Annotated in this window: 55 protein-coding genes, 3 tRNA genes and 1 pseudogene (2 of these 59 only partly in view); 33 read left to right on the forward strand and 26 right to left on the reverse strand. The window is 66.0% G+C overall.

Annotated features, from left to right (window positions below):
* The 3 genes in view from HHL27_RS17635 to HHL27_RS17645 are tightly spaced (at most 18 nt apart) and all read right to left on the reverse strand, a layout consistent with a single transcriptional unit that may run on beyond the window.
* Nucleotides 1-172, reverse strand: the start of a protein-coding gene (locus tag HHL27_RS17635; protein WP_169494704.1) for a thiolase family protein. 971 nt of this gene lie to the left of the window's left edge; only the first 172 of its 1143 coding nucleotides appear in the window; its start codon is at nt 170-172; its stop codon lies beyond the left edge, outside the window.
* Nucleotides 169-621, reverse strand: coding sequence for a Zn-ribbon domain-containing OB-fold protein (locus tag HHL27_RS17640; protein WP_169494705.1), 453 nt, complete (start codon nt 619-621; stop codon nt 169-171). The genes HHL27_RS17635 and HHL27_RS17640 overlap by 4 nt, the downstream gene beginning before the upstream one ends.
* 18 nt (nt 622-639) lie before the next feature.
* Entirely contained in the window at nt 640-1839 is a 1200-nt protein-coding gene (locus HHL27_RS17645; RefSeq protein WP_338114937.1) for an acyl-CoA dehydrogenase family protein, read from the reverse strand.
* Between the two features lie 119 nt (nt 1840-1958).
* Here HHL27_RS17645 and HHL27_RS17650 point away from each other — a divergent pair, with 119 nt between their 5' ends.
* Both HHL27_RS17650 and HHL27_RS17655 read left to right on the forward strand, forming a co-directional pair.
* Nucleotides 1959-2960, forward strand: a complete 1002-nt coding sequence (locus tag HHL27_RS17650; protein WP_169494707.1) for an NADP-dependent oxidoreductase — start codon at nt 1959-1961, stop codon at nt 2958-2960.
* A 12-nt stretch (nt 2961-2972) separates the two neighbouring features.
* Nucleotides 2973-3281 carry a 2Fe-2S iron-sulfur cluster-binding protein gene (locus tag HHL27_RS17655; protein WP_169494708.1) on the forward strand — a complete coding sequence of 103 codons (309 nt, stop codon included), beginning with the start codon at nt 2973-2975 and terminating at the stop codon, nt 3279-3281.
* A 52-nt stretch (nt 3282-3333) separates the two neighbouring features.
* Here the strand turns inward: HHL27_RS17655 and HHL27_RS17660 are convergent, their stop codons facing one another.
* From HHL27_RS17660 to HHL27_RS17670, 3 genes are all read right to left on the reverse strand, one after another.
* Nucleotides 3334-4134, reverse strand: a complete 801-nt coding sequence (locus HHL27_RS17660) for an SDR family NAD(P)-dependent oxidoreductase (protein WP_169494709.1) — start codon at nt 4132-4134, stop codon at nt 3334-3336.
* Between the two features lie 18 nt (nt 4135-4152).
* Complete coding sequence (locus tag HHL27_RS17665) at nt 4153-5712, reverse strand: AMP-binding protein (RefSeq protein WP_169494710.1); 1560 nt, start codon at nt 5710-5712, stop codon at nt 4153-4155.
* A gap of 177 nt (nt 5713-5889) precedes the next feature.
* Nucleotides 5890-7311, reverse strand: a complete 1422-nt coding sequence (locus HHL27_RS17670; protein ID WP_169494711.1) for an aromatic ring-hydroxylating oxygenase subunit alpha — start codon at nt 7309-7311, stop codon at nt 5890-5892.
* 192 nt (nt 7312-7503) lie between these two features.
* Between HHL27_RS17670 and HHL27_RS17675 the strand changes: the two genes are divergently transcribed.
* On the forward strand, nt 7504-8346 hold the full coding sequence (locus HHL27_RS17675) for an enoyl-CoA hydratase-related protein (protein WP_169494712.1): 843 nt from the start codon (nt 7504-7506) through the stop codon (nt 8344-8346).
* 253 nt (nt 8347-8599) lie between these two features.
* On the opposite strand, the gene HHL27_RS17680 is transcribed toward HHL27_RS17675, so the two are convergent.
* Both HHL27_RS17680 and HHL27_RS17685 read right to left on the reverse strand, forming a co-directional pair.
* Nucleotides 8600-9040, reverse strand: a complete 441-nt coding sequence (locus HHL27_RS17680) for a PaaI family thioesterase (RefSeq protein ID WP_169494713.1) — start codon at nt 9038-9040, stop codon at nt 8600-8602.
* 79 nt (nt 9041-9119) lie between these two features.
* Nucleotides 9120-10811 carry a M28 family metallopeptidase gene (locus HHL27_RS17685; RefSeq protein ID WP_169494714.1) on the reverse strand — a complete coding sequence of 564 codons (1692 nt, stop codon included), beginning with the start codon at nt 10809-10811 and terminating at the stop codon, nt 9120-9122.
* A gap of 147 nt (nt 10812-10958) precedes the next feature.
* Between HHL27_RS17685 and HHL27_RS17690 the strand changes: the two genes are divergently transcribed.
* A tRNA-Pro gene (locus tag HHL27_RS17690) sits at nt 10959-11035 on the forward strand.
* Between the two features lie 1083 nt (nt 11036-12118).
* Here HHL27_RS17690 and HHL27_RS17695 read toward each other — a convergent pair.
* The 4 genes from HHL27_RS17695 to HHL27_RS17710 all read right to left on the reverse strand — a co-directional run bounded on the left by HHL27_RS17695 (nt 12119) and on the right by HHL27_RS17710 (nt 15797).
* Nucleotides 12119-12192, reverse strand: a tRNA-Cys gene (locus tag HHL27_RS17695).
* A gap of 69 nt (nt 12193-12261) precedes the next feature.
* A complete protein-coding gene (locus tag HHL27_RS17700; RefSeq protein WP_169494715.1) occupies nt 12262-13644 on the reverse strand; it encodes an RNB domain-containing ribonuclease in 1383 nt (460 codons plus the stop codon).
* A 34-nt stretch (nt 13645-13678) separates the two neighbouring features.
* Nucleotides 13679-14479 (reverse strand): crotonase/enoyl-CoA hydratase family protein, encoded by an 801-nt coding sequence (locus HHL27_RS17705; RefSeq protein ID WP_169494716.1) that lies wholly within the window; start codon nt 14477-14479, stop codon nt 13679-13681.
* 118 nt (nt 14480-14597) lie between these two features.
* On the reverse strand, nt 14598-15797 hold the full coding sequence (locus HHL27_RS17710; protein ID WP_169494717.1) for an LL-diaminopimelate aminotransferase: 1200 nt from the start codon (nt 15795-15797) through the stop codon (nt 14598-14600).
* 157 nt (nt 15798-15954) lie between these two features.
* On the opposite strand from HHL27_RS17710, the gene HHL27_RS17715 reads away from it, so the two are divergent.
* The 3 genes from HHL27_RS17715 (at nt 15955) to clpS (ending at nt 19339) form a co-directional block, all read left to right on the forward strand.
* Nucleotides 15955-17832, forward strand: a complete 1878-nt coding sequence (locus tag HHL27_RS17715) for a PHA/PHB synthase family protein (RefSeq protein WP_169494718.1) — start codon at nt 15955-15957, stop codon at nt 17830-17832.
* Nucleotides 17833-17996: 164 nt separating this feature from the next.
* Entirely contained in the window at nt 17997-18755 is a 759-nt protein-coding gene (locus HHL27_RS17720; RefSeq protein ID WP_169494719.1) for a phasin family protein, read from the forward strand.
* Nucleotides 18756-19003: 248 nt separating this feature from the next.
* Entirely contained in the window at nt 19004-19339 is a 336-nt protein-coding gene (clpS, locus tag HHL27_RS17725; protein WP_206069687.1) for an ATP-dependent Clp protease adapter ClpS, read from the forward strand.
* Nucleotides 19340-19358: 19 nt separating this feature from the next.
* On the opposite strand, the gene HHL27_RS17730 is transcribed toward clpS, so the two are convergent.
* Nucleotides 19359-19808, reverse strand: a complete 450-nt coding sequence (locus HHL27_RS17730) for a hypothetical protein (protein WP_169494720.1) — start codon at nt 19806-19808, stop codon at nt 19359-19361.
* A 244-nt stretch (nt 19809-20052) separates the two neighbouring features.
* Here HHL27_RS17730 and lptF point away from each other — a divergent pair, with 244 nt between their 5' ends.
* Nucleotides 20053-21291 (forward strand): LPS export ABC transporter permease LptF, encoded by a 1239-nt coding sequence (gene lptF, locus HHL27_RS17735; protein WP_169494721.1) that lies wholly within the window; start codon nt 20053-20055, stop codon nt 21289-21291.
* The gene (gene lptG / locus HHL27_RS17740; RefSeq protein ID WP_169494722.1) at nt 21281-22381 is read left to right on the forward strand and encodes an LPS export ABC transporter permease LptG; all 1101 of its coding nucleotides are present in this window, start codon (nt 21281-21283) and stop codon (nt 22379-22381) included. Before lptF ends, lptG begins: the two co-directional genes overlap by 11 nt.
* A gap of 4 nt (nt 22382-22385) precedes the next feature.
* Here the strand turns inward: lptG and HHL27_RS17745 are convergent, their stop codons facing one another.
* Complete coding sequence (locus tag HHL27_RS17745; RefSeq protein ID WP_169494723.1) at nt 22386-23480, reverse strand: fatty acid desaturase family protein; 1095 nt, start codon at nt 23478-23480, stop codon at nt 22386-22388.
* A 148-nt stretch (nt 23481-23628) separates the two neighbouring features.
* Between HHL27_RS17745 and HHL27_RS17750 the strand changes: the two genes are divergently transcribed.
* Together HHL27_RS17750 and HHL27_RS17755 are read left to right on the forward strand one after the other, a co-directional pair.
* Nucleotides 23629-24792 carry a GNAT family protein gene (locus tag HHL27_RS17750; protein ID WP_169494724.1) on the forward strand — a complete coding sequence of 388 codons (1164 nt, stop codon included), beginning with the start codon at nt 23629-23631 and terminating at the stop codon, nt 24790-24792.
* 80 nt (nt 24793-24872) lie between these two features.
* Entirely contained in the window at nt 24873-25310 is a 438-nt protein-coding gene (locus HHL27_RS17755) for a response regulator (RefSeq protein WP_169494725.1), read from the forward strand.
* Between the two features lie 219 nt (nt 25311-25529).
* Here HHL27_RS17755 and HHL27_RS17760 read toward each other — a convergent pair whose 3' ends face one another.
* Complete coding sequence (locus tag HHL27_RS17760; RefSeq protein ID WP_169494726.1) at nt 25530-26321, reverse strand: Crp/Fnr family transcriptional regulator; 792 nt, start codon at nt 26319-26321, stop codon at nt 25530-25532.
* 139 nt (nt 26322-26460) lie between these two features.
* Here HHL27_RS17760 and HHL27_RS17765 point away from each other — a divergent pair, with 139 nt between their 5' ends.
* Together HHL27_RS17765 and HHL27_RS17770 are read left to right on the forward strand one after the other, a co-directional pair.
* The gene (locus tag HHL27_RS17765; RefSeq protein ID WP_169494727.1) at nt 26461-26853 is read left to right on the forward strand and encodes a response regulator; all 393 of its coding nucleotides are present in this window, start codon (nt 26461-26463) and stop codon (nt 26851-26853) included.
* Nucleotides 26854-26945: 92 nt separating this feature from the next.
* Complete coding sequence (locus HHL27_RS17770; RefSeq protein ID WP_169494728.1) at nt 26946-27746, forward strand: response regulator; 801 nt, start codon at nt 26946-26948, stop codon at nt 27744-27746.
* A 59-nt stretch (nt 27747-27805) separates the two neighbouring features.
* On the opposite strand, the gene HHL27_RS17775 is transcribed toward HHL27_RS17770, so the two are convergent.
* The gene (locus tag HHL27_RS17775) at nt 27806-29386 is read right to left on the reverse strand and encodes a CHASE domain-containing protein (RefSeq protein ID WP_240959963.1); all 1581 of its coding nucleotides are present in this window, start codon (nt 29384-29386) and stop codon (nt 27806-27808) included.
* Nucleotides 29387-29762: 376 nt separating this feature from the next.
* Between HHL27_RS17775 and HHL27_RS17780 the strand changes: the two genes are divergently transcribed.
* The 3 genes from HHL27_RS17780 to HHL27_RS17790 all read left to right on the forward strand — a co-directional run bounded on the left by HHL27_RS17780 (nt 29763) and on the right by HHL27_RS17790 (nt 31844).
* Nucleotides 29763-29921: a NepR family anti-sigma factor gene (locus HHL27_RS17780; protein WP_169494730.1), complete on the forward strand. Its 159-nt coding sequence runs from the start codon at nt 29763-29765 to the stop codon at nt 29919-29921.
* Nucleotides 29914-30555 (forward strand): sigma-70 family RNA polymerase sigma factor, encoded by a 642-nt coding sequence (locus HHL27_RS17785; protein WP_240959964.1) that lies wholly within the window; start codon nt 29914-29916, stop codon nt 30553-30555. The genes HHL27_RS17780 and HHL27_RS17785 overlap by 8 nt, the downstream gene beginning before the upstream one ends.
* An 89-nt stretch (nt 30556-30644) precedes the next feature.
* Nucleotides 30645-31844: an AI-2E family transporter gene (locus tag HHL27_RS17790; protein WP_169494731.1), complete on the forward strand. Its 1200-nt coding sequence runs from the start codon at nt 30645-30647 to the stop codon at nt 31842-31844.
* On the opposite strand, the gene HHL27_RS17795 is transcribed toward HHL27_RS17790, so the two are convergent.
* The gene (locus HHL27_RS17795) at nt 31832-32446 is read right to left on the reverse strand and encodes a superoxide dismutase (protein WP_169494732.1); all 615 of its coding nucleotides are present in this window, start codon (nt 32444-32446) and stop codon (nt 31832-31834) included. The two genes, HHL27_RS17790 and HHL27_RS17795, sit on opposite strands and share 13 nt — an antisense overlap.
* Before the next feature lie 158 nt (nt 32447-32604).
* Nucleotides 32605-33906: a dicarboxylate/amino acid:cation symporter gene (locus tag HHL27_RS17800; RefSeq protein WP_169494733.1), complete on the reverse strand. Its 1302-nt coding sequence runs from the start codon at nt 33904-33906 to the stop codon at nt 32605-32607.
* Nucleotides 33907-33988: 82 nt separating this feature from the next.
* Here HHL27_RS17800 and glmM point away from each other — a divergent pair, with 82 nt between their 5' ends.
* The 3 genes from glmM to thiD all read left to right on the forward strand — a co-directional run bounded on the left by glmM (nt 33989) and on the right by thiD (nt 36379).
* Nucleotides 33989-35329: a phosphoglucosamine mutase gene (gene glmM / locus HHL27_RS17805; RefSeq protein ID WP_169494734.1), complete on the forward strand. Its 1341-nt coding sequence runs from the start codon at nt 33989-33991 to the stop codon at nt 35327-35329.
* A gap of 76 nt (nt 35330-35405) precedes the next feature.
* On the forward strand, nt 35406-35636 hold the full coding sequence (locus tag HHL27_RS17810; RefSeq protein ID WP_169494735.1) for a DUF1272 domain-containing protein: 231 nt from the start codon (nt 35406-35408) through the stop codon (nt 35634-35636).
* The gene (gene thiD / locus HHL27_RS17815) at nt 35633-36379 is read left to right on the forward strand and encodes a bifunctional hydroxymethylpyrimidine kinase/phosphomethylpyrimidine kinase (protein WP_169494736.1); all 747 of its coding nucleotides are present in this window, start codon (nt 35633-35635) and stop codon (nt 36377-36379) included. The genes HHL27_RS17810 and thiD overlap by 4 nt, the downstream gene beginning before the upstream one ends.
* Nucleotides 36380-36383: 4 nt before the next feature.
* Here thiD and HHL27_RS17820 read toward each other — a convergent pair whose 3' ends face one another.
* From HHL27_RS17820 to HHL27_RS17830, 3 genes are all read right to left on the reverse strand, one after another.
* A complete protein-coding gene (locus HHL27_RS17820; RefSeq protein ID WP_169494737.1) occupies nt 36384-37688 on the reverse strand; it encodes an MFS transporter in 1305 nt (434 codons plus the stop codon).
* Nucleotides 37689-37896: 208 nt separating this feature from the next.
* Entirely contained in the window at nt 37897-38394 is a 498-nt protein-coding gene (locus tag HHL27_RS17825) for a GNAT family N-acetyltransferase (RefSeq protein WP_169494738.1), read from the reverse strand.
* 22 nt (nt 38395-38416) lie between these two features.
* On the reverse strand, nt 38417-39316 hold the full coding sequence (locus tag HHL27_RS17830) for an LOG family protein (RefSeq protein WP_169494739.1): 900 nt from the start codon (nt 39314-39316) through the stop codon (nt 38417-38419).
* Nucleotides 39317-39564: 248 nt separating this feature from the next.
* On the opposite strand from HHL27_RS17830, the gene HHL27_RS17835 reads away from it, so the two are divergent.
* Nucleotides 39565-39843, forward strand: coding sequence for a hypothetical protein (locus HHL27_RS17835; RefSeq protein WP_169494740.1), 279 nt, complete (start codon nt 39565-39567; stop codon nt 39841-39843).
* Nucleotides 39844-39939: 96 nt separating this feature from the next.
* Here HHL27_RS17835 and HHL27_RS17840 read toward each other — a convergent pair.
* A tRNA-Gln gene (locus HHL27_RS17840) sits at nt 39940-40013 on the reverse strand.
* 160 nt (nt 40014-40173) lie between these two features.
* Here HHL27_RS17840 and HHL27_RS17845 point away from each other — a divergent pair.
* The 6 genes from HHL27_RS17845 to HHL27_RS17870 all read left to right on the forward strand — a co-directional run bounded on the left by HHL27_RS17845 (nt 40174) and on the right by HHL27_RS17870 (nt 45306).
* Entirely contained in the window at nt 40174-41466 is a 1293-nt protein-coding gene (locus HHL27_RS17845) for a Ppx/GppA phosphatase family protein (protein ID WP_169494741.1), read from the forward strand.
* Complete coding sequence (locus tag HHL27_RS17850; protein WP_169494742.1) at nt 41463-42161, forward strand: RlmE family RNA methyltransferase; 699 nt, start codon at nt 41463-41465, stop codon at nt 42159-42161. The genes HHL27_RS17845 and HHL27_RS17850 overlap by 4 nt, the downstream gene beginning before the upstream one ends.
* A 90-nt stretch (nt 42162-42251) precedes the next feature.
* On the forward strand, nt 42252-42488 hold the full coding sequence (locus tag HHL27_RS17855; protein WP_169494743.1) for a DUF2312 domain-containing protein: 237 nt from the start codon (nt 42252-42254) through the stop codon (nt 42486-42488).
* Between the two features lie 88 nt (nt 42489-42576).
* On the forward strand, nt 42577-43449 hold the full coding sequence (locus HHL27_RS17860; RefSeq protein WP_169494744.1) for an SDR family oxidoreductase: 873 nt from the start codon (nt 42577-42579) through the stop codon (nt 43447-43449).
* Nucleotides 43450-43519: 70 nt separating this feature from the next.
* On the forward strand, nt 43520-44818 hold the full coding sequence (locus tag HHL27_RS17865) for a metal-dependent hydrolase family protein (protein WP_169494745.1): 1299 nt from the start codon (nt 43520-43522) through the stop codon (nt 44816-44818).
* The gene (locus HHL27_RS17870) at nt 44815-45306 is read left to right on the forward strand and encodes an arsinothricin resistance N-acetyltransferase ArsN1 family B (protein WP_169494746.1); all 492 of its coding nucleotides are present in this window, start codon (nt 44815-44817) and stop codon (nt 45304-45306) included. Before HHL27_RS17865 ends, HHL27_RS17870 begins: the two co-directional genes overlap by 4 nt.
* Here HHL27_RS17870 and HHL27_RS17875 read toward each other — a convergent pair.
* Entirely contained in the window at nt 45301-46005 is a 705-nt protein-coding gene (locus HHL27_RS17875; protein WP_169494747.1) for a CPBP family glutamic-type intramembrane protease, read from the reverse strand. The two genes, HHL27_RS17870 and HHL27_RS17875, sit on opposite strands and share 6 nt — an antisense overlap.
* 147 nt (nt 46006-46152) lie before the next feature.
* Between HHL27_RS17875 and HHL27_RS17880 the strand changes: the two genes are divergently transcribed.
* The 4 genes from HHL27_RS17880 to HHL27_RS17895 all read left to right on the forward strand — a co-directional run bounded on the left by HHL27_RS17880 (nt 46153) and on the right by HHL27_RS17895 (nt 48381).
* Nucleotides 46153-46917: a YebC/PmpR family DNA-binding transcriptional regulator gene (locus tag HHL27_RS17880; RefSeq protein WP_169494748.1), complete on the forward strand. Its 765-nt coding sequence runs from the start codon at nt 46153-46155 to the stop codon at nt 46915-46917.
* A gap of 5 nt (nt 46918-46922) precedes the next feature.
* Nucleotides 46923-47273 (forward strand): DUF3147 family protein, encoded by a 351-nt coding sequence (locus HHL27_RS17885; protein WP_169494749.1) that lies wholly within the window; start codon nt 46923-46925, stop codon nt 47271-47273.
* Between the two features lie 13 nt (nt 47274-47286).
* Nucleotides 47287-47763 (forward strand): crossover junction endodeoxyribonuclease RuvC, encoded by a 477-nt coding sequence (gene ruvC, locus HHL27_RS17890; RefSeq protein ID WP_169494750.1) that lies wholly within the window; start codon nt 47287-47289, stop codon nt 47761-47763.
* 63 nt (nt 47764-47826) lie between these two features.
* Nucleotides 47827-48381, forward strand: coding sequence for a DUF4337 domain-containing protein (locus HHL27_RS17895; protein WP_169494751.1), 555 nt, complete (start codon nt 47827-47829; stop codon nt 48379-48381).
* 4 nt (nt 48382-48385) lie between these two features.
* Here HHL27_RS17895 and HHL27_RS17900 read toward each other — a convergent pair whose 3' ends face one another.
* Entirely contained in the window at nt 48386-49804 is a 1419-nt protein-coding gene (locus HHL27_RS17900) for a glycosyltransferase family protein (RefSeq protein ID WP_169494752.1), read from the reverse strand.
* 168 nt (nt 49805-49972) lie between these two features.
* Between HHL27_RS17900 and ruvA the strand changes: the two genes are divergently transcribed.
* Both ruvA and ruvB read left to right on the forward strand, forming a co-directional pair.
* Nucleotides 49973-50590, forward strand: a complete 618-nt coding sequence (gene ruvA, locus HHL27_RS17905) for a Holliday junction branch migration protein RuvA (RefSeq protein ID WP_169494753.1) — start codon at nt 49973-49975, stop codon at nt 50588-50590.
* Between the two features lies 1 nt (nt 50591).
* Complete coding sequence (gene ruvB / locus HHL27_RS17910; RefSeq protein ID WP_169494754.1) at nt 50592-51635, forward strand: Holliday junction branch migration DNA helicase RuvB; 1044 nt, start codon at nt 50592-50594, stop codon at nt 51633-51635.
* A 463-nt stretch (nt 51636-52098) separates the two neighbouring features.
* Here ruvB and HHL27_RS22510 read toward each other — a convergent pair whose 3' ends face one another.
* A complete protein-coding gene (locus HHL27_RS22510; protein WP_240959994.1) occupies nt 52099-52692 on the reverse strand; it encodes a hypothetical protein in 594 nt (197 codons plus the stop codon).
* A 10-nt stretch (nt 52693-52702) separates the two neighbouring features.
* On the opposite strand from HHL27_RS22510, the pseudogene HHL27_RS22515 reads away from it, so the two are divergent.
* Nucleotides 52703-52795: pseudogene (locus HHL27_RS22515) on the forward strand (PEP-CTERM sorting domain-containing protein); the annotation flags it as partial.
* A gap of 199 nt (nt 52796-52994) precedes the next feature.
* Here HHL27_RS22515 and acnA read toward each other — a convergent pair.
* Nucleotides 52995-54837 carry the 3' portion of an aconitate hydratase AcnA gene (gene acnA, locus HHL27_RS17920; RefSeq protein ID WP_169494756.1) on the reverse strand. Its footprint extends 830 nt past the window's final position, so the window shows 1843 of its 2673 coding nt (coding positions 831-2673); the start codon falls outside the window, past its right edge; it ends in the stop codon at nt 52995-52997.

Here is a 54837-nt window from a genome sequence, read left to right on the forward strand (position 1 = left end):
CGGCCGATCCGGCCGCGGAGGAGCCGCCGAAGGCGAACTCCATGTCGCTCCATTCCAGGCCCGCATCGGCCAGCGCTTCGCGGATGGCAAAGACGCCCTGCTCCAGGCCCGTGCGGCCGTCGGTGCGCCCGAACGGATGGATGCCGGCGCCGACTATGACGATGTCGCTCATGAATTGTCCCCTTCGTTCGCCTGTTCGTGGCGGTGGGCTTCGTCTGCCGGGCAGAACGCGTAGGTGAGCACCGCTTCGCCGGCATCGGTGGTGCGATAGGCTTCGGTCGTCACCCGCATCGGCTGGCCGATGCGCAGCGCGCCAAGATCGTTGGCGACGATGTGCCCTTCGACGATCAGTTGCCCCGGCAGTTCGACATAGCCGACGCCATAGGGCTTGAAGTTCACCTCATCGCCATCGCCGTTGAACGGAGTCTTCGGCTTGAAGCGCTGGATGGTGTAGGACCACAGCGTGCCTTCGCGCGCCAGTTCGACCACATCGTAATCATCGGCATCGGCCCCTTGCGGACAGGGGAACACGAGCTTGCCGCTCTGCCGTGAACGTCCCGCGAGCAGGCGGGCATCCGCGCCGCTGCCCCGGAACAGGTTCTCTGCAACCGCAATGGCCATTCGTCGTCTCTCCCGAAGTCAGAGCCCGAGGCTCTTGGCAATGATGCCGCGCTGGATCTCGCTCGATCCGCCGAAGATCGTGGCGGCGCGGGTGTTGAGGTAGCGCGCCGTGGGCGTCAGCGCGTACGCGCCGCCGATCGGCGCTTCGTTGGCGTGGAGCCCCAGCGCATGGCGCTGGTCGGCCAGCGCATCGCTGCCCAGCGCCTCGGAGGTGAGCTGCGCCAGTTTCTGCAGCATTTCGCTGACCGAAAGCTTGAGGATCGAGGCGGTGGCGCCGTTGGTCACGGCGCCGGCGGCCAGGCTGGCGATCTGGCGGCGTTCGGTCCAGTCGATCGCCATCACTTCGGTTTCGAGCCGCATCACGCGTTCGCGAAAGCGCGGATCGTCCCACAGCGGCGCGCCGTCTTCGCCGGGCTGTTCCTTGGCCACCTGCTTCAGCCTTGCCAGCTGGGCGTTGAGCCGCCCCGCCGAGGAACCGCCGCCGCGCTCGAAGGTCAGCAGGTACTTGGCGATCTCCCAGCCCTGGTTCTCCTCCCCGACGAGGTATTCGGCCGGCACGCGCACGTTGTCGAGGAACACCTGGTTGACTTCGTGTTCGCCCGACATCGACAGGATCGGCGTGACGGTGATGCCGGGCAGGTCGAGCGGGGCGAGCAGGAAGCTGATGCCCGCCTGCTTCGGCCCTTCAGCACGGGTGCGCACCAGCAGGAAGATCCAGTTCGCCTCGTGCGCGTGGGTGGTCCAGATCTTGGAGCCGTTGACCACGTAGTGATCGCCATCGCGCACCGCGCGGGTGCGCAGCGAGGCGAGGTCCGACCCCGAACCGGGTTCGGAAAAGCCCTGGCACCAGTAATGTTCGCCCGACAGCATCTTCGGCAGGAAGAACGCCTTCTGCGCCTCTGAGCCAAAGGCCATGATCACCGGGCCGCACAGCGCGATGCCCATGGCCGGCAGCGAAGGCGTGCCGGCAAGGCCGCATTCGCGCTCGTAGATATAGCGCTGCATTGGCGTCCAGCCGGGCCCGCCATGTTCGCGCGGCCAGGTCGGCGCGATCCAGCCCTTTTCGTGAAGGATGCGGTGCCAGGTGCGCGCCAGTTCGCCCTCGGCAAAGACACCCGCCTGCCGGGCGGCACCTTCGCGCAGGTCGGGGGTGAACTTTTCGGCGAGGAAAGCGCGCACTTCGCTTTCGAAGGCGAGATCGTCGGCGGTGGGGGTCATGTCCATACGGATCGGCTCGAAACTGTTGCAGCGGCGGAATCGCAATCGGCACTTGCCTTGCCGCTGCAACCGATACACTACATTTTGCATCGCGCATCAACTTTTTACGGAGACCGCCCTTGCGCTGGACCATTGCCGCCCGTCCCATCGCCCGCGAACTCGTTCCCGAAGACTTTGAAAAGGACGCCAATCCGGCAGCTTCGCCGGCGCTGCGGGAAGGCGAACTGCGGGTCGCCGTGCTGATGCTGTCGTGCGATCCTGCCCAAAAGGGATGGATGGAAAACGTGGCCGGTTACGCCGAACCGACCGAGATCGGCCAGACCATGCCCGCGCTGGGCGTCGGCCGCGTGCTGGAAAGCGCCGCGCCCGGCTTTGCCCCCGGCGATCTGGTGCAGGGCTTGCTCGGCTGGGCCACGGAGATGGTCGTTGCAGCCGAAGCGATGCGCAAGGTGCGCGACGAGCCCGATGCGCCGCGCCTTGCGCTCGGCCTGCTCGGATCAAGCGGGCTCACCGCCTATTTCGGGCTAACCCGGATCGGTGTGCCGCAAGCGGGCGATACGCTGGTGGTGACGGGGGCCGCGGGCGGCGTCGGATCGATCGTGGGGCAGATCGGCAAGATCGCCGGCTGCCGCGTGATCGGCATCGCCGGCGGGCCGGACAAGTGCCGCTGGCTGACCGAGGAACTGGGGTTCGACCACGCCATCGACTACAAGGCCGAAAAGGTGAAGGCCCGCGTGCGGGAACTCGCCCCCGACGGCATCGACGTGCTGTGGGACAATGTCGGCGGGCAGATGCTGGAGGACCTGCTCGCCCGCATCGCGCGCAAGGCCCGCGTGGTGATCTGCGGCGGCATCGCCCGCTACCAGCAGCAGGGCCGCCCGCCCGGCCCGGCAAGCTATTTCAACATCGTGTTCAAAAGCGCGCGGATGGAGGGCTTCCTGCTCGGCGATTTTGCAGAAGACCACGACATCGGCCGCGACCGCCTGCGCAAGTGGCTGGCAGAAGGGCGAATTGTCCAGCGCGATGAAGTCGTGGATGGACTGGAGAACGCCCCCCAGACGCTGCTGCGGCTGTTTCGCGGAGAGAACCGGGGCAAGCTGCTGATCAAGGTTGCACAGTGAGATGAAGCACGCATGATCGAGGTGGATTTCGTGACGTCCGACGGCAGCCGCGAGCGCCTCTACGGACGCGAGGGGTACACGCTGATGGAAGTGGCGGTGCGGGCCGGAATCCCCGGCATCCGCGCCGAATGCGGCGGGGCCTGTGCCTGCGCCACCTGCCACGTATCGGTGGCGCCCGAATGGGCCGAACGCGTGGGCCCGCCGCACCTTGCCGAGGACATGCTGCTCGATTCGCTCGATCGCACGCCGACCTCGCGCCTCGCCTGCCAGGTCAAGCTGAAGGCCGCGCTCAACGGACTGGAAGTCCGCGTCCCCGAATAGCGTTTGCGATCCCGCCTCCCTCGCGCCGGGCGAGGGAGACGGGGCCCTTGGATCAGTTGCCCTGCGCCTGCATCGCGGCCATCACCGAAGCTGCGATTTCGTCCTTCCACGGGTTGCGGCGCAGCGTCAGCCCGCCGTTCACCTGCAGGTTCTGCCCGGTCATGAAGCATTCGTCGGACGAGAGCCATACGACCGCCGCCGCGATATCGTCCGACGTGCCGACACGGCCCAGCGGATAGGACGGCAGGAACGCCTCCCACAGCCCCGGGGTCTTGCCTTCGGCCGCCGTCATCGGCGTTTCGGTAAGGCCCGGCGAGATCGAGTTGGCGCGGATGCCCTGCCCGCCGAATTCGTTGGCGATGCAGCGGATCACGTGGTCGGTACCCGCCTTGGTGCCCATGTAGGCGGCGTGGTCGTTGAGCATGATCGTGGCCGTGGCCGACGAGATCTGGATGATCGAGCCGCCATCCTTCATTGCCTCGATCATCGCCTGGAAGAACATGTACGGACCCTTGAACTGCAGGTCCGAAATGCGCTGGATTTCATCCTCGGTGGTTTCGAGGAAGGGCTTGAGCAGGCCCCAGCCGGTGGCGTTGACCGCGATGTCCACCCCGCCCATCTCTTCGACGGCGGCGGCGGCCAGCGCCTGGTTGTCATCCTTCCGGGTGATGTCGCACAACGCCATGAAGCCCTTGCCGGGGTGCGCGGCGACGAACTGGTCGAGGTATTCCGCCTTGCGCCCGGCCACCATCACCTTGGCCCCTTCGGCCACCAGCCGCCGGGCGATGACCTGGCCCATGTTGTCCTTGCCCGCCGCGCCGAGCACGATCGCCCGCTTGCCTTCCAGCCGCATTCGCCTTCTCCCTTTGACCTAACCGCCGATCGTGCGGTCCGACGGCCAGAACGGCCGCCGCAATTCGCGCTTGTTGACCTTGCCCATGGCATTGCGACCGACCGTTTCGACAAGGTCGATGCTGCGGGGCCGCTTGTATCCGGCAAGCTTTTCGCGGGCGAAGGCGACAAGATCGTCGACCGTCACGGCCGCGCCTGCGCGCGGGACGACCAGCGCCTTCACCTCTTCGCCCATGTCGGCATTGGGCACGCCGATCACGGCGACATCCTCGACCGCGGGGTGCGTGATCAGCACCTGCTCGATCTCGGCCGGGTAGATGTTCACCCCGCCCGAAACGATCATGTCCGATGACCGGTCGGTGATGAAGACATAGCCTTCATCGTCGACATAGCCGATCTCGCCCAGCGTGAAGACGCCCGGTTCGATGTGCGCGGCGGCGGTCTTTTCGGGATCGTTGTGATAGACGATGCCGCGCCCGGTGGGATCGCGGAAATAGAGCTGCCCGGCCTGGTTGGGCCCCAGCCGCGTGCCGTCTTCGGCCACCACCACCATTTCCAGCGGCGGCACCGCCTTGCCCACCGAGCCGGGCTTGCGCAGCCATTCCTCGGACGTGATCATGTTGGTCGTGCCCGCCTCGGTCGCGCCATAGGCATCGACGAACACCGGCCCCCACCATTCGATCATCGCGCGCTTGACCTCCACCGGGCAGGCCGCGCCGGTGTGCGGGACCGAGCGCAGGCTCGACAGGTCGTAGCGGGTGCGCACCTCTTGCGGCAGCGCGAGCAGGCGCTGGAAGTGCGTCGGCACCATCACCGATGTCGCCACCTTGTGCCGTTCGATCGCCACCAGGATCTGTTCGGCATCGAACCGGGGCAGGATCACCAGCGGGCGGCCGCCGCCAAGCTGGCGCACCGATCCCAGCGGCCCGGTGTGGTAGTTGGGCCCGACCAGCAGCACCGGCCCCGGATATCCCTCGTCGGTGTGGGCCAGCGCCACCTGTTCGCGCAGCGCGCGGAACAGGCCGGTCACGTCGGCTTCGCGCGGGAACATGCTGGGCGGGGTTTCCGCGCCCTTGGGCCGGCCCGTGGTGCCCGAGGTATAGTGCATGTAGGGCAGCGGCGGCATGTCCTCTGGCGGCGGCGCATCGCTGGCACCGGCCAGCCAGCCGTCCCAGTCGGTGACGCCGTCGATCCCTTCGCAACCCCATCCGATGACCAGATCGATCCCCGCCGCGCGCGCCGCCTCGACGCCGACCGCTGCCGTCTGCGGCCCCACGAACAGCGCCCGCGCCCCGCTGTCCTTCAGGATGTAGGCAAGTTCCTCTGCGGTCAGGTGGAAGTTCGCCGGCACGCCCGAAACGCCCGCATGCAGCATGGCGAGGTAGGCCAGCGCGCATTCGGTCGAATTGTGCGCGAACACCGCGGCGCGCGGCGGATCGCCAAGATCGGTGTCGAGCAGCGCGTTGGTGGCGCGATTGATCAGGCGGTCGAGTTCGGCCCAGCTGACGGTGAGGCGACCATCGGTGACGGCCATGACATCAGGCGTGGCCCGGGCGCGTTCGGCGGCAACAAGCGACATCGGTACTCCCAGGAACGTTGGTCTTGTCGATCGACCGGATATCGCGCGCCGAGGCATCGAAGGGATCGAGGCATCGGCGTGCGGCAAGGATAGGCGCGCGTGCCCCCTTGAGGCACTCACACTTGGATCAGGTGGCGCACCTGGATCGGGCAGGCAGAGCGTCGGAACCGGGCGGCCTCAGACCGCCGCCGCGTCCTTCGCCCGGCCTTCGGCCAGCATCGCATCGATCATCTGGTGCATCTTGCGGATGCGCAGTTCCGAATAGCGGCCCAGGTGGCAGACGCCCGTGCCCGATGCTTCCATGCCGGTCTGCACGTGCGGCAGGTTCGCCATGTCCTGTTCGAACACCGCGGCAAGGCCCGCCGACATGCCCGCCTTCGGCCCGTATTCGACCATGCTTTCATCCAGCCCGATCTCGAACACCCGCGCGGGCTTTGGCCGGGGCTGCCCCTTGGGCACGCGCTTCAGCATGTAGATGTCCATGATCGAGGTGGTGTGGTCGTGCCCGTTGGGCCGCCAGCGATAGACCAGGTTCGGCATGTGCCCCGCCCAGAAGCTCATGTGCGGCCACACGTTGTAGAGCAGCGCGTCGACCATCTCGGCATCGGATGCCGCGCTGTAATCGTGGCCGTCCTCGCCGCCGAGCGACTTGCGCGTGAATTCGGCCATGAACGTGCGCGCGGTCTCGCCATCGGGCACGCTGAGCGCCGCATCCGCCTTGCCCGCAAGCGAGCGCGAGCCGACGCCGAGCACCGCCTGCACCACTTCGTCCTGGCTGACTTCGCGGTCCATGTAGGGGCTGGGCACCATCTGCGCCGAAAATTGCCGCGTCACGTGTTCGCTCAGGATGTCGTACTGGCTGTTCACGTCGGCCAGATAGGGCAGCAGCTGCGGGTGCGTGGTGATCGCGTGGTGGCTTTCCATGAAGGCTTCCGCCGCCGCCTTCCAGTTGCACGGCACGATCTTCTGCACGTGGAAATGGATGTAGCGATCGTCGTGGGCATATCCTTCGAAATGTTCCGGCATGGGCGATAGCACGCTGGCGAGCGGGGCTGCGTCCTTGTCCATGTTGAGGAAGACATAGCCACCCCAGGTCTCGATCTTTGCCTGCGGCAGCGAAACGTCGCGATCCTGCCACTGCGGGAAGTCCCACGAAATCGGGTTGTCCTTGAAGCTGCCGTCGGTGTTCCAGGCGATGCCGTGGTAGGGGCAGCGGAACTCGTTCTTGCAGCCGCCGAACGTTGCCAGCTTGCGCCCGCGGTGGAGACAGGAATTGTAGAAGGCCCGGATCGCGCCATCGTCCTGCCGCACGATCAGGAAGGACTTGCCGGCGATTTCATAGACGTAGGTATCGCCCGCATTGGGGATTTCCTCCTCGCGGCAGGCCATCTGCCAGATGCGCGGCCACAAGTACTTTTCCTCGGCCCGGGCGAAGGCGGGATCGAGGTAGCGCTGCACGTCGACGCCATCGGTGCCGATATCGGGCACCGGCCCTTCGCGCAGGTGTTCGGGAATCGGCCGGGTGTCGCGCTCGAGGATCTCCTCGTAGGTTTCCGCCGGATGGCGATCGGGGCGGAAACTGCGGGCTTCGACGTTCATGATTGTGACCTCCGGCGCTGGCCGCGCGCGTGCGTTGCATCCTCTTCGCCCAAGAAACTAACACATCATGCAAACTTGTGAAGTCCGCACGCGAAGCTTTTGTGTATCAAAGTGCAAGGCGGCTTGAGACGCAGGCGATTCGCGGCCAAGTGGATGGCTTTCGCGGCGCGCGACTTTGAAGGGGACAGGGCAATGGCCGATACCGACGGCGAACTGGTGCTGGTCGATTTCCCGGCGGACGGGGTGCGGCGGCTGACGCTGAACCGGCCCGAAAAGCGCAACGCCCTGTCCAACCCCTTGCGCGCTCGGCTGTTCGAACTGCTGGAACAGGGCGATGGCGACGATGCCGTGCGCGTCACCATCCTGCGCGGCGCGGGCCCGTGCTTTTCGGCCGGCTACGACCTTTCGGGCGGCACGGCGGCGCCCTATCCCTTCCACACCGCGCCCGGCGCGGGCCACTGGGCGCGCCATGTGGTCGAAGGCGCGTTCCGCATCTGGGACCTGGCCAAGCCGGTGATCGCGCAGGTCCATGGCTGGTGCCTTGCCGGCGGGTCCGAACTCGCCACCGCCTGCGACCTCGTCTACGTGGCCGAGGACGCCAGGATCGGCTACCCGCCGGTGCGCAACATGAGCCCGCCCGACAACCAGTTCCACGCCTGGATGTGCGGCCTGCGCGGCGCGATGGAAATGACGTTGACCGGCAACGCGATCGACGGGCACGAAGCGGTTCGGCTGGGCTTTGCCAACCGCGCCTATCCCGCCGACCAGCTCGACGCCGCCGTGGTGGCGATGGCGCAGCAGGTGGCGCAAGTGCCCAGCGACGTGCAGGCGATCAACAAGCGCTCGGTCCACCGCGCGATGGAGATCATGGGCCTGCGCGCCGCGATCCGCGCCGGCACCGAAATGCAGGCGCTCGCCCTCACCACCCAGACCAGCCAGCAGGCCTTCGCCGACGTGCGCGAAGGCCTCACCCGCGCCCTCAGCGCCCGCGACGCCGCCTTCGGCGACTACCGCGAAGGCGAGGCGAAGGAGTAGGGTTGCGAGGGTAGCGCCCGGCTGCACAGGCGGAAAGCGGACCAACCTCTCTACGTCATGCCAGCGAAAGCTGGCATCGCTCACGGTTTACAGTGCGATGCAGTCCCGCATCTGTACGTCGTTGCGGCATTCTTCTGCCACGCTGACGGACTGCTTGTCGGCGATCGATCCCAGCCTTCGGTGGGATGACGGCTGGAAACCCCAACACGTCTACGAGCGAGCCCAACCAGACCCCCGGCCTCACCCAACCACTCTATCCCTTCCCCGCTCCCGCCAGCGGGCGCAGCAGGTTGTACACGCCGGTCATCGTCATCAGCGTCGTCTCGCCGCGCAGCAGGCGCCCGCTGGTGTGCGCGATCCTGGCGCCCAGCCGGTCGATCCGCACCTCGCTGGTCAGCCAGTCGCCGAGCTTGGCCGGGGCGAGGTAGTTGACCGCCATCGACACGGTGGTGATCGGCAGGCCGCCTTCTTCGAGCAGGAACACCTGGTAGCTCAGCGCCACGTCGGCAAAGGTTGCCAGCACCCCGCCGTGCGCCGCCGAGACATAGTTCACGTGGGGGGCGGTCACCCGCATGGCGAGGCCGCGCACCCCATCCGCCTCGGGCACGAAGTAGGGGCCGCTCTGGTCCAGGAACGGCGTGCCGAACCGCACCCGCTTCCACCCCGCCTCGGGCTGCGCCGCACCGTCCGTCATCAGGTCCTCACGATATTGATACGATGATCAATATCTGCAGGAAGGCTGGATGCAGCGCAAGCCCGATGGGTGCAAAGGGTCAGCGCTGCGCGGCGGCCTTGCCCCGGTCCGCCGTGCGCGCCTGCAGGAATTCGGACCCTGCGCGCCATTGCGGCCAGCGCGTCGAATTGGCGAGATCGCGTCCCACCCGGTAGGCCAGCGTCGCATCCTGCGCGGCGCTCGCGAAGTTCATGTCCTTGCTCCACGCATCGCAGGTCTGGTGATAGCAGCGCATGTAGGCTTCCAGCCACGCCTGCCCCGCCGCGCGCCCGCCATCGACCAGATCGGGTGCGCCGCTGATCGCCATCAGCAGAAGCGTGGGCACGCCCCGCTTGGCGAGCGGGAAGTGGTCGGCGCGATAGAACAGGCCGCGTTCGGGCAGCGCTTCGGGCGTGACGATGCGCCCCTGCGCGCGGGCGGCGGCGGCAAGGTCGTCCTCCAGGCTGTTCTGCCCCTGCCCCACCAGCATCACGTCGCGCGAAGGGCCGCCGGTCTGCAGGATGTCGAGCGTGATGTTGGCGACCGTGTCGGCCGCGCGGTAGACGGGCTTGGTGGCATAAGTCTCCGACCCCAGCAGCCCGCGCTCCTCGCCCGACCAGAAGGCGAAGACCACGCTGCGTGCCGGCGCCGGCCCGAGACGGAAGGCGCGCGCGATGTCGAGCAGGCCGGCAACGCCCAGCCCGTCGTCGTTCGCGCCGGGCCGGATCGTGCGCCCCTGCGCATCGGGCGCGCCTTGGCCATAGGCATCCCAGTGCGCGCCATACATCACCACTTCCTTCGGGCGCTTTGCGCCATCGAGCCTTGCCAGCACGTTGCGGCTCATCAGCGCCTCGTGCGTCACCGGCAGGTCGGCCGAGAAGGTGAGGCCAAGGTCGACGGGGCGGAAATCCGCCGAACGCGCCGCCTTGCGCAGCGCGGCAAGGTCCTGCCCTGCCGCCGCGAACAGACGCCGCGCGGCATCTTCCTGCAGCCAGCCCTGCAGCGCAACGCGCGGCGGCGCGGCGGCGATGTCGTAGTTCTCGCCGCCCGGCGCGGTCACCGTGTTCCAGCCATAGCCCGCACCCGGCGTATCATGCACGATCAGCGCGCCGATAGCGCCGCGCCGTGCCGCTTCCTCGAACTTGTAGGTCCAGCGCCCGTAATAGGTCATGCGCTTGCCGCCGAACTGGCCTGCGACCGGCTCGCCCGCAGCGGCTTCGAAATCCGGATCGTTGATCAGGAACACGGCAACCTTGCCCTTCAGGTCCACGCCCTTGAAATCGTCCCATTTCCGCTCTGGCGCCGACACGCCATAGCCGACGAAGACCAGCGGGGCGGCGGCGATCTGCACCCGGTCGACCGGGCGCACCGTGCTGACATAGATGTCGCGCAGCTGCACCAGCGGGATGGCCTGCCCCCGCCCGTTCGCGGCCATCGTGCCGTCCTTGCCCAACTGCGTGCGCACCAGCGGCACTGCCTGAGTCCACGAACCATCGGGGCCGCCGGGCTTGAGGCCGATCACCTTCAGCTGGCGCACCAGCCAGTCGATCGTCTTGTCCTCCCCCGCCGTGCCGGGCGCGCGGCCCTCGAATTCGTCGGAGGCGAACACCTTGACGTCGGCCGACAGGCGCTCGGCCGAAATCGGCAAGGGTGCCTTGGGCCGCGCTCCCTGCGGCTTGGCCGATGCGGTGGCAGGAAGGGCGATGCCGATGGCCAGCGACATGGCCAGAGCGGTGGGAAGTATTCTTTTCATCCCCGCTGTCTAGCCGAACGGGGCAGGCAATCCATCCCCCTCCTGGCCATGCGGGCAGCGCGTCTGGCCCGTCCAGCGTGGGCCAAATAGCAATCGGGGCCATCGGGGTTGCGCTTGCCGACGGCTTTCCCTAGGGCGTCGTCACGTCGGGGAGTAGCGCAGCCTGGTAGCGCATCTGGTTTGGGACCAGAGGGTCGTAGGTTCGAATCCTATCTCCCCGACCATCCTTCATCGCTGGAAGATCGCCGGGCTAAGCGCTTGGCTCGGTCCCCGAGCCGACGTCAGCTCGAGCGACTCACGCCCCCATATCCGGCGGCGAGCCCGGACGATAACGCCGTTGGGAAGTGTACGGACCTGCGCGACCGGCGCGGGCGCCATGCGTGGCGCTGCGCGTGGAGGGCAAGAGGAACGCTGTGGCGAGTGGCCGGCGGGGCGTTGGCTATCCCGGATCGGCTCAGCCTGTAGTCGGACGGGGGCTCGAAACCCGGGCGGCGGCTCGCAAGGCGGCCCGGTCCGTAGCGATAAGTCCCTGAAGGATCAGCCCGGACGGCCTCGATCGGCGCTAGGGCCATCTTGGCAGGTCATGGGGCACTGTGACTTCAGGGAGGCGCATACACGCGGTTGAACCACCGCACCACATCCGCCCGTCCGTTGCAGTGGCGTTGGGTTGCCCTGAGGGACTTGGGGCTTAACGCCCTCGCTGCCGTATCCCCCGAAAGGAATGCGGCTCCCGCAGCGCCGACCCGCGCCGGTCGCGTCGGGCCTTTCCCAGCGTGGAGATTGGCCCGAAGGAGCGAAGAGCAAGCCGGCCATGCCGCTCCCGGTCCGTGGGGGTGGCCTATAACCTATATGGTACGTTTTGTCAAGGTTGGGTAGGAAGAGACAGATGCGAGGGGGTCACCCCCTCGCGCTCCCGGGACGTCTTCCGGGGCTGGCCAAGCGCTGTGGGGAGGTGCTGCGTTCGATCTCGCTGTTGCGCTGGAAGGACAAGGGCAGCCCTTCGACAGGCTCAGGGCAGGCGGTTTGGGGGGGGGGAGGGGTTCCTTTGTCCCTCGTTCGTCATGCCAGCGTAGGCTGGCATCGCTCTCGGTTTGCGGAACGGTGAGGGAGGCGCCCTGTCGCCAGCGATCCCAGCCTTCGCTGGGATGACGCTATGGGCGGGGTTGGGCGCCACGCCTCACCCCCCACCCATCCTGAGCTTGTCGAAAGATCGCTTTTGCGTTTTCGGGCGCACGTTTCGCCTTGCCCACTCCCCTGCCTTCAAGGGACAGCCTGTCAGCCGCGCGATATTCAGATCTGGGAGAGTGTGGAGGCCCGAGCCGGAATCGAACCGGCGTAAACGGATTTGCAGTCCGGTGCGTAACCACTCCGCCATCGGGCCCCGATGCGCATCAGCGTGGAAGGGGGCGGTTAGCGGAGGTGGCGGCGCGCCGCAACGGGATTCTTCGTCCTAGGCGAGCGCGAAAGAGAGTTGGCGCGTGGCGGGGTCCGACTTTTCGAGCCGGACCGGAAAAGTCTGGCCGGGCCGGGCATCGGCGGCCTTGACCCGCGCAATGACGGGAACGCCTTCGAGCTGGATCCGCGCGCTTGCGCCTTCGGCATCGGTGACGATCGCGCCGAACACCTCTCCTTCGCGGCCGTGGAGCATGACCGTTTCCGCAAGGTCCACCACGGCGCGCTCGATCCGGCCGGCGATGGCATCGGCGCGCGCCATCACGTCAGGCAGGCGGTCGAAAGCCTGGGTCACTGCGTCGGGCACCTGCTCCCCCTGCGCCAGGGCCAGCGCGGCGCGGATGACGTAGCGATCGGCCAAGCGGCGCAGCGGGGCGGTGGCGTGGACATACGGCGCGGCGATCGCGGCATGCCAGGGTTCGGCCCCGGCATGCCAGGGCGCATAGCCCGCCCCGCTGCCGGCGCGCCGGACCGCCAGCATGAAGCCTGCCTGCGCCGGATCGCGCGCATCGAGGGTGCGTTCGAAATCCTTGAGATCGACTGCCGCGGGCCAGTTCAGGCCCAGCGCATGGGCGCTTTGGCGCAGGCGCGCGACAGCCCTTTCATCGGGCCCGGCCATGACCCGGAACAGGCCGGTGCGGTGGTCGAGCAGGAAGCGCGCGACGGCGAGGTTGGTGGCGAGCGAAAGCGCGGCATTGGCGGTTTCGCTCGCCAGCATCGGCCGGAACGACAGCGCGAACCGGTCGCCGGCAAGGCGCTCGACTTCCTGCTGCGGCGGATCGACGCGCGCGGCCCCGCGCCGCGCTTCGGCCGCGGCGATCCGTGACGCAAGATCGGCGAAGGGTTCGGGCAGGTCCGCGCTTGACACGCTGTCGTAGGCCAGCTTGGCGCGGCTGCGGACCACGGCCCGCTCAACGCCTTCGAGCCGGGCTTCGCCATCGGGATCGACCCGCACGGCGAAGACGATGGCCGGGCGCGGCCCATCGGGCAGCAGGCTGGCGCGGTTTTCGGCGAGCACCGGCGGGTAGAGCCCGGCCTTGCCATCGGGCAGGTACAGCGTTTCGCCGCGATGCCAGGCTTCGACATCGACCGGATCGCCATCTTCGACGAACCACGCGACATCGGCGATGGCATAGCGCAGCAGCAGATCAGGCCCCGTCCGCTCGATCAGGAAGGCCTGGTCGAGATCGGTGGAGCTGGCCGGATCGAGCGTGACGAACGGCAGGTCGGTGCGATCGACATGCTGCGTGGGCGCGCGGTTGGCGGCGCGCTCGGCCGCCGCCAGCACTTGCGGCGGGAACGAGCGGGGCACCGCGAATTCGCTGCGGATCGCATCGAGGCCCTGCTTCAGGATGCCCTGCGGATCGTGCAGGGCCTTCATCGGCGGATTTCCGTCACGTCAGGATCGACTTGCTTCAGGGATCGACGAATTCGGGGGCGCGCTTTTCCATGCCGGCGCGCACCGATTCGAGCTGGTTCTTGGAATACATCAGTTCCTGCTGCGCGACGCTTTCGGCGATCAGGACCTGGTCGACCGACATATCGGGCGCGCGGTTGCACAGCGACTTGGACCCGCGCACCGCCGTCGGGCTCTTGCCGGCAATTTCGCGCGCGAGAGCGAAGGCTTTCTCCAGCGGATATTCGTCGACGTGGGTGGCAAAGCCCAGGGCGTGGGCCTCGGCCCCGGTGAATTCGCGGTGGGTGTAGATCAGTTCGCGCAGCACGTCGTCGCGCACGTTGCCCTTCCACAGCGCGAAGCCGGCCATGTCGGGGACGAGGCCCCATTTGACCTCCATCACCGCCATGCGCGTGGCGGGATGGACGATGCGGATGTCAGGCCCGCTCGCCACCTGCAGGCCACCGCCGAAGGCCACGCCGTGCACCGCCGCGATCACCGGCATCGGCAGCTTGCGCCACACCATCGCCGCCTGCTGCGGCCGGTTGGCATTGCCATGCGTGCGGTTGAGCAGCGAGTTTTCGCCTTCCCAGCGGCTGGTGTTACCAAGGCTGGACAAGTCGATGCCGGCGCAGAACGCGCGCCCCGCGCCCGACAGGACGACCGCCCTTACCCCGCGTTCATCGTGGAGATGCTGGCCGGCGGCGACGATCGCTTCGAACATGGCATCGTCGAGCGCGTTCATCTTGTCGGCCCGATCGAGCAGGACGTGGGCGACGTGATCCTCGATCGTGAGCGAGACGCGATCATTGAAACGCATGGGTGTTCTCTCCCGGGAATGGCTTTGCGCCATCGTTGCCGATCCTTACGCTAACGTAAAGGGCGAGCGGGAGGAATGGGCCGGAAGCGCGAGGCTTCCGGCCGTGTTTTCCGTGGTCTCAGGCGGCCGAGGTGTTGACGCCCATCGACTGGAGGTAGCGCTTGATGTTGCGCGCGGCCTGGCGAAGGCGCTGTTCATTTTCGACCATGGCGATGCGCACGAAGCCTTCGCCATCCTCGCCATAGCCGACGCCCGGTGCGACCGCGACTTCGGCGTGAGTGAGCAGCTGCTTGGAAAATTCGAGGCTGCCCAGGTGCTTGACCGCGGGCGGCAGCGGCGCCCAGGCGAACATCGAGGCGGGCGGGCTGGGGATTTCCCAACCGGCGCGGCCGAAGGCCTCGACCATCACGTCGCGGCGCTTCTGGTAGAGTTCGCGATTGCGGGTGACGATGTCCTGCGGCCCGTTGAGCGCGGCACAGGCCGCCGCCTGGATGGGCGTGAAGGCGCCGTAATCGAGATAGGACTTCACCCGCTTGAGCGCGGCGATCAGCTTGGGATTCCCGACCGCGAAGCCGACACGCCAGCCTGCCATCGAGAAGGTCTTGGACATCGAGGTGAATTCGACCGCCACGTCCTTCGCGCCCGGCACTTCCAGGATCGAGCGGGTGGGCTTGCCGTCGAAATAGAGCTCGGAATAGGCAAGGTCGGACAGGATCCAGACCTTGTTCTCCCTGGCCCAGGCGACCAGCCGTTCGTAGAAGGCGAGATCGACCGTTTCGGCAGTGGGGTTCGAGGGATAGTTGACGATCAGCACCGAGGGGCGCGGCACCGAGTACTTCATCGCGCGATCGAGCGAATCCCAGTAGCGATCGTCCGGAGTCGTCGGCACCGAGCGGATCGTCGCGCCGGCGATGATGAAGCCGAAGGTGTGGATCGGGTAGCTGGGGTTGGGCGCCAGCACGACATCGCCCGGCGCGGTGATCGCGGTGGCGAGGCTGGCAAGGCCCTCCTTCGAACCCATCGTCATCACGACTTCGGTTTCGGGATCGAGTTCGACGTTGAAGCGGCGGCCATAGTAGTTGGCCTGCGCGCGGCGGATGCCGGGGATGCCCGACGAGGCCGAATAGCCATGCGCGCTGGGCTTCTGCGCAACTTCGCACAGCTTGTCGATGATGTGCTGGGGCGGCGGCAGGTCCGGGTTGCCCATGCCGAGGTCGATGATATCCCGACCGGCGGCGCGTGCTGCGGCCCGCATGCCGTTCACTTCGGCGATGACGTAAGGCGGCAGGCGCTTCATGCGGTAGAATTCTTCGTCCACGACAGGTTACTCGTTGTTGCGCGGCAGGATCGCCGCAGCACCGCCTTACGGCAATCGACCGGTCAAGGGAACCTTGAGGGTAACAACCGGGCGCAAGGCGTGTATAGATCGGGCGACGCGGCCCCGCGCCGCACGGCGACGTAACGGATAAGCACCGATGACTTCGAACTCTGCCACCCCGCCCGCAGGTCAGGACAGCGCAGTGATCGAGGACCTTTTCCGCCAGCAGGGCGAGGCGCTGCGCGCGATGTTCGCCCCGCTGATGCCGACGGAGCACAGCCAGTTGCCGGACCCGGCCGATCTGCAGCTCTGGGCCATGTCGGCGGCCAAGCTGCAGAAGATGTGGCTCGACTTCGGGGCCGAACGGGCCGGCGCGATCGAGCCGGCGCTGGCCAAGCTGGGCGATGCCGAACGCTGGTCGAACCTTGTCAGCCAGTGGTGGACGGCGATGCCGCTGGCTGCCGCCGAAGTGCAGGCAAAGCTGTGGGACGACAGCGTGGCGATGTGGACCAAGGTCCTGTCGCAATATGCCGGCGGCAAGCCCAAGGCCGAGGTGGAACTGCCGCGCAAGGACCGCCGCTTTGCCGATCCGCGCTGGCGCGACCAGCCGGTGTTCGCGCTGCTGCACCAGACTTACCTGCTGCTGGCCGAACGCATCAACGCGCTCGCCGAGGAGACGCAGGGCCTGCCGCCCGAAAGGAAGGCGCAGCTGCGCTTCCTGACCCGCGTGATTACCGATGCGATGAGCCCGGCCAACTTCCCTACGACCAACCCCGTGGTGATCGAGCGCACGCTCGAAATGAAGGGCGAGAACCTGGTCAAGGGGGTGGAGCACCTGCTTGCCGACTTGCGCAAGGGGCAGCTTACCCACACCGATCCGCACGCGTTCGAGCTGGGCCGCAACATCGGTGCGACGCCCGGCAAGGTGGTGCACGAAACGCCGCTGTTCCAGCTGATCCAGTATTCGCCCACGACGGAAACCGTGATCGAGACACCGCTGGTGATCTTCCCGCCGTGGATCAACCGGTTCTACATCCTGGACCTCAACCCCAGGAACAGCTTCATCCGCTGGGCGGTGGCGCAGGGGCTGACCGTGTTCGTCGTATCGTGGAAGTCAGCCGATGCGAGCATCGCCGACGTGACGTGGGACGACTACATCCGCGCGCAGATCGAAGCGATCGACACCGTGCGCGACCGCCTGGGCGTGGCAGGCGTGCACACCATCGGATATTGCGTGGCGGGGACCACGCTGGCCGCCACGCTGGCGCTGCTGGCGCGGCGGGGCGAGGCGGACAAGGTTGCCACGGCCACCTTTTTCACCGCGCAGGTGGATTTCGAGAAGGCGGGCGATCTCAAGAACTTCATCGACGAAGGCCAGCTCAAGTTGCTGGAGAGCCTGGCCACCGACGGCGTGCTCGACGGGCGCTACATGGCGGCGACGTTCAACCTGCTGCGCAGTCCGGACCTGATCTGGAACTATGTCGTCAACAACTACCTGCTGGGGCAGGACTATCCGGCGTTCGACCTGCTGCACTGGAACGGCGATACCACCAACCTGCCGTTCAAGTGGCAGAAGGCGTACCTGGAAGACCTCTATCGCGACAACCGGCTGGTCGTGCCCGATGCGATGATGGTTGACGGCACGCCGATCGACCTGCGCCAGATTGCGACGCCATGCTATATCCAGGCGGGGCGCGAGGATCACATCGCACCGGCCGAAAGCGTGTGGAAGCTGACGCGGCATCTGGCCGGCCCGTGGAAGTTCGTGCTGGCGGGTTCGGGCCATATCGCCGGCGTGGTCAACCCGCCCGAAGCCGGCAAGTACCAGTACTGGCTGAACGACGCCGACCCCGCGACGCTGGCGGCGTTCATCGAAGGCGCGCGCGAGATCAAGGGCAGCTGGTGGCCCGACTGGATCGACTGGATCAAGTCAAGCAGCGCGAAGACAGTGCCCGCACGTGGCAAGCGCGCGCCCGGCGGCAAGGGCGACCGGGTGATCGAGGATGCGCCCGGGCGCTATGTGAAAACTCGCTGACGCCGACGCAAGCCGGACTCCAGCGAAGGTTCGGTTTCGGATGAAACAGTTGCTGCACCGCAGCAAATCTCACTTGACTTAGCACCCGCAGCACCTATTTTGTGCAGTGCAGCAAAGGCTGGATCCGTTCCTGTCGGCGCTGCTCGTTGCAGGAGTTGCCAGTCATGGCCGACGAAGTGAAGCAGGACGCACCTTCCCTCGAAGTGCCGACGGATGCCGTTGCAGAGGCAGCCGCCGTGTCCGAACCCAGCGTTGTCGATGCCATGCCGCCAGTGCCTGCGCCGACCAAGGCCGCCCCTGCCAAGCGCGGGCCCGGCAAGGTTGGCGCCGCGCCGGCGAAGCGTGCGAAGCCGAAGGCGCCCGCGGCCATCGTGGCCGCAGCACCGGTTACGGCCGCGCCGGTGGTTTCCGAAATTCCGGAAGCCCCGATCCCTGTGATGAAAAGCGTCAAGCCTGCCGCCGCTTCGCGCAAGACGAAGTCGCCGGCGCCCAGGAAGGAACAGTTCAAGATGACCACCCCCACCGAATTCACCGAAAAGTTCCAGTCTTCGTTCAAGGACGCCAGCGAAAAGGCCAAGGCCGCGTTCGGCGACATGGGCGCGTTCGCCAAGGGCAACGTCGAAGCCATCGTCGAATCGAGCAAGATCCTCGCCACCGGCCTCCAGGAAATGGGCAAGGGCTACGTCACCGAAAGCAAGTCGGCGATGGAAACCCTGACCGCCGAGCTCAAGGACCTGACCACGGTCAAGTCGCCCACCGAGTTCTTCGAAAAGCAGACCGCCCTGCTGCGCAAGCAGTTCGACGCGGCCGTCGCGGTGAGCTCGAAGAACAGCGAAGCCATGCTGAAGCTGGCCAACGAAGCGTTCCAGCCGATTTCGACCCGCGTCAGCCTCGCGGTCGAAAAGATGAAGCAGGCCGCCTGACACCAACTTCGGCGGCGCGTTCAAATCGGCGTGCACACGCCGCCAGCGGCCTGCAGACGACGGGCCGGAAGGGTTCGCCCTTCCGGCCCGTTTGTCATTCTGCAAGGACTTTGGGTCAGGTCGGCTCAGCCCCTCTTGTACCAAGGGGCGTGCAATGCGATATTTGCGGTCACATCATGGCAGACTTCGAAATCCTGACCCCCGCCGCGTTGCAGGCGGAAGGCGCCATCGGCGTAGAATTGCCGATCATGGCGGGTGATGACGATTCGCCCGGCGGCCCCGGCGGCGGCGATCTTGTCGGAATAGCCACCAAGACCCGTGCGCGGCCCAAGAAGCCGAGCATGTTCAAGGTCTTGATGCTGAACGACGATTACACCCCGATGGAATTCGTGGTGATGGTGCTCAAGCGTTTCTTCCACATGGACCTGGAGCAGGCGACTCGCGTCATGCTCCACGTCCACCAGAAGGGCGTCGGCGTCTGCGGTATTTTCCCTTATGAAATTGCCGAGACCAAGGTGAATCAGGTGATGGATTTCGCGCGGCAGAACCAGCACCCGCTGCAGTGCACGCTCGAAAAGGCCTGATCCGCCAGCCGGACCTTCGTCAGGCCAGATGAGGCGTTGCGGATCGCTGGTGCGCCAGCGCGCGAAGCAAAGCGGCGCACACGGCCATGCTCACCGACCCTGCGCCCTGTGACGACGCCGAATGCCCCCCGGCCAGCACGACCGTGGCGGAATGGAGCCCCGCATCGTCCCGGCTGGCGCAATATTCGCAGTCCCCCGGCAGAAGCGCGAAAGCCGCGCTTTCGTAAGCACCGGAATCGGCCAGCAGACTGATCCACATGCCTTGGCGCGATGCGCCCTGCTCTCCCCCTGCACCGCCCGGCGATTCTATTCCCATGACCTGCAGCACGCGCGCCAGTCCCCAGCGCTGCCGGTCGGCTGCCAGCGATTCGCACTGGTCGGCAAGGTCAGAGAGTTCGGCTGGAGAAAGGGTCAATCGTATGGCCTGCCCGGCGACACCTGCCGGCAGGCTGTATTCCCGATCGATCATGTCGTCCCTCGCGGCCAGAGCGTGACGGAACAAACGTGCGGTCCGATCATATCTGCTGGAATATTGGCCATTGGCCTAGCCCACTAACACTCGTTCGGGGAAGTTCAATAACTTTAGTTATGATCCCCCGGGCAGTCGGGGTGAGCCTCGCCGTTTTTGTCCTTCCGCAGCCGGGGCGGACGGGCTAGTCCCCCTCGGTCATCCATGGCCCCGCTGCCTGCAGTCGAGAGCGATCGAAGCGCCCGTGAAGTTTCTTACTGCCACCGACAAGTACATCGCCCGGCTGGTCATCACGCCGATGCTGGCGGTCTTCGTGATCGCGGCGTCGCTGCTCGTGCTCGACAAGATGCTCAAGCTGTTCGACTTCGTCGCGACGCAGGGCGGCCCGGTGACGGTCGTGTTCAAGATGCTGGCCAACCTGCTGCCCGAATACGCGAGCCTTGCGATCCCGCTGGGGCTGATGCTGGGCATCCTGTTCGCCTTCCGCAAGCTTGCCACGTCGTCCGAGCTCGACGTGATGCGCGCGGTCGGCCTGTCGTACACCCGGCTGCTGCGCGTGCCCTATATCTTCGCGATCGCGCTGGCTGCTCTGAACCTGCTGATCGTCAGCTACCTGCAGCCGCTGTCGCGCTATTATTACGAACAGCTCAACTACGAGCTGCGCTCGGGCGCGCTTGGCGCGTCGATCAAGGTGGGCGAGTTCAACTCGCTGCAAGACCGCACCGCGCTGCGCGTGGAATCGAGCCGCGACGAGGGGCGCGACCTGCAGGGCATCTTCGCCCGCATCGCCACCGGCGAGGGCCAAGTGCTGGTCATCTCGGCGCGAGAGGGACAGTTCTTCGCCAACAAGGAGAATCCGGACACGGTGATCCTGCGACTGACCGACGGGCAGATCGTGCAGGACGGCCCGGGCGTGCCCAGCCCCCGCGTGCTGAGCTTTGCGAGTCACGACCTGCCGATCGATCTTCCCAAGATCGAGCAGTTCCGCCAGCGCGGCGACAAGGAGCGCGAATACTTCCTGCCCGAATTGCTCAAGATGGGGTGGTCGGACCAGTCGAGCGCGCTCGCCAAGGCGCAGAGCTGGGCGAGCTTCAACTATCGCATCACCGAAGTGGTGATGATGTTCCTGCTGCCGCTGCTGGCGGTGGCGCTGGCGGTGCCGCCCAAGCGATCGAGCTCGGCCCTGGGCGTGTTCCTGTCGATCGTGATGGTGGTCGCCTATCACAAGGTGAACCAGTACGGTCAGGACGTATCAAGCCTGGGCAAGATCGACCCGATGCTGGCGCTGTGGGGGCCGTTCGTGCTGTTCGCCGCGCTGATCATGTGGATGTACTGGCGCATCGCCTATGTCCCCGGCGGCCAGCCGATCGGCGCGCTGGAAACGGGCTTTGCCAAGATCAGCAAGCGCGTGGCGAAGGTGTTCGCATCGCGCCACCAGCGCCCCGCGGACGCACCAGAAGAGGGTGAAGCCGGTGCAGCTTGAATTCTTCCCGTCGCGCACGGTCACGCTCTACATCGCCAAGATGTTCGCCACGCGCATCGTGGCGGTGCTACTGATGCTGGTGCTGGTGCTGCAGATGCTCGACCTGTTGAGCGAAAGCGGCGACATCCTTGCCGCACCGGGCAACGGGCAGGCGCAATTGCTGACGTATGTCAGCCTGCGCATGCCCCAGCTGATCAGCCGCTTCCTGCCCTATTCGGTGCTGCTGTCGACGATCATCACGCTGATGACGCTGAACCAGAACAGCGAAGTGGTGGCGATGAAGGCCGCGGGGCTTTCGGCCCACCAGATCCTGGCGCCGCTGTTCCTGGTCGCGGCCGTGGTTTCGGTGGTGACATTCGGCTTCAACGAGCGGGTGGTGACGCGCTCGAATGCCACGCTGAAGGCCTGGGAGGCGGTGAAATACGGCCCCATCCCGCGCGACAGCGATGTGAAGGCCAACGTCTGGCTGCAGGACGGGCAGAACATCCTGTTCGCCAAGTCCGTCGAAGGGCGCGGCGATGCGACGCGGATGGTCGACGTCAGCTGGTATCGGCGCGATCCCACCGGCATGGTCACCGAGATCGTCCGCTCCGCCCAGGCGACCTATGCGCGCCCCGGCTGGCGCTTCGCCGATCCCACCTCGTTCGACGTGCAGAGCGCGCGCCGGACCACGTCGCAAGGCACGCAGGTTTATGCGCGGCAAGTCGAACCATCGCAGATCATCCTGCGCAAGGCCGACGCAGATGCCGAATCGCTGCCGCGCCTTTCCGGATCGATCCAGGCGATCCGCGATGCCGGATACCGGACCACCGAGCTGGAAGGCAAATGGTGGCACAAGATCTCGGGGCCGCTTTCGGCGCTGCTGATGCCGCTGCTGGGCGCGGTTGCCGCCTTTGGCCTTGCCCGTTCGGGCCAGCTGTTCGTCCGCGCCGTCATCGGCATGGCGCTGGGCTTTGCCTATTTCGTGGTCGACAATGCCGCGCTCGCGATGGGCAACTTCGGTGGCTACCCGCCGATGCTTGCGGCCTGGGCGCCGTTCCTGCTGTTCCTGCTGATCGGCGAGACCGTACTGGTGCGCACCGAGGAATAGACGGTCAGGCGCCGCGCCGCATCGAGCTGCGCGCGAGCCGGGCGAGCATCGGGAAAAGGCCGGAATAGTTGGCCCCTTCGTAGGTGGACGACACGCCGAGGTGCGCGCGAATGCGGCGATGGCATTCGGCCAGCGAATGATAGGGCATCGAGGGCAGCAGGTGGTGCAGCGCGTGATAGCGCAGGCCCACCGGCGCCCAGAGCGCGGTGAACATCGCGGGCGGCGGCACGTTGACCGAATCGAGGTACTGCCCGGTCACCGACATCACCTCGCCCTCGTTCTCCCACAGGTGTGCGACGAGCGTGCGGATCTGGTTGAGCAGCGCTGTGGCCGACAGCACGCCGATCGCGATCAGCAGCGGCCGCCAGCCGTGCGTTGCCGACCAGCCGAGCACGAGCCACGACCACGCGGTCGCGCCCAGTTCCTGCCAGAACACCATACGCGCGAAATCGCCCTCGGGCTTGCGGCGGCGATACTGCGGGTTGATCGACAGCGCCGAGGCCCGTTCCCACACGAGGGTGCGCAGCGGCGGGATCAGCGCGCCCAGCGGCACGAGGATCGCCGAGCGGATCAGCAGGCCGATCGGAAGCAGCAGCGCCGTCAGCGCGAACACCGGCAGCGTCCACGGCTTCATCAGAGCCAGCGGCAGGTATTCGGGATCTTCCACCGTTCCATAGCGCGTGCGCGCGTGATGCAGGGTGTGGACGCCTTCGTACATGAACGAAGGGATCAGCACCGGAATGCCCACCAACACGTTCCAGCCGAAGCGGAAGCCCGGCAGCGCATCGCGGTGGATGTGGGTCAGTTCGTGGATGAACAGCAGCGCGCGATACAGCGCAACCGCCGACAGCGCGCCGAGCAGGACCGTCACCGCCGGCTGTGTCGTCGCGATCGCGCCATAGAGCGCAAGATAGCCGACAGCGGCAGAGGCCAGCATGTCGGGCCAGTAGATTTCGGGCCGCGCCTTCGCGATATCCCGCGTCAGATCGGCCGCGGCGCGCAGCATCGCTTTGTCTTCGGGCATGCCCGCAAGGTTGCGCTTGTGCACCTTTGCATCGGGCGCGGACGGAGCGCGGTCCAGGGTATCGGAGGCAATCATCGGTTTCGTTCCAGTCTGACCCGGGGCCGTTCCGGGGCCGGCCTTCTTGGCTTGCCGCGACGAATGTGGGGGTGCGGCTTGACAAGGCAGCGCACCCGGTCGCACTTCGCCCGGGACCCGCCCCCTAGAAGCAAACAAAGGCAACATCGTGGCACAGGCCGAAGTAGTGATCACTCCCGTCACCGGCAAGGCCGACCGCAATGCGTTCGTGGACCTGGCCTATCGCCTGAACGCCAGCGACCCCGCCTGGGTGCCGCCGCTGCGCATGGATGCGCTGGAGCTGGTGACGCCGGGCAAGAACCCGTTCTTCGACCACGCCGATGTCCAGCTGTTCCTGGCGCGGCGCAATGGCGCGGTGGTGGGGCGCATTTCGGCGCATATCGACCACCTTGCGATCGCGATGGACCCGGCGCAGGGCATGGGTCCGGGTGTTGGCAACTGGGGCCTGCTGGAAGCCGAGGACGAGAGCGTTGCCCACGCGCTGATCGCCAAGGCCGAGGCGTGGCTGCGCGACAAGGGCATGCACCGCGTGCTTGCCCCGCTGTCGATGTCGATCTGGGAGGAGCCGGGCCAGTTGACCAAGGGCTTCGACCAATCGCCTACGATCATGATGGGCCACCAGCCCAAGCGGTACGACGATTACATCAAGGCCGCCGGATATACCCCGGCCAAGACGCTCAAGACCTATGAGCTGGACATTACCCAGGAGTTCCCGCCGCTGATCCAGCGGATCGTCTCCTCGGGCGAAAAGAACGCCAAGATCCGCATCCGCAACGTGGATCGCAGCAAGTTCGAACAGGAAGCGGCGCTGATCCTCGACATCCTGAACGATGCCTGGTCGGACAACTGGGGCTTCGTTCCCTTCACCGATCGCGAGATCGCCTACGCCGGCAAGAAGTTCAAGCCGATCGTGCGCGAGGACCTGATCATGGTGGCCGAATACGAGGGCGAGCCCGTCGCCTTCATGATGACGCTTCCCGACCTGAACGAGATGATCAAGCCGATGAACGGGAAGCTGTTCCCCTTCAACTGGGCCAAGCTTCTGCTGTGGCTGCGCAACCCCAAGCCCCGCACGATGCGCGTGCCGCTGATGGGGGTGCGCAAGAAGCTTCAGGCATCGCGCCTGGCAAGCCAGCTCGCGTTCATGATGATCGAGTACATCCGGCGCAATTCCGTGACGCGCTACGGCTCCACGCGCGGCGAGATCGGCTGGATCCTGGAAGACAACCAGGGGATGGTGGCGATCGCCGATGCGATAAACAGCCACGTGAACAAGGAATACGAAATTTACGGCAAGTCGTTGACCGGCTGACCCTTCGGCCGGGAACACGGGTCCGGTCACCGTCGTTCGCTTTCGATGCAGGGGTGGCCTGCGTCTGATGGGGTCATGGCATGACGAGCAAGCGTATGGTCCGAGGGAACCGGGTGCTGCCGGGGCGCGCCCTGATCGTGGAAGACGACGCGCTGGTCGCCATGGACATTGCCGAAGCGCTGACCGACAGCGGCGCGGAACACGTTGTCGTCTGCGGATCGATCGCCGCGGCGCTGCACGAGATGGAAAAGGTCTGCCCCGACCTGCTCGTCCTGGACGTCCGCCTGGCGGATCGCGACGATGGCTGGTCGCTGGCCGAGCTTGCCAACCAGCTCAACCCGGTTCCGCCCTTCATCGTCTTCTCGACGGGCAGTCCGGCAAGCATTCCTCCGGAAACGGCGGCGCTCGGCCATGTTCTGGTCAAGCCGTTTCCGCCCGAGGCCTTGGTGCGGCTGGTCAGCGAACGGCGCCCGGCGGCAGGCCTGCTCGCCAAGCTGCGGAGCGGCGCGCCCCGCTGATCCTTCATGTCGGATTCCGGCCCGCGTGACCCAAGCTGCCGACCGACGTAAAAAAAGGCCTCCCCCGGATTGAACCGGCGGAGGCCTTTCGGGATCGTATCACCGGCCGCTTGGACGGGAGGGGGGGTCTCGGCGGTGACATGCCCTTAACGAGGGCCCAAAGGAATGGTTCCGCCGATCAGATCTTTTTTCGAAAATTTTTTGAAGAGCGCTGCAACCTCAGATGTAGGGGCGCGGGATATAGGGATCGCCGTCCATCTGGGCGAAGCTGCGGGCGGCCTCCATGTCGTGCACGGATATGGTCGAGAGCGTCCAGTCGACGAGCTTGAGACGCCGCAAGGCCTGTAGCGAGCGGTTGGTGTGGACCAGCGATAGGCCGAGCATGTCGGCAATCTGGCTCTGCGTCACGGTCAGGCGCAAGGTGCCTTCGCGCGAAACGCCGGTCGCTGCGCCGCGCTGCACCAGGAACACCGCGAGGTAGGCGAGCCGTTCCTGCGCGTTGCGCTGCCCAAGCGAGACGAGGTGATCTTCGAGCGCCGCCTCTTCCCGGGCAGCCATCCAGGTCAGATCGAACGACAGCTTCGGATGGCTGACGGCCAGATCGAAGAAGCGGTCGCGCGGAAACACGCAAAGCCTGACGTCGGTCATGGCCTCGACGCTGTGCGTCAGTTCGGCTTCGAACGCGGCCTGCAATCCGACCAGATCGCCCGGGAACAGGAAGTTGACGATCTGGCGCCGTCCGTCCTCCAGCAGGCGGTACCGGATCAGCACGCCTTCCAGCACCGTGAACAGCCGGGTTGCACGCACCCCTTGCCGCAGGACCTGCTCGCCGCGGACATAGCGGGCCTCGCTCGATTTGAACGCCTCTATCCACGCGCGCTGGCCTTCGTCGGGTGCCGAAAGGCCCCGGCAATGGATGAGCGGGCACTCCTTGCACGGAACGCGATCGGCGGAGGCAGGCTGCTGGCGCGATGCAATCGTCAGGGATTTGGGGTCGTCGGAATCGGCCATTCTCATATCCGTGTGGCTTGGCGCATCTCGGGTGGCCGAGAACACATGGATGTGACCCCGGAACCTTCGGCGCGATGTCAAATGACACTGCCCGGTTTCAGGTTCCCGGCTAGGCGCGTCCCGTAACAAGGGGAAAGCGATGCAGGGGCCTGGCGCCGAAGGTAACGAAGGCGCAAAGCCGGCCCTGTCACGGATCCTGGTCGTCGAGGAAAGCATTCTCGTCGCGATGGAAATCGAGGAGGAACTAGCCGCACGCGGCTTTACCGTCGAGTTGGCAGGAAGCCTGCTCGCAGCCGAGGAGCGGATGCGCGGCCGCACTTTTGCCGCCGCCCTGCTCGACTGCCACCTTCCCGATGGCCACGTGCTCGAAATCGCGCTTCGGCTGGCCGATGCGGGGTGCCCGGTCGCCATCGTCACCGGCTCGCAAGTCGATACCATTCCCGACGGATTGCAGAAGTTCCCGCACTTCCAGAAGCCGGTCCCTGCCCGGACCCTTGCGAAATGGGTGATGGACACGCTTGCTCCGTGCTGACCATACGGTTGGGGCGGATCAGTGCTGGCCCGGGAACCTTTTTACGCATAAAGGCGTTGCGGCCTGCATCGAGTATCCGGGAAGGGGTATCAATGTCGCTGGGTGCCAAAGTCGCTGCCAATCTGCCGTATCTCCGTCGTTATGCCCGTGCCCTGACCGGCAGCCAGGCAACCGGCGATGCCTTTGTTCGCGCCACGCTTGAAGCCGCGCTGGCTGACGAGGCGCTCCGTTCACAGATCGGCGAAGGCCGCGTCGCACTGTACCGCGCCTTCAATGCGGTCTGGTCCAGCGCGTTCGTCGACACCAACGATTATTCCGGTTCGGCCAACGCCGGCCTTCATGAAGCGGCGGCACAGGAACGCCTGTCGCAGATCACCCCGCTCAACCGCCAGGCGCTGCTGTTGACCACGCTCGAGGATTTCTCGATCTTCGAAGCCGCGGCGATCATGGATCGCAGCGAGGACGAGGTCGAGGATCTGGTGCAGGAAGCGATCGAGGAAATCGATCGCGAGAGCGCCACGTCGGTGCTGATCATCGAGGACGAGCCGCTGATCTCGATGCAGCTGGAAGATCTCGTTCGCTCGCTTGGCCACGACGTGTGCGGCATGGCCGCGACCCGGACCCAGGCGCGCGAGATCGTTGCCCAGGAAACGCCGGGGCTGGTCCTTGCCGATATCCAGCTCGCCGACGGCAGCTCGGGTCTCGATGCGGTAGACGACATCCTCAAGATCACCGACGTGCCGGTGATCTTCATCACCGCCTACCCCGAACGCCTGCTGACGGGCGATCGTCCGGAGCCGACCTACCTCATCACCAAGCCGTTCCAGGAATCGACGGTACGCGCCGCGATCAGCCAGGCGCTGTTCTTCGGATCGAGCCGCCCGCTTATCTGAATGGGGTGACCCGAATTCAAAAAGGGCCGCTACCCACAAGTAGCGGCCCTTTTTGCGTATCAGGTCCGCTTGGCTTCGCGGATCGCGAAGTCGCCGCGGCGGCGCACGGGAATGACCAGCGAACAGCGCACCCCTTCGCGTTCGAACAGCAGTTCGACCGGGTTGCGCAATTCGTGGGCGACGATCTTTTCGATGAGGTCGGTGCCGAAGCCGCGCTTGCGACGTGCGGCCGGGTCCAGCTCGGGCCCGCCACGTTCGCGCCAGTCGATCCTTGCCCGGTCTTCGCCCACCAGTTCCCAGCCCACCTGCACGCGCCCTTCGGGCGTGCTCAGCGCACCGTACTTCGCCGCGTTCGTGGCGAGTTCATGGATGGCAAGGCCAAGCGACAGCGCATCGTTGGGCGCAAGCTCGACATCGGGCCCGCTCATCGTGACGTGCGCCTCTGCCCCTTGCGCATAGGGCGCCAGTTCCGCCTCCAGCACCAGCCGCACCGGGGTCGTGCCCCATTCGGACTGGGTCAGGAGATCGTGCGTTGCCGACAGCGCGCGAATGCGACCTTCAAGGCTTGTGGCGAAGTCATCCAGGCTGGTCGCGCGGCGGCGCGTCAATGCGATGATCGACAGGACGTTGGCGAGCGTGTTCTTGACGCGGTGGTTGAGCTCGCGCGTCAGCGAGTTGCGGATCGACGACTGCTGCTCGAACCACGCCAGCGCGATGCGATCTTCCACGGCCTGCTGCGTCAGCAATCGGGCCAGCACCAGCAGCAGCGTTGCCACGAGCAGCCCGAACAGCAGGGTCATGACCGACATGACGCTGAGCAGGTTGGAGGCTGGCGCCTCCACCTCGATCAGCCAGCGGCGGCCGGCAAGATCGACAGTGCGACGCACCGTCCGACCGGATCGTTCCTCGAGCTTGAGTTCGGCGAGCAGATTGCCCGGCTTCTCGACCTCGTCGTAGATCCTGATCCCGACAGGTCCGATGCGATCGGTGTTGATCGCCGATTGCAGGAACTGCTGGCCGTTGAACGGGCTGTAGACGAAACCGCGCAGGCTGCGCGCTTCGCCGCGGTCCATGCCATAGACCGGCATATAGATGAGAAAACCGGGCGGGCCGTCGCGATTGCCTTCCTGGCGCAGGATTACGCGCCCTGAGGCGACCGGCCGATTTTCGCGCATCGCCGCATCCATCGCCGCGCGACGGACGCGTTCCGAGTACATGTCGTAGCCAACGGCGCGACGGTTGCGCGCGGAATCGGGCTCGAGGTACATGATCGGGACGACGAAGGGCTGATCGGCCGCTGGCGCGGGCTGGATGCGGAAGTCGGGATTGCCGCCGCGCCGCATGACGCTTTCGACGACCGGAACGTCATCGCGCGATACCCGCATGGCCCAACCGATGCCGTCCGAGCCGACATAGTTCCCGTCGAGCTGCAACTGGTGGATGAACGTCCTGAACAGCGGAGCTTCGACCATCTGCTGCGTGGCGAACAGCGCGGCACCCGAGCGCAGGTAGGCGGCATTCGCATTGGCGCGGCGTTCCACGCCCGAGCCGACCGCTTGCGCCGTCTGGGTCAGCTGCGCGATCTCGCGCTGGGTTTCGGCGCGCTCGATCGCGAAAACGCTCAGGACCGTAACGGCCATGGTCAGCCCGAAAATCCCCACCGGCACGGCGCGGGGGAACCGTTCGTACCATCGTGGCGACAAATTTTTCTGGGAGAGCAGCTTCTCCACGACGCCGAATTGACCCTCCTGCCGCGACAGGACAAGCCCGGCGCACCCGATGTACCACGTACCGCTATGACATGACGCCATATTTCGCGCCAGATGCAGGCACGAAAGCATTTTAGGGAACCATTTGCGCGGATTTTCGTTCCTCGCTTGGTACCGCATGTCACGGTGGATTGGGACGTTGATGTCGGGTTATCGTGAAGCCGCTACGCAGAGCGTGGCGCTTTCTTTGTTAAAACACCCTGGGGGGGAAGCTTTGCCGGATCGAAAGCCGAAAGAGACGAAGCCAATGAAGACGACCGGTGCCCAGCACCGTGGAGGCGCAAAGGCCAAGTCGCCCGAATGGGCGACGGGGTTGAGGCGGCTGTACGATTCGGTGGTTGAAGAACCGCTACCGGACAGTTTCGCGCGCCTGCTCGATCAGCTGGACGACGATACGCATGGCTGACGCCCCCAGCAGACCCGAGCGCGAAAGCGCCCCGCAGTCCATCGCCCGACCCGAGAAACCGCGCACGGCGGGCCCCGAGTTCAAGCGCGAGTTGACTGGCGTCATCCCTCACCTGCGCGCTTTTGCTCGGGGGCTCTGCGGCCGCCCCGATCTTGCCGACGATCTCGTTCAGGAAACGCTGCTCAAGGCTTGGGCAGCACAGGACCGGTTCGAGCCGGGCACGTCGATGCGCGCCTGGACATTCGTGATCCTGCGCAATGCCTATCTCACCGACATGCGCCGCAACCGCTTCCGTGCGGAATACGACGAGACGGTCGCGGAGCGTATCCTGGTCGCGCCAGCTGGCCAGGAAGGACCGCTTCACCTGTCCGACATGCACCGCGCATTGCTGACGTTGCCCCCGGAACGTCGCGAAGCGCTCCTGCTCGTCGGCGCGGGCGGCTTCAGCTACGAGGAAGCGGCGCAGATCTGCCAGTGTGCGGTCGGCACTATCAAGAGTCGCGTCGGGCGCGCCCGCGCCGCGCTTGCGCAGATGATCGAGAACGGCCAACTGCCCCGTCGCAGCACGGGCGATGCCGTCGCCCACGACGCGATCATGGGCGAACTGGACCACACCGTTCAGTCGGGATCCTGACGATCGGACGCACTTTCGAAGGTATTGCTTCGCGCCACCCTGCGGGTGCAGGGTGGCGTCGCCTGTCCTGCTGAAAGTCGAACGACGTCGTGGATCCTGCCGAGCCTACCAGTCTTCCAAGCACGACCCCCGACGAGGGCCAGCCCGACGAGCGCAACCGGCTACTGTCCGCGATCCTGCTGGTACTGGGGCTAGGCCTGTTCCTGGCCCTTCCCTTCGTGCTTTCGATCGGATCGGTCGTCTTTCTTCCCCCCGTGACAGCGATGATCTTCACGATCGTGCTGTCGCCGCTGGCCGACCGGCTCGTGCGCGTGGGCATGCCCAACATGCTGGCCTCGTTCTTCGCGATCCTGGCGATGATCTCGGTCATCGTGATGGCGCTTTCGCTGATCCTGCAGCCGGCGTTCGTCATGGTCGACCAGGTACCGTCGATGGCCCGCCAGGTCGTCCAGCGGTTCGCGCAGCTGCGCGGCGAATTTGCATGGATCAGCGACCTAAACGGACAGCTCGCGCGCCTTTCCGGCCGCACCGCGCGCGAAGTTGTGCTGGCGACGCCTTCGGTCATCGAGCAGGTCGCCTTCGCCACGCCGAGCGTGGTGCTCGAAACGCTGCTGACCCTGCTGATGACCTTCTTCATGATCGAATCCCGCATCCGCATGAAGCGGCGGCTGCTGCTCGATCGCCAGCACTTCGGAGCGTCGGTGCGGATTGCACGGATCATGCGCGCGGTGCAGGACCGGGTCGCCAACTACATCTTGACCGTGGCGCAGGTGAATTTCGCGGTCGGCTGCATCGTAGCAGGCGGCGCCTGGGCCTGGGGCCTTGCCGCGCCGATCATGTGGGGCGGCCTGGCCTTCGTGCTCAACTTCCTGCCCTATCTGGGACCACTCACGATGATGGGCTTGCTTGCACTGGTCGGGCTCGGCACCGCCAGTTCGATTGCCCTTGGCCTTGTACCGATGCTGCTGTTCCTGGGGCTTCACGCCATCGAGGCGAACATTGTCACGCCATCGATCCTGGGTGCACGCTTTACGCTCAACCCGGTCTCGATCCTTATCGCGATCAGTTATTTCTCGTGGATCTGGGGCGTTCTGGGCGCGCTGCTGTCCGTGCCGATCCTGCTGACCCTGTCGGCACTGCTCGAACATCTCGGCCGGCCCAATATCGTCGGCTTCCTGTTCGGCGAGCCGCTGTTCGAGCCGCCGCTACCCCTGCCCTCGGCCGAGGGCGAACCCGGTCCTGACAGCACGATGCCGCAGGACCGGGCTACGACCGTTCAGGCCGGGTAGGCCCAGACCGAACCGCGCGCGAGATTCTCGGCCGCGAAGGCCCAGTTGAGGCGCGTGTCGATCACCTGCTTGAGATAGTCGGGACGCAGGTTCTTGTAATCGATGTAGTAGGCGTGTTCCCACAGGTCGATCACGAGCAGGGGGTTGCCCGAAAGGTCGCTGTAGGTGGCGGCATCGTGGGTCTGTTCGACCGACAGCTTGCCGTCCTTGGCGACCAGCCACACCCAGCCCGAGGCGAAGTGCGCGGTGCCCTGTGCGGCGAGTTCGGCCTTCAGCTTGTCGAGCGAACCGAACGAGGCATCGATCGCGGCGGCGAGCTCACCTTCCGGTGCCGAGGCTTCAGCCGTCAGGCTGTGCCAGTAGAAGCCATGGTTCCAGGTCTGCGCCGAGTTGTTGAACAGGCCCTTGTCACCCTTGCTCTGCGCGGCCGCGACGATATCCTCGAGGCTCTTGTCAGCAAGATCGGTGCCTTCGATCGCGGCGTTGGTCTTGTCGACGTAAGCCTTGTGATGCTTGCCATGGTGGGTCTGCAGGGTGGTCGCGGACACCGCCGGCTCGAGCGCGGTATCGGCATAGGGCAGCGGCAGCAGGGAAATGGCCATGTCAGCTCCGTATCGTGAAAGTTGCTTCGCGGACCAACGCCCCAGAAAGGCATCGGTTGCGGCCAGCGCCTAAGCGCTGCACCGCAGCGGTCCAGCGAGAATTTTGAATAGGGATCAAAGGAAATAGCGATTATTGCAGCGCGGCACGGCCTGCCGCGTCAGCCCGTCGGCTCATCGCCTTTGGCAGGAGCAGCCAGCCCGCGATCGACCGCAGCGGTGACCGCGACATCCATCGTCACGTTGCCCAGCGTGCGCATCAGGTCGGGCAGCACTTCGACCGCGACGAGGAGCGCCAGCGGCCCCACCGGAACTCCCATTGCGATGGCGATGGGACCGACGGAGGCGACGTAGCTGATCGTTCCGGGCAGGCTGACCGAACTGAGCGAGACGAGCACGGCCATGATCCAGCCCGAGACGATCATCGCCGGGCTCAAAGGCACGCCGTACCAGCGGGCAACGTAGACCACCACGGCAAGGTTCATCGCCGGGCTGGTCGCGCGGAACAGCGCCACGGCTAGCGGCATGACGAATTCAGAGGTGGAATCGCGCACGTCGAGCTTGCGGCACGCGCCCAGCATCGCCGGCAGCGAGGCAAGCGAGGACTGGGTCGACAATGCGAAGACCTGGACCGGCACCATGGCGCGGGCGAAGCGCCCGAGCGGCTTGCGCGCGAGCAACGCGGCGAGAGGATAGCCCGCCAGCCAGACGACCGAGCCGGTCAGGACCACGACCAGCACATAGTGCGCCAGCGCGCCGATCGCCGCCGCGCCGGTCTTGGCCGAGACGGTGAGGCTGAGCGCGAGAACACCGATCGGCGCCACGGCGAGCACCCAGCCGATCACCACCAGCATCGCCGCCGCGATCGCCGCGAAGAAGGTGGCGATCAGGTCCCGCTGCCGAGGCTCGAGCCGCGTGCTGGCAATGGCGAAGACCGACATGAACAGGATCATCGGCAACATGCGATCGTTCGCCGCGGCATCGAGCACGTTGGTCGGGATGATCGACTTGAGGTAGTCCGCCATCCCCGGAACCGGCCCTGAGGGCGCTCCGCCCAGGCTGCTGCGCAGCGCATCGCCGGCATTGCCCGGAATCGGCAGCAAGTCGAGGATCAGCGGCGTCACCGTGAGCGACATTGCCGCGCTGAAGCCGAGAACGAGCAGGAACAGCCCAAGGCTGCGGCGGGCGAGTGCGCCGGCGCTGGCCGTCGCCATCGTCTGCACCACACCGGTGAACAGCAGCGCGGCGACGAGCGGAACGATCGTTGCCTGCAACGCGCGCAGCCACAGATCGCCGACCGGCTCCGAAACCGCCAGCACCGCCGGAAGAGCGCCCGGCGCCGCGAAGGCAAGGCCAAGCCCCCCGAGAAGGCCGGCCGCAAGGGCCGCGAATGTCCAGATTGCCGAGACCTGGGCAATCGGGGGCAGCGAGATGGACGACTTTTCAGGGTGCGGTAAGCTCATCTTGAGATGACATTAGCTATGCGCCGCGACATAGCAACTTCGCGCGCCATCAAGGACGCGCCAGCACGGGACTATTATTGCGATGGGACGCAAGTTCTTCGGCACCGACGGCATTCGCGGACGCACCAATGCCGGCGTGATGACCGCAGCCACGGCGATGAAGGTCGGCCAGGCGGCCGGCACCTATTTCCTGCGCGGTTCGCACCGCCATCGCGTTGTCATCGGCAAGGACACCCGCCTTTCCGGATACATGCTGGAAAACGCAATGACCGCGGGCTTCACCAGCGTGGGCATGGACGTGGTGCTGCTGGGCCCCATGCCCACCCCGGCGGTAGCGCTGCTCACCCGTGAAATGCGCGCAGACGTTGGCGTGATGATCTCGGCCAGCCACAACCCGTTCGAGGACAATGGCATCAAGCTGTTCGGCCCCGATGGCTTCAAGCTTTCGGACGAAGACGAAACGGCGATCGAAGCCATGCTCGAGCAGGAACTGCCGCTCGCCGCGAGCGCGGAAGTGGGCCGCGCCCGTCGCATCGAGGATGCCCGCGGGCGCTATATCCACGCGGTCAAGGGCAGCCTGCCGCACAACGTCCGGCTCGATGGCCTGCGCATCGTGGTCGATTGCGCCAATGGTGCCGCCTATCATGTTGCGCCCTCGGCTTTGTGGGAGCTGGGCGCCGAGGTGATTGCCATCGGTGTCGAGCCCAATGGCAAGAACATCAATGCAGGCGTCGGTTCGACCCATCTCGATGCGATCAAGGCCAAGGTCCGCGAAGTGCGCGCCGACATCGGCATAGCGCTGGATGGCGATGCCGACCGCCTGATCGTGGTCGATGAAAAGGGCCAGACGGTCGACGGCGACCAGATCATGGCGCTGATCGGCACCCGGCTTGCCGACGCGGGCGCGCTGCGCGGCGGCGGGGTGGTGGCGACGGTGATGTCGAACCTGGGCCTCGAACGCTATCTCAACTCCAGGGGCCTCGACCTCGTCCGCACGGCAGTCGGCGATCGCCACGTGCTCGAAAAGATGCGTGAGGGCGGGTTCAACGTGGGCGGCGAACAGTCCGGCCACATGATCCTGACCGACCATGGCACCACAGGGGATGGCACGGTGGCGGCGCTGCAAGTGCTGGCCGCGCTCGTCGCCAGTGGCAAGCCGGCGAGCGAAACCCTGCACCTGTTCGACCCGGTACCGCAGCTGCTCAAGAACGTGCGCTTTGCTGGTGGCAAGCCGCTGGATAACGAGGACGTCCAGAAGGTCATCGCCGATGCAGAGGCGCAGCTCGCCGGGCGCGGGCGGCTGGTCATCCGTCCGTCGGGCACCGAGCCCGTGATCCGCGTGATGGCCGAAGGCGACGATGCCGCGGAAGTCGAGACCGTCGTCAACCGGATCTGCAGTGCAGTGCGCAAGGCCGCTGGTTGAAACGGAACCGGAGCACGCTAGAGAAGGCGGGCGCGCACGCGATCACCATCGGAAGCGCGCACCAGGAGACCTGAGCATGCTCGAGATGCGCCCCGATTGCGAACGTTGCGGCACCGACCTGCCGGCCGAAGCGCCCGGCGCGTTCATCTGCAGCTTCGAATGCACGTTCTGCGCCGAATGCAGCGAAGACCTCGACGATCGCTGCCCCAACTGCGGCGGCGAGCTGACAGACCGTCCGACGCGGGCGAAGGCGCTGCATGCCAAGATTCCGCCTTCGGATGAACGGCGCTTCAAGGGCGCGGCGTGACACCGCCGCGCATCCTCTCGATTGCCGGCTCAGACAGTTCCGGCGGCGCCGGCATTCAGGCCGACATCAAGACGATCACCATGCTCGGCGGATACGCGATGACCGCGATCACCGCCCTCACCGCGCAGAACACGACCGGTGTCACGCACGTTGCCGCAACCGAGCCGGCACTGGTTGCCGCGCAGATCGACGCGTGCCTCGACGATATTGGCGCCGATGCGATCAAGATCGGCATGCTCGGCTCGCCCGAGATCGCGCATCTCGTGGCGGACAGGCTGGCGGGCCTTGGCGTGCCGATCGTTTTCGATCCGGTGATGGTGGCCACCAGCGGCTCGATCCTTGCCGATCCGGCAACGATCGCGGCGTTCGAACGCCTGATGACGATCGCCACCCTGACCACGCCGAACGTGCCCGAACTTGCCGCATTGGGCGGGGACGCGGCGATGGCTGGGCGCGCCGTCGCCTATCTGGCCAAGGGGGGCGATGCCGACGGCGCGGAAGTGATCGACCGCCTGGTCGTGCCCGGCGCGGCCGAACGACGCTGGAGCGCGCCTCGCATCGCGACCAGCAGCACGCATGGCACGGGCTGCACCCTGTCCAGCGCGATTGCCACCCTGCTCGGCATGGGGCTGCCGCTCGACGAAGCGGTGGAAGACGCGCGCGAGTTCGTCCGCGCCGCACTATTGGCGGCACCAGGCCTCGGCAAGGGCCACGGGCCGCTGGGACATCAGGCCGTACGGTAAGCCGTCAGGCGAGCGCGAACTCGGGCTGCCGGCGTCGCACCGGCGCACTCTCCGTCACGAAGAGCGCTGCACAAAGCCCGAGCACTTGTGAGCCGACCAGGTACCAGGCAAGCGACATCGCCGTACCCGTGGCGTGCATCAGCCAGGTGATGAACAGTTGCGTGCCCCCGCCGAACAGCGTCACCGGCAAGGCATAGATCAGCGCAAACCAGTGGACCCGACGCGTCGGGGCGATCGTTTCGCTGATCGCGGCATAGATCGATGCGCCTGTCAGCACTCGCAAGGCGGCCAGGATCCCGGTCACCATCGTCAACGAGACGATCGACGGCTGCGCGACAAGCCACGAATAGAGCGGGAGGATCACGATGATTAGGGCCGCATGCGGCAGGATCAGAAGCGGCCGGCGCCCGAAACGGTCACTGAGCATGCCGCCCGCGACGCCTGCCAAGGCGGCGATGACGTTACCGATCAATTGCGCAAGCATGGCGGCGGATGAAGAGAGATGCAGCTGGTTTTGCCCGAAGGTCGTGGTGTAGTTGGCGACATAGGTGAACATGGTGCCTGCGGTGATCATCCCCGCCCCGGCGAGGGCAATGCGCAATTCGCCGCGCGAAGGACGGGCGGATGCGTCCTGCTTGTCCAATGGCTTCGTTGATGCGGTGCTGGGAGCGGTTTCGGGCAGCATGCGACGCAGGACAAGCGCATAGGGCACGACCGCCGCTCCGATCAGCAGCGCGACGCGCCAGCCCCAGGTGGTCAACTGCTCCGGGCTCAGCAGGCTCGAAAGGAGCAGGCCGACGAGCGCGCCAACGCTGGTCGAGGCAAACTGGCAGACGCCCTGCAGGCTGGCACTGGTCGCCCGCCGCATCGGATGGGCCACTTCGACCAGATAGACCGTCGCCGAGGACACCTCTCCGCCAAGGGCGAAGCCCTGCACCAGCCGGGCAAAGACGACGATGATCGGCGCCGCGATTCCGATGGTGGCATAGGACGGGGTCAGGGCCATCGTGGTGACGGCGAGACCCATCAACACCATCGACAGCAGCATCACAGGCTTTCGACCGATGCGATCACCGAGTCGGCCCAGGACATGCGCTCCGACCGGCCGACCGAGGAAGCCGACACCGAACGTGGCGAGCGAACCCATCAGGCTCGTGTAGCGGTCATGCGAGGGGAAGAAGCAATTTCCGATCTGGATGGCAAAGTAAGAAAAGGTCATGAAATCATAGAATTCAAGCCCGCATCCGATCGTGGCAGCGATGGCGGATTTTCTGGCGTGAACCGGATCTTGCGCAATATTCGCAGTCATCCCGACTTCCTCGAACCGCCATCTGGTCGTTCGAGGAAATTATCAAACCTCCCACGAGTCAATAACGCCGAGCTACCCTTTTAAGGGTGCTGCGAGGTAACATCCTGTGGTGGATTGCTTTTCTTTTCTCGACGTTTTCGTTGAGCCGCCAGCGGTGGCGGAGCCGGTCACCTTCAGGGCGCTCGTCGGCCGTCATGTGCTCGCCTCGCTATAGCCGATCGAGCGCGAAGTAGACGCTGTCGCACCATTCATCGCCCACCAACCATGTCCGCGCCTGGCGATGCGTTTCCCGAAAGCCGAGCCGTTGGAGCAGGCGGATCGAGGCCGCGTTGCGCGGATCGACGTCAGCCAGAATCCGCTCCAGCCGGTGATGGGCGAACGCGCGCGCGATCAGCGCTCCGACTGCCTCCGACGCAAGGCCCAGGCCCCAGACCGATGGATCGAACAGGTAGCCGAGATGGGGAAACCGGTAGAATCCCGCCTTCCCGACCAGGACGCCGTCCTTTTCGACGATGAAGTCCTCCCCTTCGCAAGGCGGGATCGCGATCATGTTGTCGAGCCACTCGGCAGTGACATCGGCCGTTTCGTGCGGCGGCGTGGACCAGTAGGCCATCGCGCGCGGCTGCCGCATGATGGCGTGCAGCGCATCGCGATCCGAGGCGCGGGCAGGACGAAGCAGCAGCCGCTCGGTGCGGATCGTGGTCATGTCCCGCGCCTCATCCGGACGGTCAGTCGCAGTCCAGCGCGTAGAATTCGACGATGTGCTTCCACGCGTCTTCGGCCGTCTCGACCATGCGGAACAGCTCGAGATCCTCGAAATTGATCACGCCTTCCTCTGCAATGGCGCGGAAGTCGATCACGCGGTTCCAGTAGTCCGCGCCAAAGAGCAGGATCGGGATCGGCTTCATTTTCCCGGTCTGGATCAGCGTCAGAAGCTCGAAGAACTCGTCGAAGGTGCCAAAGCCGCCGGGAAACACCGCAACGGCGCGGGCGCGCAGCAGGAAGTGCATCTTGCGCAGCGCGAAATAGTGGAACTGGAACGAGAGGTGCGGCGTGACGTACGGGTTGGGCGCCTGTTCGTGTGGCAGCACGATGTTGAGCCCGATCGATTCGGCCCCCGCCTCCTCGGCCCCGCGATTGGCCGCCTCCATGATCGACGGTCCGCCGCCCGAGCAGACCACGAACTGCCGCTTTCCTTCTTCGACCACGGCGCAGCGCGAGGCCGTGAAGGCAAGTCTGCGGGCCTCCTCGTAATACTTCGACTTGGCGACCAGCCGTTCGACGACCGCCTTCTTTTCCGGCGTGGTCGCCGTCGCCAGCGCGGCCTCTGCCATCTCGGGCGAAGGGATGCGCGCCGAACCATACATCACCAGGGTCGAACCGATGCCCGCTTCGTCGAGCAGCATATCGGGCTTCAGCAGTTCAAGCTGGAAGCGTACCGGGCGAAGCTCTTCGCGTAGAAGAAAGTCGGTGTCGCGAAATGCCAGCCGGTAGGCCGGGTCCTGCTGCTGCGGGGTGGTACGTGGCTGGGATTCGACGAAGCCTGCTTCCTGCTCGGCCTTGTAGAACTTCGCGCGAGTCAGCTCGCGGTTGGCGGCGTCATCGCGCTCTGGGGGAGTGGTGCTCATGGCCCATGTCTGTCGCTTCGTGGATGCAGAAGTGCAATCGTTTCCTCCGGTCCGGACACGTTTCGCAAACCATTGTGCAGTGCATTAACGCTTTTTCGCAAATGCGAAGTGGCTGGAGGATAACGAAACCTTACCAGCGCGATACGGGAATTATCCGGATCTTAAGCATCCTGCTTAACCCGGTCCTAATAACGTTCCGCAACCTGGAGTTGGTCAGATCCCGGTGGACCACCACGAAAGGGATCCCGATGCCTGCCTACAAGAACCTGAGCACTTCGATCGCATTCGCCATCGCGCTCCCCGCGCTTTCCTTGGCCGTCCCCGCCGCCGCAAAGGAAACGCGCTCTGCCACGAGCCTGCCGAAGGTGAGCCTTGTCGCCTATGGCGCCAGCAACGGGCGTCCTGCGAGCAGCCTTCCTCGTGACGTTGGCCCGAAAAAAGGCTGGCCGGTAAACCATGGCATCGAAAACGCCTGGGAACATGCCAACGAACATTCCGCGCACCACCGCAACTGCAGCGATGGCTGATGAACCATGGGCCGGCACCAGCGCCCCGCTGGCCGGCCCGCAAGGCACGGCGAACGTCGCCCGCCGACGCGTTTCGCTTGAGGAATTTCAGGAAGATGGATGCCCCGCGAGGATTCGAACCTCGATAGACGGAATCAGAATCCGTAGTCTTACCTTTAGACGACGGGGCAACAAGAGGCGCGCACTTAGGCGCGGCTCAAGATCGTGTCAAGCCGCCCCAACAGCCTTTGCGGCAGGGTGCCTTGTGCCGGACACGCGGCATCGCTACCATGATGGTCAAGTACCCGTCGCGGATCAGCGCACGGGAGAACATAAAGCGATTTGACGATCATGGCGGACTTCGATCCGCCGGCGAAGAAGCGGCGGGGGCAGCGCAGCGGCAGAAGAAAAGGCAAGAAGCCATCTTTGCCCAAGGCTGCGTCCCCTGAGGCGACCCGTAGTTCCGGGCCGTCCAGCCAGCCGAAGAGCGCCGGCGCAGGCAAGGGCCTCCCGCCTCCCCATGGCGGGACCGAAAGCGGACAAGATGCGGCCGCCCGCACGGTGGCATCGATCGGCGATGCTGCCCGCGCGCACGGCTGGACCAAGCCGATCCCCTATCACCGCCAAGCCTATGCCGCGATCGACCTTGGCACCAACAATTGCCGCCTGCTGATCGCGCGTCCTTCGGGTGACCATTTCGTGGTGATCGATGCCTTCAGCCGCGTCGTGCGCCTTGGCGAAGGCCTCGCGCAGTCCGGCCGTCTTTCCGATGCGGCGATGGACCGCGCTTTGGCGGCCCTTCACGTCTGCGCGGAAAAGCTGAAGAAGCGCAATGTGCATCTGGCGCGCTCGGTCGCGACGGAGGCCTGCCGGCGCGCCTCGAACGGGGCTGCCTTCATCGAGCGGGTCTACGAAGAAACCGGCATCCGGCTCAACATCATCACGGCACAGGAAGAAGCCCGGCTTGCCGTGCTCGGCTGCCACATCCTGCTGGAACACGGCGATGGCCCGGCGATGATCTTCGACATCGGGGGCGGATCCACGGAAATGGTGCTGGTCGACACGCGCGAGGCGGTGCCGCGCATTCTCGATTGGCAATCGGTCCCGTGGGGCGTGGTCTCGCTGACCGAAGGCGTGGGCCCCATCGAGGACAGTCCCGAAGCGCGCGCCGCAGCCTATGCGGAAATGCGGCGGCGGGTCGACGAAGGCTTCGCCACGTTTTCCGAGCGCGTAGCCGACGAACGGGAACGCGCGGTGAAGCGCGGCGCGATCCGGCTGCTGGGCACCAGCGGCACAGTGACCACGCTCGCCAGCCTGCACCTTCAACTGCCGCAATACGATCGCCGCGCGGTCGATGGCCTGATCGTGCCGACGCAATCGATGCGGGCGATCAGCCAGTCGCTTTCGCGCATGTCTCCGGCCGAACGGGTTGCCGTGCCCTGCATCGGGCGCGAACGCGCCGATCTGGTGGTCGCGGGCTGCGCTATCCTGGAATCGATCTTCGACATCTGGCCTGCGGACCGCCTTGGCATTGCCGATCGCGGCATCCGCGAAGGCATCCTGCGCAGCCTGATGGCCGCAGGCAACGACGCCGAACGCAGCCGCGAAGCGCTGCGCAATCTCAAGAAAGGCGCGCGCGCATGAGCCGTTCCGGACGTGACCCGCGCGAGCGGTTGAAGACAGGCAAGGGCCGCACCCAATCCTCTGTCCGCTGGCTTTCCCGCCAGCTGAACGACCCGTATGTCAAGCAGGCCAAGGCCGAGGGCTGGCGCAGCCGCGCCGCTTTCAAGCTGATCGAACTCGACGAAAAGTTCGGCCTGCTCAAAGGTGCCAAGCGCGTGGTCGATCTGGGGATCGCGCCCGGCGGGTGGAGCCAGGTGGTGCGCAAGAAGGCCCCGCAGGCGGCCGTCGTCGGCATCGACCTGCTGCCCACCGATCCGATCGACGGGGTGACGATCTTCGAGATGGACTTCATGGCCGATGAGGCGCCCGCCGCGCTGGAAGGCGCGCTCGACGGGCCTCCCGACCTCGTGATCTCCGACATGGCGGCCAATACCGTGGGCCACAAGCAGACCGACCATTTGCGCACGATGGGACTGGTGGAGACGGCCGTCGACTTCGCCATCACCACGCTCGCGCCTGGCGGTGCCTTCGTCGCCAAGGTGTTTGCCGGCGGCACGGACGGCGACCTGCTGCAGATCCTGAAGAAGAATTTCCGCACCGTGAAGCATGCCAAGCCGCCCGCGAGCCGCAAGGATTCGTCCGAGTGGTACGTCATCGCGCAAGGCTTCAAGGGCCGTTCTGCCCCGGCAGCCGAAGCGGCCGACGAGGATGACTGACATTTCCACAGGCGGGGTTTTGCGCGAATCGGCGCAGGCGTCCTAAAGGCCCCGCTTCCAGTTTCCCTCAGCCTTTCCCGGAGTATCCCGATGGCCGAATCCGCCGACGACCGCCTGCGCCTTCTGATCGAGCGCATCGAGCGCCTCGAAGAAGAGAAGAAGGGCATCGGCGACGACATCAAGGACGTCTACAACGAGGCCAAGGCCACCGGTTACGACGCAAAGATCATGCGCCAGATCGTCCGCCTGCGGAAAATGAAGCCCGACGACCGCCGCGAGATGGAAGCCGTGCTCGAAACCTACAAGAACGCGCTCGGCATCGACTGAGCCCGTTCCGTCGCAGCCCCCGGCTGGCGACGGAACCGCCCCTTCCGGCCTCGGTTGGCTTCTCGTCCCTTACTGCGAGAGCCAGCCGATGTCCGAACAAGCCACCCTTTCCGCCGATGTCCGCCCGCCGATCCACGAAGACGGGCTGCCTGGACACGAATCCACGCTGGAGCCCAAGCCGGAATGGCAGCCGCGCTTTCCCGGCTCGGGGCGGCTGAAGGGCAAGGTCGCGATCGTCACCGGCGCCGACAGCGGGATCGGTCGCGCCGTGGCCGTGCTGTTTGCGCGCGAAGGGGCCAAGGTCGCCATCGCCTACCTCAGCGAAGATGACGATGCGGCCAAAACGCGGACCCTGTGCGAAGCCGAGGGCGGCGAGGCGCTGACTTTTGCCGGAGACCTGGGCGATCCCGAAGTGGGCCAGGCACTGGTCGATCTGGTCATCGAAACCTGGGGCCAGCTGGACGTTCTGGTCAACAATGCGGGCGAGCAGCATCCCGACAAGGACATCCGCGACATTACAGCGGCGCAGCTGCAACGCACCTTCCAGACCAACATCTTCTCGATGTTCTACCTTGTGCAGGCGGCGCGTGAGCACCTGAAGGCCGGGGCGGCGATCGTGAACTGCACCTCGGTCACGATGTACCAGGGCGAAGCCGAACTGCTCGACTATTCCAGCACCAAGGGAGCAATCACTGCCTTCACGCGCTCGCTGTCGGAAAACCTGATCGGCCATGGCATCCGGGTCAACGCGGTTGCCCCGGGGCCGATCTGGACGCCTTTGAACCCGAGTGGCGGGGCAAGCCCCGAAAAGCTCGAACACTTCGGCGAAAAGACGCCGATTGGCCGGCCGGGCCAACCCAACGAGGTCGCGCCGGCCTTCCTGTTCCTTGCCTGCGAGGATTCGTCCTACATGTCGGGCCAGGTGCTCCATCCCAATGGCGGAACCATCGTCAACGGCTGAGCGCTGGCAGCCTTTACCTACGCGACCAGCACGGTAGTCTCCGCTGCAACTACAGGGGAGATTACCGTCGATGCGCCGCGTTCTTGCCGCCACCTTGCTGGCCACCAGCCTTTCACCCGTCGTCGCGCAGGCGGCGGACATCACCTACATCCACGCCGGCCATCTGCTAGACCAGCCAGGAAAAGCGCCGCGCGGCGCATCGACCGTGATCGTCACCGATGGCAAGGTAACCGAAATCCGCGATGGCAGCGTGCCTGCACCGGCCGGGGCGAAGGTTGTCGAGCTTGGCGACAAGTTTGTTTTGCCGGGCCTGACCGATCTTCACGTCCACCTGTTCAGCGATGGCGATCCGGTGAAGGCGCGGCTCGAAGCGACCACGCGCGACCGCGAGGACGGCGCCTTCATCGCCGCCGAGCACGCCAGGGAAACGCTCGAAGCAGGCTTCACCACGGTGCGCGATCTGGGCGGTCCGCCACGCGGCATCCGCGCGCTGCGCGATGCGACCGCGCGCGGCGACATCGAGGGGCCCACGATCGTAAATGCGGGCGAAATGATCTCGGTCTCGGGCGGCCACGGCGACAATAACGGTCTTAACGAAGAGAGCTTCGACGCCTTCCACCCGCGCGATTACAACAACGTGTGCAATGGTGCGGACGATTGTCGCCGGGCCGTGCGCGAACAGATCCGCCTTGGCGCGCAGGTCATCAAGTTTGCCGCGACGGGTGGCGTTCTGTCGAACGTTGCCGGCGGGCTTGGCCAGCAAATGACCAGCGAAGAGATGAAGGCGGTGATCGAAACCGCGCACAGCTTCGGCCGCAAGGTTGCAGCGCACAGCCATGCCGCGGCTGGCACGGCGGCGGCTGTGGCGCAGGGCGTGGATTCGATCGAGCACGGCACCTTCCTTGACGAGCCGACCGTCAAGGCAATGGTCGCGCATGGCACATGGCTGGTGCCGACGATGATGGCGCCGGTTGCCGCCTTGGCCCAGGCGCGAGCCGGTGCCTTGCCGCCGGCCTCGATCGCGAAGGCCGAACAGGCCGCGGCGGCGATGAAAGCCAGTCATCGACTTGCCATCCGCTCGGGCGTGAAGATCGCCTTCGGCACCGATACCGGTGTATCGAAGCACGGCCTGAACGCGCAGGAATTCGCTCTGATGGTCGAGGCGGGCATGACCCCGATGCAGGCGATCGTCGCAGCGACCACGAACGCCGCGGAATTGTTGGGGCGGACCGACACGGTCGGACGGATCGCGCCGGGCATGCCGGCCGATATCATCGCGGTGGGCGGCGATCCGCTGGACGACGTGTCGCGGCTGGAGCACGTCGATTTCGTGATGAAGGGCGGCAAGGTGATCAAGGCCGGGTCATGACCTTCGCGATCCGCGATGCCTCGGCCGCCGATGCCGCTGCTTGCGCCGCGATCTACCGCCCCCATGTCGAAGAAAGCTGGGCGAGCTTCGAACTGGACGCGCCCGATGCGGTTGAGATGGCCGAGCGGATCACCAGCTACGGGACCAGCCATGCATGGCTGGTCGCCACACAGGACGGCGCGGTGGCGGGATATGCCTATGGCAGTGCACACCGCGCCCGGGCCGCCTATGCTTCGTCCTGCGACGTAGCGGTTTACGTCGCAGCGGATCGCGCAGGGCAAGGCGTGGGTCGCGCGCTCTATGCGGAACTGCTGCCGCGCCTGAGCCGTCACGGCTTTCATGCAGCCTTCGCCGGCATTGCCCTGCCCAACGCGGCGAGTATCGCGCTGCATGAAGGTGCTGGCTTCACCCCGATCGGGGTTTACCGCGAAGTCGGCTGGAAGCTGGGTGCGTGGCGCGACGTCGGGTGGTGGCAGCGCCTGCTATAGAATCGACAACATGGCGGCGAGGCCGAGTGCCAGCGCGTTGGAGGTCATGTGCAGCAGGATCGACGCTGGCAGGCCCAGCCGCATCCGCACGAACCCGGTGGTCAGCCCGGTCCACAGTTGCGGTAGCACCAGCGCGAGCGCGGGAACGCTGAACCGCGGATAGTTGGCAAGGTGAGACAGCGCGAAGATCCCGGCGCTGGCGTAGAAGAAAAGCGGCAAGGCACGCTCGAACAGTGCGAGCGGCGGGCGGCGGCGCAGCGCGAACCAGCCCGCAGGCGCGGCCACGAGCAGGACGAGAACTCCCACGCTCGTGAGCAGCGGCGCGGCCCCGATCGTTGCAGCGATCCCCAACGTGACAAGCGCCGCAAGGCAGCCGAGCAGCCACAAGGCGCGCGGCCTGCCTGTCAGCCAGCCCCGGAATATCGCTTCCTCCAGCACGGGCGCCACCAGCACGACCAAGGGCGCCATGACTTGCGGCGCCAGCTTGCCATAGGCATCGGGAGCGGGCAGCGCGAAAGCCGCCTGCCAGGCCTTCAGGAAGGGCAGCAACACCAACAGCAGGACGATCAGATGCAGGGCCGCCATGCCCAGCCACAGGCGCCCCGCCCCGGCTGCGCGCAGGCCCGATGGCGTCAGCAGCACGGGTCGGCGCAAATAGTTGCGAAAGGCTGCGAAAGCGTCGGGGATCAGGCCGTTCATGATGCCGGTATGGCGGTCTACGCGTTAATACCGGCCTAGCACGCGGGACTTGCGGCCAAAGTTTGGCCGCCAAAGATTGCCCGCATCCGCCGAAACGGCTAGGGCCGCCCCAGATTCACTCCATCAAGAGCCGCAAGAAGCACGACCATGGCAGGCCATTCCAAATTCAAGAACATCATGCATCGCAAGGGCGCGCAGGACAAGAAGCGCTCCGCGATGTTCTCCAAGCTCAGCCGCGAAATCACCGTGGCGGCGAAGATGGGCATGCCGGATCCGGACATGAACCCGCGTCTGCGCGCTGCGATCAACGCGGCCAAGGCGCAGTCGATGCCCAAGGACAACATCGCCCGCGCGATCGACAAGGCGAGCAAGGGCGAAGGCGATAACTATGAAGAAGTGCGCTACGAAGGCTACGGCCCGGGCGGCGTCGCGATCATCGTCGAAGCGCTGACCGACAACCGCAACCGCACCGCGACCAACGTGCGCACCGCGTTCGCCAAGAACGGCGGCAACCTTGGCGCCAGCGGCGCGGTGAGCCACGGCTTCGAACGGCTCGGCCTGATCGAATACCCGGGCAAGGCGGGTGACGAGGAGAAGGTCCTCGAAGCCGCGATCGAAGCGGGCGCCGAAGACGTCGAGAGCGATCCGGGCGATGGCGACGAAAACCCCGGCAGCCACCAGATCTGGGTCGCGGTCGAATCGCTGCACGAAGTGGCGCGCGAACTGGAAAAGACCCTGGGCGAGGCCGAAGGCGTCAAGCTCGCGTGGAAGCCCAGCATGAAGACCTCGGTCGACGCGGACAACGCCGCGACGCTGCTCAAGCTGATCGACGTGCTTGAGGACGACGACGACGTCCAGACCGTCTGGGGGAATTATGACATTCCCGACGACGTGATGGAAACGCTGGGCTGATCGACATGTGGCAAGTGGCCGCGAAGGCGCTGCTCTCGGGCGTGCTGATCGCGGCCATCGCCGAAATCGGCAAGCGCCTGCCCGCACTGGGCGCGCTCGTCGCGTCGCTGCCGCTGGTTTCGGTGCTGGGCATGATCTTCCTGTGGCATGCCCGGCCGGATCCCGAAAACATGGCCGTCCATGCCGAGGCGACCTTCTGGTACGTCCTGCCCAGCCTGCCGATGTTCCTCCTGATCCCGGCTCTGTTGCGGCATGGCACGCCGTTCTGGCTGGCGCTCGCGGCCGGGTGCATGCTGACCATCGCGCTCTACCTTGGCATGATGCATTTCGGGCCGCGCTTCGGCCTGAAGCTGTGATGCGCGCGCCGCGATGATCATCCTGGGAATCGACCCCGGCCTCACCTGCACCGGCTGGGGAATCGTATCCAAGGCCGGCAGCCGATTGAGCCATGTCGCCAACGGCCAGATCCGCACCGATGCCAAGGCAAGCATGGCCGAGCGCCTTGTCGAACTCGACGCCGCGCTCGCCACCGTGATCGACCTCTACAAGCCTGACAGCGGCGCGGTGGAGGAAGTCTTCGTCAACGTGAACCCGCAGTCGACGTTGAAGCTGGGCCAGGCGCGAGGCGTCGCGATGCTGTCGGTCGCGCGCGCAGGAATCCCGGTCGCGGAATACCCGACCAAGGTAATCAAGAAGGCGCTCGTCGGTACCGGTGGCGCCGAAAAGCAGCAGATCCAGCACATGCTCAAGGTGCTGCTGCCCGGCGTAAAGCTCGCGGGCGAGGATGCGTCGGACGCGCTGGCCGTGGCGATCACGCACGCGAACATGCTCGGCAGCCATCGCTGACCTGTCCAATCCGTAGGGTTGCGGTCATCGCGGTGCCAGACGAGACGCGACACACTCGCGCGCATGGAAGTCGAAGTCTCTGCCGAAGCCAAGGACAAGCGCCTGAACCGCGCGGTTGCGATCACCGTGGTGGCGCTGTCGGTGTTCACCGGCGTCTGCGGCATCAAGGACGGCAACATCGTCCAGGCGATGGAGGCCGCGCAATCGAAGTCGGTCGACCTCTGGAACGAATATCAGGCGACCCGGACGAAGCAGCACCTGGTGGAAACGTCGCGGGCGCAACTCGCGGCGCTCGCCCCGGCGGGAAAGGCGGACCCCGCGCTGGCAATCTTCGATCGCGACAGCGCACGCTACCGCAGCGAGGCTCCGGCGCTTGCCGTGCAGGCCAAGGCGCAAGCCGATCTCTATGACGCGCTGAACGTCCACGACGACCAGTTCGACGCAAGCGAGGCTGCCATCTCCACCGCGATCTCGATGGCCGCGGTGGCTGCGCTGGTGGAAAGTGCCACCGTGCTGGCAGCTGCGTGGGCGATCGGTGCCTTCGGCGTGTTCATGGGCCTGTGCGGCTTCCTGGGGCTCGGCTTTCACCCCGACGTGCTGAGCAATCTGCTCGGCTAGACCGTCACAGGTTGTTCGCCTCGAGCATGGCCTGGTAGCTCCAGCGTGGTGCCGGGGCGCAAGCGCCCGGCCTTTGCCACAGGCAGATTTCACCGTCGGCAAAGGCTCCGCAGGCAATTCTGGCAAAGCGCGGATCGGATGGCGGGCGCTCCAGCAACAGCGCGTTGGCGCCATTGGCGAACCCTGCCGGCAGCGGTGAAAGCGGCTCGGGCGCAAGCAGGATCGGAACGGGCCTTGCAAGCAGCGCGGGGACAAGGTGCGCGCGGTTTTCGTAGGCAAGCCCGATCGCGCAGACCGCCGGATCGCTCGCTGCGCGGTTGGCAAGCTGCGGCACGGCCCCGCCCATCCTTCCGGCGAGAACACCGCCGTTCGCTCGCGCGGCAATGCCGCTGGCGCTGGCCCATCCGGCAATGACCAAGGCCAGCGCCAGCGGCGTCATCGCCGCTCCGCGCCGGCTCTGCAGGCGCAGGACCGCTTCCACTGAGCCGATCGCGGCAAGCACCAGCAGCGCCAGCACCGAGATCCAGATGAACCGATATTCCTTGTGCGCAATCAGGCTGTGCGCCGCGATGTTGACGATCGCCGCCCAGAACAGCGGACGGTAGCGCCACCCAGCCATCCACGCTGCCACCAGCACGATCGGCAGCAGTGGCCAGAAATGCCGGGCCAGTTCGGTGACATATTGCAGCGGCGGCGCTGTTCCGAACTCGCTGGCGCGGTTCTGGCCGACGTTCATCGTCAGGTTGGTCCAGATCCATTGGAAGGGCACCAGTCCGGCCGCAAGATCGCTCGCCGCGCCGGCTGCGCCCGCCGCCATTGCGCCGAGCGCGAAGGCCCGCCAGCGCGCCAGATCGAGGCGCAGTGCTCCACCCGCCAGCACCGCGGCGAAGAGGCCGAACTGGAAGCGCACCAGCACGCCAAGCCCGGCGGCAAGGCCTGCCACAAACAACGCGCGCGCAGACGCCCTTGCGTCCAGCAGCGGCGCGGCGGAAAGCAGCAGCAGCACCGTTGCCAGCGTCTCGGAAAGGACGAGGTTGGCGTAGAGCACGCTTTCCCACCATACCGCCGCCACGAACAGCGCCACCAGCGCCTGTGCCCGTCCCGCAAGCCCGCCCAGCCGCCACGCCGCCGGAAGGGCGAGACAGGCCAGGGCAAGGAAAAGGGCGCGGGCCAGTTCGAGGCCCAGCAGCGTGCCCGGTGCCAATGCATGGCCGAGCGCGAACGGGATCGAGAGCATTTGCGGGATTAGCGCGTTGCGCAGCCCGAAGCGCCATTCCCACGGGCGGATGCCATGCCCTGTGGCCAGCCGGTTGCCCTGTTCAAGGTACTGCATGAATTCGTCGGCATAGCGCAGATCGAACAGCGAGAAGGTGGCGAGGCGCAGACCGACGCCCAGCAGCACAACGCCCAAGATCGCGGCCATCCAGCCGGCGCCCGGCCGCGATGCCTGCACTGCTTTGTGATCCCCCATCATCCCGCAGCGATAGGCGATGGCTTTGCGCCTGTCATCCGCGGGCGTCATCCTTGCACGTCACCCGCGCGCGCGAACCGCTCTTGCCGCCGCGCGCGCTGCCGTGCATAGGAACAAAGCATGATCGCAAAGCTCACCGGCATTCTCGACGATACCGGCCCGGACTGGGCCGTGATCGACGTGAACGGCGTCGGCTATCTCGTGCACTGCTCGGCCAAGACGCTCACGCATCTGGGCATCGCGGGCGACAAGGTCGTCGTCCATACAGAGATGCAGGTGTCCGAAACCGACCAGCGCCTGATCGGCTTTGCCAGTGCGGGCGAACGCGCATGGTTCCGCCTTCTTACCGCCGTGCAGGGCGTCGGCTCCAAGGTGGCGCTGGCGATCCTTTCGGCGCTCTCGGTCGAGGAACTGCAGCGCGCTTGCGCCAACGGCGACAGCGCCATGGTCGCACGCGCCAACGGCGTGGGGCCGAAGCTCGCCAGCCGCATCGTCAATGAACTGAAGGACAAGGCCGGCGGGCTTGCTGGCCTGTCCGGTCCGGTGGGTGCGGGCGGCGATATCGGCTTGGCCGTGCCCGCAGGATCGGCCAGCGCGGACGCGGTTTCGGCGCTACAAAACCTCGGCTTCAAGCCCGCCGTGGCCACCACCGCCGTAGCGCGCGCGGTGGAGGAACTGGGCGAGAACTCTGGCCTCAACGACCTCGTGCGCGTGGCGCTGAAGAGGGCGACCGGCTGACATGACGACCGACAATCCCCTCCTTTCCGCCCAGCGCCAGGTCGAAGATCCCGATGCCGCACTGCGTCCCAAGTCGCTCGACGACTTTACCGGGCAAGCCGCCGCCAAGGACAACCTGCGCGTGTTCATCGAAAGCGCGAAGCAGCGGCGCGAGGCGATGGATCATGTCCTGTTCTTCGGTCCGCCGGGGCTGGGCAAGACTACGCTCGCCCAGATCATCGCCCGCGAACTCGGGGTCAATTTCCGCGCCACCAGCGGCCCGGTGATTGCCAAGGCCGGTGACCTTGCCGCGCTGCTGACCAATCTCGAACACGGCGATGTCCTGTTCATCGACGAGATCCACCGCCTCAATCCCGTGGTCGAGGAAGTGCTCTATCCCGCGATGGAGGACCGCGCGCTCGACCTGATCATCGGGGAGGGCCCTTCGGCGCGTTCGGTGCGGATCGACCTGCCGCCTTTTACCCTGATCGGCGCCACGACACGGCAAGGCCTGCTTCAGACGCCCTTGCGCGATCGCTTCGGCATTCCCGTCCGCCTGCAATTCTACAGCGTGCCCGAGCTTGAGCGCGTGGTCAGCCGGGGCGCGGGGCTCATGGGCATCGGCATCGACAAGGGCGGCGCGACCGAGATCGCACGCCGTGCCAGGGGCACCCCGCGCGTGGCCGGACGCCTGCTGCGCCGCGTGCGCGATTTCGCGCAGGTTGCGGGTGCCGAGACGATCACGCGTGCCATTGCCGACGATGCGCTGACCCGGCTCGAAGTGGATTCACTCGGCCTCGATCTGCAGGATCGCCGCTACCTCACCATGATCGCCGACATCTACAAGGGTGGCCCGGTGGGCGTCGAAACGCTCGCCGCCGGGCTTTCCGAACCGCGCGACACGATCGAGGAAGTGATCGAGCCCTACCTCATCCAGCTCGGCCTTGTCGCGCGGACCGCGCGCGGCCGGTGCCTGAACGATCGAGGCTGGCAGCACCTTGGCCTTGCGCCGCCGTCCGGCCAAGTGCCCGGCCAATTGCCCGGATTGTTCGACGGCGGCGAGTAGTCGGGATTCCTTACAACCGGAAACAAACAAGTTCCATCGCGGGACAGAGTTAAGTTATGCCTGCGCAAAGGGGGCGAAAGACCCCCTCGGACCGCAGCTATTCTGGTTAACAGCCTTGCCCGAATCCCGGCGGTTTGCATTTGTTCAGTACCTCGGTAGGCGGGCGCGGACCGGACGCCCGATACTTTGCAGCGAAAGCGTGTAGCATGTCTGTTCGGATGGCATTGGCGAAGCTGGCGGCCTGCGCGGCCGGTGGGGCTGTCCTTGGCGGCGGCGCGGTCCACGTTGCAGAGGCGCCCTCGGCGTCCGAGATCCACCATATCAAGCCGATCAAGACCAAGAAGATCGCAACCCGCAAGAAGTCGCGTCGCCTTGCCCCGCGCCGGATCCACCGTCCGCGCAAGCTGGTGAAGTCGATCGCGGTCAAGCCCGACCCGGTCCAGACCGCGATGGTCCCCGTCCCCTACATGGCCCCGCTTCCGCCCGCCGCGGTTGGCGGTAGCGGTGGCGGACAGGTCCCGATCGTCATCGGCGGCAGCTCTGGCGGCGGCTTCGGCGGCGGTTTCTTCGGCGGATTCTTCGGCGCGAGCGGCGGTGGCGGCAGCGTCGTCGTGTCGTCGACCAGCACCGGCTCCACGTCCAGCTCTACCTCTGGCGGTTCGACCTCCAGCTCTACTTCGGGCGGATCGACATCGAGTTCTACCTCGAGCTCGACGTCAGGTTCCTCCTCGACGTCCAGCTCGAGCTCCAGCTCCGGCGGCGCCACTTCCACCTCGACCTCGTCGGGCAACATGAGCACGACCACTTCGACGTCTTCCGGTGCGACCAGCACGTCGACATCGTCGGGTGCAACATCGACCTCGTCGGGCGCCACGTCGACATCATCCGGCGCAACGTCCACCTCCTCGGGGAACATGAGCAGCACCTCGACATCGTCGAGCACCAGCAGCAGCACCAGTTCGTCCACGTCGTCCAGCACGAGCTCGGGTGCCAGCACCAGCACCAGCTCCGGCGTCACGCCGCCTCCGCCTCCCCCGCCGCCCACGAGCAGCGGCACCGAAGTTCCCGAACCTTCGATGGTGATCCTGTTCGGCCTTGCCGCCGCGGCTCTCGTCGGTCGTCGCCGCCTTGCCGTGCGGGCGGCCTATCGATCGGCCTGACACCAAAAGTTCCTGCCCTCCTCCAGTGGGCATATTCGGAAAGGGCGGCTTCGGGGGGAGCCGCCCTTTCTTGTTTGCGCGCTCGCCACCCTGATCGAAGCGAGCACGAGACGCCCGAAATCGGCATTGGACCAGCCGCAAAAGAAAAAGGGCGGCCCGTTGCCGGACCGCCCCCTATGCCTTTCTCTGGCGCTGCCGGTCAGGCGGCGAGCTTGCGCAGCACGTAGTGCAGGATGCCGCCGTTCATGAAGTATTCGACTTCGTTCGCGGTATCGATGCGGCACAGCGCGGTGAAGGTGAACTTCGAGCCATCCTTGCGGGTGACTTCGACTTCCACGTCCTGGCGCGGCTTCAGGTTGGCCACGCCCTTGATGGTATAGGTGTCATCACCGGTCAGGCCCAGCGAGGTGCGGCTTTCGCCGTCCTTGAACTGCAGCGGCAGCACGCCCATGCCGACCAGGTTCGAGCGGTGGATGCGCTCGAAGCTCTCGACGATCACGGCGCGAACGCCGAGCAGGTTGGTGCCCTTGGCCGCCCAGTCGCGCGACGAGCCGGTGCCGTATTCCTTGCCCGCGATCACGACCGTCGGCGTGCCATCGGCCTTGTGCTTCATGGCAACGTCGTAAACCGCACCGACGTCGTCGCCATAGCGCGAGAAGCCGCCTTCGATGCCTGGAACCATCTCGTTCTTGATGCGGATGTTGGCGAAGGTGCCGCGCATCATCACGTCATGGTGGCCACGGCGCGCGCCGTAGGAGTTGAAGTCTGCCTTGCTGACCTGGTGCTCCATCAGCCACTGGCCGGCCGGGCTGTCGGCCTTGATCGAACCTGCGGGGCTGATGTGGTCGGTGGTGATCGAATCGCCGAGGATCAGCAAGGGCTTCGCCTCGATGATATCGCTGACCGGTGCCGGGGTCATCGTCATGCCCTCGAAATACGGCGGGTTGGCGACGTAGGTCGAACCGGCGCGCCACGAGTAGGTTTCCGAACCCGTGACGTCGATCGCTTGCCAGTGCGCGTCACCCTTGTAGACGTCGGCATAGCGGGCCTGGAACATGGCGCGGTCCATGCAGCCGGCCATCGTGGTGTAGACTTCGTCGTTGGTCGGCCAGATGTCCTTGAGGAACACGTCCTTGCCGTCCTTGCTCTGGCCGATCGGGGTCGAGACGAAGTCTTCGATCACCGTGCCCTTGAGCGCGTAGGCGACGACCAGCGGCGGGCTGGCGAGGAAGTTGGCGCGAACGTCGGGCGAAACGCGCCCTTCGAAGTTGCGGTTGCCCGAGATCACCGCCGCGGCGACGAGGCCGTTCTCGTTGATCGCCTTGCTGATCGGTTCAGCCAGCGGCCCCGAATTGCCGATGCAGGTGGTGCAGCCATAGCCGACGAGGTTGAAGCCAACCGCGTCGAGGTGTTCCTGCAGGCCCGCCTTGTTGAGGTAGTCGGTCACCACCTGCGATCCCGGCGCCAGCGAAGTCTTGACCCAGGGCTTGGGCTTGAGGCCCAGCTCGTTGGCCTTCTTGGCAACGAGGCCGGCGGCCACGAGCACGCTCGGGTTCGAGGTGTTGGTGCAGCTGGTGATCGCGGCGATGGTCACGTCGCCGTCGCCGATGTCGAAGTCCTTGCCTTCGACCGGAACGCGCTGCTGCGCCTTCTTGTAGGTGTTGGCCATGTCGGCGTTGAACACGTCGTCGACTTCGGGAAGCGACACGCGGTCCTGCGGGCGCTTGGGGCCGGCCAGCGACGGCACCACGGTCGACAGGTCGAGTTCCAGCGTCGAGGAGAAGATCGGCTCGACCGAGGGGTCGATCCAGAAGCCCTGCTCCTTGGCATAGGCTTCGACCAGCGCGATCTGCGATTCCTCGCGGCCGGTCAGGCGCATGTAGTCGAGCGTCTTGTCGTCGATGCCGAAGAAGCCACAGGTCGCACCGTATTCGGGCGCCATGTTGGCCAGCGTGGCGCGGTCGGCCAGCGTCAGCGCGGCAAGGCCCGGACCGTAGTATTCGACGAAGCGGCCGACGACGCCGTGCTTGCGCAGCAGGTTG

Origin of the sequence: Novosphingobium olei (assembly GCF_012927405.1) — a bacterium.
GTDB lineage: Bacteria > Pseudomonadota > Alphaproteobacteria > Sphingomonadales > Sphingomonadaceae > Novosphingobium > Novosphingobium olei.

Excerpts from the sequence above, each read along its gene's own strand:
- HHL27_RS17645 (WP_338114937.1), bottom strand. The coding sequence starts at position 1,839 with ATGACCCCCACCGCCGACGATCTCGCCTTCGAAAGCGAAGTGCGCGCT.
- HHL27_RS17780 (WP_169494730.1), top strand. The coding sequence starts at position 29,763 with ATGAAGACGACCGGTGCCCAGCACCGTGGAGGCGCAAAGGCCAAGTCG.
- HHL27_RS17900 (WP_169494752.1), bottom strand. The coding sequence starts at position 49,804 with ATGGCCGCGATCTTGGGCGTTGTGCTGCTGGGCGTCGGTCTGCGCCTC.
- HHL27_RS17745 (WP_169494723.1), bottom strand. The coding sequence starts at position 23,480 with ATGATTGCCTCCGATACCCTGGACCGCGCTCCGTCCGCGCCCGATGCA.
- HHL27_RS17760 (WP_169494726.1), bottom strand. The coding sequence starts at position 26,321 with ATGGCCGATTCCGACGACCCCAAATCCCTGACGATTGCATCGCGCCAG.
- HHL27_RS17895 (WP_169494751.1), top strand. The coding sequence starts at position 47,827 with ATGGAAGTCGAAGTCTCTGCCGAAGCCAAGGACAAGCGCCTGAACCGC.
- HHL27_RS17775 (WP_240959963.1), bottom strand. The coding sequence starts at position 29,386 with ATGGCCGTTACGGTCCTGAGCGTTTTCGCGATCGAGCGCGCCGAAACC.
- HHL27_RS17675 (WP_169494712.1), top strand. The coding sequence starts at position 7,504 with ATGGCCGATACCGACGGCGAACTGGTGCTGGTCGATTTCCCGGCGGAC.
- HHL27_RS17885 (WP_169494749.1), top strand. The coding sequence starts at position 46,923 with ATGTGGCAAGTGGCCGCGAAGGCGCTGCTCTCGGGCGTGCTGATCGCG.
- HHL27_RS17870 (WP_169494746.1), top strand. The coding sequence starts at position 44,815 with ATGACCTTCGCGATCCGCGATGCCTCGGCCGCCGATGCCGCTGCTTGC.
- HHL27_RS17860 (WP_169494744.1), top strand. The coding sequence starts at position 42,577 with ATGTCCGAACAAGCCACCCTTTCCGCCGATGTCCGCCCGCCGATCCAC.
- HHL27_RS17700 (WP_169494715.1), bottom strand. The coding sequence starts at position 13,644 with ATGAAGGCCCTGCACGATCCGCAGGGCATCCTGAAGCAGGGCCTCGAT.
- HHL27_RS17825 (WP_169494738.1), bottom strand. The coding sequence starts at position 38,394 with ATGACCACGATCCGCACCGAGCGGCTGCTGCTTCGTCCTGCCCGCGCC.
- clpS (WP_206069687.1), top strand. The coding sequence starts at position 19,004 with ATGGCGGGTGATGACGATTCGCCCGGCGGCCCCGGCGGCGGCGATCTT.
- HHL27_RS17845 (WP_169494741.1), top strand. The coding sequence starts at position 40,174 with ATGGCGGACTTCGATCCGCCGGCGAAGAAGCGGCGGGGGCAGCGCAGC.
- HHL27_RS17830 (WP_169494739.1), bottom strand. The coding sequence starts at position 39,316 with ATGAGCACCACTCCCCCAGAGCGCGATGACGCCGCCAACCGCGAGCTG.
- HHL27_RS17810 (WP_169494735.1), top strand. The coding sequence starts at position 35,406 with ATGCTCGAGATGCGCCCCGATTGCGAACGTTGCGGCACCGACCTGCCG.
- HHL27_RS17670 (WP_169494711.1), bottom strand. The coding sequence starts at position 7,311 with ATGAACGTCGAAGCCCGCAGTTTCCGCCCCGATCGCCATCCGGCGGAA.
- HHL27_RS17850 (WP_169494742.1), top strand. The coding sequence starts at position 41,463 with ATGAGCCGTTCCGGACGTGACCCGCGCGAGCGGTTGAAGACAGGCAAG.
- HHL27_RS17705 (WP_169494716.1), bottom strand. The coding sequence starts at position 14,479 with ATGCGTTTCAATGATCGCGTCTCGCTCACGATCGAGGATCACGTCGCC.
- HHL27_RS17680 (WP_169494713.1), bottom strand. The coding sequence starts at position 9,040 with ATGACGGACGGTGCGGCGCAGCCCGAGGCGGGGTGGAAGCGGGTGCGG.
- HHL27_RS17875 (WP_169494747.1), bottom strand. The coding sequence starts at position 46,005 with ATGAACGGCCTGATCCCCGACGCTTTCGCAGCCTTTCGCAACTATTTG.
- HHL27_RS17685 (WP_169494714.1), bottom strand. The coding sequence starts at position 10,811 with ATGAAAAGAATACTTCCCACCGCTCTGGCCATGTCGCTGGCCATCGGC.
- ruvC (WP_169494750.1), top strand. The coding sequence starts at position 47,287 with ATGATCATCCTGGGAATCGACCCCGGCCTCACCTGCACCGGCTGGGGA.
- HHL27_RS17865 (WP_169494745.1), top strand. The coding sequence starts at position 43,520 with ATGCGCCGCGTTCTTGCCGCCACCTTGCTGGCCACCAGCCTTTCACCC.
- HHL27_RS17715 (WP_169494718.1), top strand. The coding sequence starts at position 15,955 with ATGACTTCGAACTCTGCCACCCCGCCCGCAGGTCAGGACAGCGCAGTG.
- HHL27_RS17765 (WP_169494727.1), top strand. The coding sequence starts at position 26,461 with ATGCAGGGGCCTGGCGCCGAAGGTAACGAAGGCGCAAAGCCGGCCCTG.
- ruvB (WP_169494754.1), top strand. The coding sequence starts at position 50,592 with ATGACGACCGACAATCCCCTCCTTTCCGCCCAGCGCCAGGTCGAAGAT.
- HHL27_RS17660 (WP_169494709.1), bottom strand. The coding sequence starts at position 4,134 with ATGCGGCTGGAAGGCAAGCGGGCGATCGTGCTCGGCGCGGCGGGCAAG.
- HHL27_RS17785 (WP_240959964.1), top strand. The coding sequence starts at position 29,914 with ATGGCTGACGCCCCCAGCAGACCCGAGCGCGAAAGCGCCCCGCAGTCC.
- HHL27_RS17820 (WP_169494737.1), bottom strand. The coding sequence starts at position 37,688 with ATGACTGCGAATATTGCGCAAGATCCGGTTCACGCCAGAAAATCCGCC.
- HHL27_RS17855 (WP_169494743.1), top strand. The coding sequence starts at position 42,252 with ATGGCCGAATCCGCCGACGACCGCCTGCGCCTTCTGATCGAGCGCATC.
- HHL27_RS17800 (WP_169494733.1), bottom strand. The coding sequence starts at position 33,906 with ATGAGCTTACCGCACCCTGAAAAGTCGTCCATCTCGCTGCCCCCGATT.
- HHL27_RS17770 (WP_169494728.1), top strand. The coding sequence starts at position 26,946 with ATGTCGCTGGGTGCCAAAGTCGCTGCCAATCTGCCGTATCTCCGTCGT.
- HHL27_RS17720 (WP_169494719.1), top strand. The coding sequence starts at position 17,997 with ATGGCCGACGAAGTGAAGCAGGACGCACCTTCCCTCGAAGTGCCGACG.
- HHL27_RS17655 (WP_169494708.1), top strand. The coding sequence starts at position 2,973 with ATGATCGAGGTGGATTTCGTGACGTCCGACGGCAGCCGCGAGCGCCTC.
- HHL27_RS17755 (WP_169494725.1), top strand. The coding sequence starts at position 24,873 with ATGACGAGCAAGCGTATGGTCCGAGGGAACCGGGTGCTGCCGGGGCGC.
- ruvA (WP_169494753.1), top strand. The coding sequence starts at position 49,973 with ATGATCGCAAAGCTCACCGGCATTCTCGACGATACCGGCCCGGACTGG.
- glmM (WP_169494734.1), top strand. The coding sequence starts at position 33,989 with ATGGGACGCAAGTTCTTCGGCACCGACGGCATTCGCGGACGCACCAAT.
- HHL27_RS17795 (WP_169494732.1), bottom strand. The coding sequence starts at position 32,446 with ATGGCCATTTCCCTGCTGCCGCTGCCCTATGCCGATACCGCGCTCGAG.
- HHL27_RS17640 (WP_169494705.1), bottom strand. The coding sequence starts at position 621 with ATGGCCATTGCGGTTGCAGAGAACCTGTTCCGGGGCAGCGGCGCGGAT.
- HHL27_RS17835 (WP_169494740.1), top strand. The coding sequence starts at position 39,565 with ATGCCTGCCTACAAGAACCTGAGCACTTCGATCGCATTCGCCATCGCG.
- HHL27_RS17880 (WP_169494748.1), top strand. The coding sequence starts at position 46,153 with ATGGCAGGCCATTCCAAATTCAAGAACATCATGCATCGCAAGGGCGCG.
- HHL27_RS17730 (WP_169494720.1), bottom strand. The coding sequence starts at position 19,808 with ATGATCGATCGGGAATACAGCCTGCCGGCAGGTGTCGCCGGGCAGGCC.
- HHL27_RS17665 (WP_169494710.1), bottom strand. The coding sequence starts at position 5,712 with ATGTCGCTTGTTGCCGCCGAACGCGCCCGGGCCACGCCTGATGTCATG.